The organism is Pseudonocardia sulfidoxydans NBRC 16205 (assembly GCF_007989085.1).
Taxonomy (GTDB): domain Bacteria; phylum Actinomycetota; class Actinomycetes; order Mycobacteriales; family Pseudonocardiaceae; genus Pseudonocardia; species Pseudonocardia sulfidoxydans.
Window position 1 is genome coordinate 1 of the sequence record NZ_BJVJ01000003.1, and the last position, 56,200, is coordinate 56,200.

56 protein-coding genes and 1 riboswitch (1 of these 57 cut by a window edge) are annotated in these 56,200 nt (G+C 72.9%); of the genes, 17 read left to right on the plus strand and 39 right to left on the minus strand.

The window, feature by feature from the left end; genetic code table 11:
• The 12 genes from PSU4_RS02100 to PSU4_RS02155 form a co-directional block, all read right to left on the minus strand.
• A partial coding sequence (locus PSU4_RS02100) for a GNAT family N-acetyltransferase (RefSeq protein WP_147102208.1) occupies positions 1–614 on the minus strand: 614 nt, incomplete at its 3' end.
• Positions 615–648: 34 nt separating this feature from the next.
• Positions 649–1,680, minus strand: coding sequence for a transporter substrate-binding domain-containing protein (locus PSU4_RS02105; protein WP_186816699.1), 1,032 nt, complete (start codon positions 1,678–1,680; stop codon positions 649–651).
• A gap of 18 nt (positions 1,681–1,698) precedes the next feature.
• The gene (locus PSU4_RS02110; RefSeq protein WP_147102210.1) at positions 1,699–2,523 is read right to left on the minus strand and encodes an amino acid ABC transporter ATP-binding protein; all 825 of its coding nucleotides are present in this window, start codon (positions 2,521–2,523) and stop codon (positions 1,699–1,701) included.
• Complete coding sequence (locus PSU4_RS02115) at positions 2,520–3,515, minus strand: amino acid ABC transporter permease (protein ID WP_147102212.1); 996 nt, start codon at positions 3,513–3,515, stop codon at positions 2,520–2,522. The genes PSU4_RS02110 and PSU4_RS02115 overlap by 4 nt, the downstream gene beginning before the upstream one ends.
• A 408-nt stretch (positions 3,516–3,923) precedes the next feature.
• Complete coding sequence (locus PSU4_RS02120; RefSeq protein WP_147102215.1) at positions 3,924–5,285, minus strand: NtaA/DmoA family FMN-dependent monooxygenase; 1,362 nt, start codon at positions 5,283–5,285, stop codon at positions 3,924–3,926.
• The gene (locus PSU4_RS02125) at positions 5,282–6,370 is read right to left on the minus strand and encodes an LLM class flavin-dependent oxidoreductase (RefSeq protein ID WP_147102217.1); all 1,089 of its coding nucleotides are present in this window, start codon (positions 6,368–6,370) and stop codon (positions 5,282–5,284) included. Before PSU4_RS02125 ends, PSU4_RS02120 begins: the two co-directional genes overlap by 4 nt.
• Before the next feature lie 29 nt (positions 6,371–6,399).
• Positions 6,400–7,584: an N-methyl-L-tryptophan oxidase gene (gene solA / locus PSU4_RS02130; protein WP_147102219.1), complete on the minus strand. Its 1,185-nt coding sequence runs from the start codon at positions 7,582–7,584 to the stop codon at positions 6,400–6,402.
• 212 nt (positions 7,585–7,796) lie between these two features.
• Positions 7,797–7,888, minus strand: a riboswitch (SAM riboswitch).
• Positions 7,889–8,154: 266 nt separating this feature from the next.
• Complete coding sequence (locus tag PSU4_RS02135; protein ID WP_147102221.1) at positions 8,155–8,925, minus strand: SDR family NAD(P)-dependent oxidoreductase; 771 nt, start codon at positions 8,923–8,925, stop codon at positions 8,155–8,157.
• Positions 8,918–9,175 carry a hypothetical protein gene (locus PSU4_RS02140; RefSeq protein ID WP_147102222.1) on the minus strand — a complete coding sequence of 86 codons (258 nt, stop codon included), beginning with the start codon at positions 9,173–9,175 and terminating at the stop codon, positions 8,918–8,920. Before PSU4_RS02140 ends, PSU4_RS02135 begins: the two co-directional genes overlap by 8 nt.
• Entirely contained in the window at positions 9,172–11,169 is a 1,998-nt protein-coding gene (locus tag PSU4_RS02145) for a hydantoinase B/oxoprolinase family protein (protein WP_147102224.1), read from the minus strand. The genes PSU4_RS02140 and PSU4_RS02145 overlap by 4 nt, the downstream gene beginning before the upstream one ends.
• Positions 11,166–13,208, minus strand: coding sequence for a hydantoinase/oxoprolinase family protein (locus tag PSU4_RS02150; RefSeq protein WP_186816700.1), 2,043 nt, complete (start codon positions 13,206–13,208; stop codon positions 11,166–11,168). The genes PSU4_RS02145 and PSU4_RS02150 overlap by 4 nt, the downstream gene beginning before the upstream one ends.
• A gap of 136 nt (positions 13,209–13,344) precedes the next feature.
• The gene (locus PSU4_RS02155; RefSeq protein WP_147102228.1) at positions 13,345–15,039 is read right to left on the minus strand and encodes a helix-turn-helix domain-containing protein; all 1,695 of its coding nucleotides are present in this window, start codon (positions 15,037–15,039) and stop codon (positions 13,345–13,347) included.
• 57 nt (positions 15,040–15,096) lie between these two features.
• On the opposite strand from PSU4_RS02155, the gene PSU4_RS02160 reads away from it, so the two are divergent.
• The 5 genes from PSU4_RS02160 (at position 15,097) to PSU4_RS02180 (ending at position 19,856) form a co-directional block, all read left to right on the plus strand.
• On the plus strand, positions 15,097–15,630 hold the full coding sequence (locus tag PSU4_RS02160; RefSeq protein ID WP_147102230.1) for a VOC family protein: 534 nt from the start codon (positions 15,097–15,099) through the stop codon (positions 15,628–15,630).
• 173 nt (positions 15,631–15,803) lie between these two features.
• Positions 15,804–16,826: a DUF7064 domain-containing protein gene (locus PSU4_RS02165; protein ID WP_147102232.1), complete on the plus strand. Its 1,023-nt coding sequence runs from the start codon at positions 15,804–15,806 to the stop codon at positions 16,824–16,826.
• Positions 16,823–18,412, plus strand: coding sequence for a class I adenylate-forming enzyme family protein (locus PSU4_RS02170; RefSeq protein ID WP_147102234.1), 1,590 nt, complete (start codon positions 16,823–16,825; stop codon positions 18,410–18,412). The genes PSU4_RS02165 and PSU4_RS02170 overlap by 4 nt, the downstream gene beginning before the upstream one ends.
• Before the next feature lie 234 nt (positions 18,413–18,646).
• The gene (locus PSU4_RS02175; RefSeq protein ID WP_147102235.1) at positions 18,647–19,006 is read left to right on the plus strand and encodes a protocatechuate 3,4-dioxygenase; all 360 of its coding nucleotides are present in this window, start codon (positions 18,647–18,649) and stop codon (positions 19,004–19,006) included.
• A complete protein-coding gene (locus PSU4_RS02180) occupies positions 18,999–19,856 on the plus strand; it encodes a class III extradiol dioxygenase subunit beta (RefSeq protein WP_147102236.1) in 858 nt (285 codons plus the stop codon). The genes PSU4_RS02175 and PSU4_RS02180 overlap by 8 nt, the downstream gene beginning before the upstream one ends.
• Positions 19,857–19,972: 116 nt before the next feature.
• On the opposite strand, the gene PSU4_RS02185 is transcribed toward PSU4_RS02180, so the two are convergent.
• Complete coding sequence (locus PSU4_RS02185) at positions 19,973–20,350, minus strand: hypothetical protein (protein WP_147102237.1); 378 nt, start codon at positions 20,348–20,350, stop codon at positions 19,973–19,975.
• A 244-nt stretch (positions 20,351–20,594) separates the two neighbouring features.
• On the opposite strand from PSU4_RS02185, the gene PSU4_RS02190 reads away from it, so the two are divergent.
• Positions 20,595–21,410, plus strand: coding sequence for a carbon-nitrogen hydrolase family protein (locus tag PSU4_RS02190; protein WP_147102238.1), 816 nt, complete (start codon positions 20,595–20,597; stop codon positions 21,408–21,410).
• Here the strand turns inward: PSU4_RS02190 and PSU4_RS02195 are convergent.
• Genes PSU4_RS02195 through PSU4_RS02210 form a run of 4 tightly spaced genes read right to left on the minus strand, consistent with a single transcriptional unit; the run spans position 21,383 to position 24,953 of the window.
• The gene (locus tag PSU4_RS02195; RefSeq protein ID WP_147102239.1) at positions 21,383–21,676 is read right to left on the minus strand and encodes a hypothetical protein; all 294 of its coding nucleotides are present in this window, start codon (positions 21,674–21,676) and stop codon (positions 21,383–21,385) included. The genes PSU4_RS02190 and PSU4_RS02195 overlap by 28 nt on opposite strands.
• Complete coding sequence (locus PSU4_RS02200; RefSeq protein ID WP_147102240.1) at positions 21,673–22,371, minus strand: GntR family transcriptional regulator; 699 nt, start codon at positions 22,369–22,371, stop codon at positions 21,673–21,675. The genes PSU4_RS02195 and PSU4_RS02200 overlap by 4 nt, the downstream gene beginning before the upstream one ends.
• Positions 22,372–22,410: 39 nt before the next feature.
• Positions 22,411–23,172, minus strand: coding sequence for an MSCRAMM family protein (locus PSU4_RS02205; protein WP_147102241.1), 762 nt, complete (start codon positions 23,170–23,172; stop codon positions 22,411–22,413).
• Complete coding sequence (locus PSU4_RS02210; RefSeq protein WP_147102242.1) at positions 23,169–24,953, minus strand: MFS transporter; 1,785 nt, start codon at positions 24,951–24,953, stop codon at positions 23,169–23,171. Before PSU4_RS02210 ends, PSU4_RS02205 begins: the two co-directional genes overlap by 4 nt.
• Positions 24,954–25,102: 149 nt before the next feature.
• Here PSU4_RS02210 and PSU4_RS02215 point away from each other — a divergent pair, with 149 nt between their 5' ends.
• Complete coding sequence (locus tag PSU4_RS02215) at positions 25,103–25,768, plus strand: TetR/AcrR family transcriptional regulator (protein WP_147102243.1); 666 nt, start codon at positions 25,103–25,105, stop codon at positions 25,766–25,768.
• A gap of 193 nt (positions 25,769–25,961) precedes the next feature.
• Positions 25,962–26,585: a ribonuclease H family protein gene (locus PSU4_RS02220; protein WP_147102394.1), complete on the plus strand. Its 624-nt coding sequence runs from the start codon at positions 25,962–25,964 to the stop codon at positions 26,583–26,585.
• Between the two features lie 267 nt (positions 26,586–26,852).
• On the opposite strand, the gene PSU4_RS02225 is transcribed toward PSU4_RS02220, so the two are convergent.
• From PSU4_RS02225 to PSU4_RS02270, 10 genes are all read right to left on the minus strand, one after another.
• On the minus strand, positions 26,853–27,044 hold the full coding sequence (locus PSU4_RS02225; RefSeq protein ID WP_147102244.1) for a hypothetical protein: 192 nt from the start codon (positions 27,042–27,044) through the stop codon (positions 26,853–26,855).
• A 176-nt stretch (positions 27,045–27,220) separates the two neighbouring features.
• A complete protein-coding gene (locus tag PSU4_RS02230; RefSeq protein WP_147102245.1) occupies positions 27,221–28,660 on the minus strand; it encodes a gamma-glutamyltransferase in 1,440 nt (479 codons plus the stop codon).
• 72 nt (positions 28,661–28,732) lie between these two features.
• Positions 28,733–29,650: a beta-keto acid cleavage family enzyme gene (locus PSU4_RS02235; RefSeq protein WP_147102246.1), complete on the minus strand. Its 918-nt coding sequence runs from the start codon at positions 29,648–29,650 to the stop codon at positions 28,733–28,735.
• A gap of 177 nt (positions 29,651–29,827) precedes the next feature.
• Positions 29,828–30,727 (minus strand): cyclase family protein, encoded by a 900-nt coding sequence (locus tag PSU4_RS02240; protein ID WP_147102247.1) that lies wholly within the window; start codon positions 30,725–30,727, stop codon positions 29,828–29,830.
• A complete protein-coding gene (locus PSU4_RS02245; RefSeq protein WP_147102248.1) occupies positions 30,724–33,180 on the minus strand; it encodes a xanthine dehydrogenase family protein molybdopterin-binding subunit in 2,457 nt (818 codons plus the stop codon). The genes PSU4_RS02240 and PSU4_RS02245 overlap by 4 nt, the downstream gene beginning before the upstream one ends.
• Positions 33,177–33,692, minus strand: coding sequence for a (2Fe-2S)-binding protein (locus tag PSU4_RS02250; RefSeq protein ID WP_147102249.1), 516 nt, complete (start codon positions 33,690–33,692; stop codon positions 33,177–33,179). Before PSU4_RS02250 ends, PSU4_RS02245 begins: the two co-directional genes overlap by 4 nt.
• Entirely contained in the window at positions 33,685–34,581 is an 897-nt protein-coding gene (locus PSU4_RS02255; protein WP_147102250.1) for an FAD binding domain-containing protein, read from the minus strand. The genes PSU4_RS02250 and PSU4_RS02255 overlap by 8 nt, the downstream gene beginning before the upstream one ends.
• A 47-nt stretch (positions 34,582–34,628) precedes the next feature.
• On the minus strand, positions 34,629–35,297 hold the full coding sequence (locus PSU4_RS02260; protein ID WP_147102251.1) for a GntR family transcriptional regulator: 669 nt from the start codon (positions 35,295–35,297) through the stop codon (positions 34,629–34,631).
• Positions 35,298–35,456: 159 nt separating this feature from the next.
• Positions 35,457–36,131 (minus strand): hypothetical protein, encoded by a 675-nt coding sequence (locus tag PSU4_RS02265; RefSeq protein WP_147102252.1) that lies wholly within the window; start codon positions 36,129–36,131, stop codon positions 35,457–35,459.
• A 110-nt stretch (positions 36,132–36,241) separates the two neighbouring features.
• Positions 36,242–37,069, minus strand: a complete 828-nt coding sequence (locus tag PSU4_RS02270) for an enoyl-CoA hydratase/isomerase family protein (RefSeq protein WP_222596143.1) — start codon at positions 37,067–37,069, stop codon at positions 36,242–36,244.
• A gap of 264 nt (positions 37,070–37,333) precedes the next feature.
• On the opposite strand from PSU4_RS02270, the gene PSU4_RS02275 reads away from it, so the two are divergent.
• Together PSU4_RS02275 and PSU4_RS02280 are read left to right on the plus strand one after the other, a co-directional pair.
• Positions 37,334–38,062 carry a sigma-70 family RNA polymerase sigma factor gene (locus PSU4_RS02275; RefSeq protein WP_147102253.1) on the plus strand — a complete coding sequence of 243 codons (729 nt, stop codon included), beginning with the start codon at positions 37,334–37,336 and terminating at the stop codon, positions 38,060–38,062.
• 119 nt (positions 38,063–38,181) lie between these two features.
• On the plus strand, positions 38,182–39,717 hold the full coding sequence (locus PSU4_RS02280) for a restriction endonuclease (RefSeq protein WP_147102254.1): 1,536 nt from the start codon (positions 38,182–38,184) through the stop codon (positions 39,715–39,717).
• Between the two features lies 1 nt (position 39,718).
• On the opposite strand, the gene PSU4_RS02285 is transcribed toward PSU4_RS02280, so the two are convergent.
• Positions 39,719–41,074 (minus strand): mycothione reductase, encoded by a 1,356-nt coding sequence (locus PSU4_RS02285; RefSeq protein ID WP_147102255.1) that lies wholly within the window; start codon positions 41,072–41,074, stop codon positions 39,719–39,721.
• A gap of 129 nt (positions 41,075–41,203) precedes the next feature.
• On the opposite strand from PSU4_RS02285, the gene PSU4_RS02290 reads away from it, so the two are divergent.
• Both PSU4_RS02290 and PSU4_RS02295 read left to right on the plus strand, forming a co-directional pair.
• A complete protein-coding gene (locus PSU4_RS02290) occupies positions 41,204–42,634 on the plus strand; it encodes an aldehyde dehydrogenase (protein WP_147102256.1) in 1,431 nt (476 codons plus the stop codon).
• Between the two features lies 1 nt (position 42,635).
• Entirely contained in the window at positions 42,636–43,043 is a 408-nt protein-coding gene (locus tag PSU4_RS02295) for a tautomerase family protein (RefSeq protein WP_147102257.1), read from the plus strand.
• Positions 43,044–43,103: 60 nt separating this feature from the next.
• On the opposite strand, the gene PSU4_RS02300 is transcribed toward PSU4_RS02295, so the two are convergent.
• Together PSU4_RS02300 and PSU4_RS02305 are read right to left on the minus strand one after the other, a co-directional pair.
• Complete coding sequence (locus PSU4_RS02300) at positions 43,104–43,844, minus strand: SDR family oxidoreductase (RefSeq protein ID WP_147102258.1); 741 nt, start codon at positions 43,842–43,844, stop codon at positions 43,104–43,106.
• Positions 43,841–44,488 carry an HAD-IA family hydrolase gene (locus PSU4_RS02305; RefSeq protein WP_147102259.1) on the minus strand — a complete coding sequence of 216 codons (648 nt, stop codon included), beginning with the start codon at positions 44,486–44,488 and terminating at the stop codon, positions 43,841–43,843. The genes PSU4_RS02300 and PSU4_RS02305 overlap by 4 nt, the downstream gene beginning before the upstream one ends.
• A gap of 177 nt (positions 44,489–44,665) precedes the next feature.
• Here PSU4_RS02305 and PSU4_RS02310 point away from each other — a divergent pair, with 177 nt between their 5' ends.
• Positions 44,666–46,429 (plus strand): PEP-utilizing enzyme, encoded by a 1,764-nt coding sequence (locus PSU4_RS02310; RefSeq protein WP_147102260.1) that lies wholly within the window; start codon positions 44,666–44,668, stop codon positions 46,427–46,429.
• Positions 46,426–47,511, plus strand: coding sequence for a PEP/pyruvate-binding domain-containing protein (locus tag PSU4_RS02315; protein ID WP_147102261.1), 1,086 nt, complete (start codon positions 46,426–46,428; stop codon positions 47,509–47,511). The genes PSU4_RS02310 and PSU4_RS02315 overlap by 4 nt, the downstream gene beginning before the upstream one ends.
• Positions 47,512–47,619: 108 nt before the next feature.
• Here PSU4_RS02315 and PSU4_RS02320 read toward each other — a convergent pair whose 3' ends face one another.
• From PSU4_RS02320 to PSU4_RS02330, 3 genes are all read right to left on the minus strand, one after another.
• Positions 47,620–48,138, minus strand: a complete 519-nt coding sequence (locus PSU4_RS02320) for an OsmC family protein (protein WP_147102262.1) — start codon at positions 48,136–48,138, stop codon at positions 47,620–47,622.
• 351 nt (positions 48,139–48,489) lie between these two features.
• Positions 48,490–49,413 carry a TIGR03564 family F420-dependent LLM class oxidoreductase gene (locus tag PSU4_RS02325; RefSeq protein ID WP_147102263.1) on the minus strand — a complete coding sequence of 308 codons (924 nt, stop codon included), beginning with the start codon at positions 49,411–49,413 and terminating at the stop codon, positions 48,490–48,492.
• Positions 49,414–49,422: 9 nt separating this feature from the next.
• Positions 49,423–50,205 (minus strand): IclR family transcriptional regulator, encoded by a 783-nt coding sequence (locus tag PSU4_RS02330; protein WP_147102264.1) that lies wholly within the window; start codon positions 50,203–50,205, stop codon positions 49,423–49,425.
• 73 nt (positions 50,206–50,278) lie between these two features.
• On the opposite strand from PSU4_RS02330, the gene PSU4_RS02335 reads away from it, so the two are divergent.
• A complete protein-coding gene (locus PSU4_RS02335) occupies positions 50,279–51,547 on the plus strand; it encodes a Rieske 2Fe-2S domain-containing protein (RefSeq protein WP_147102265.1) in 1,269 nt (422 codons plus the stop codon).
• Positions 51,547–51,765 (plus strand): hypothetical protein, encoded by a 219-nt coding sequence (locus PSU4_RS02340; RefSeq protein WP_147102266.1) that lies wholly within the window; start codon positions 51,547–51,549, stop codon positions 51,763–51,765. Before PSU4_RS02335 ends, PSU4_RS02340 begins: the two co-directional genes overlap by 1 nt.
• A 200-nt stretch (positions 51,766–51,965) precedes the next feature.
• Here the strand turns inward: PSU4_RS02340 and PSU4_RS02345 are convergent, their stop codons facing one another.
• From PSU4_RS02345 to PSU4_RS02370, 6 genes are all read right to left on the minus strand, one after another.
• A complete protein-coding gene (locus PSU4_RS02345; RefSeq protein WP_147102267.1) occupies positions 51,966–52,334 on the minus strand; it encodes a Rieske (2Fe-2S) protein in 369 nt (122 codons plus the stop codon).
• Positions 52,331–52,534 carry a 2-hydroxymuconate tautomerase gene (thmT, locus tag PSU4_RS02350; protein ID WP_147102268.1) on the minus strand — a complete coding sequence of 68 codons (204 nt, stop codon included), beginning with the start codon at positions 52,532–52,534 and terminating at the stop codon, positions 52,331–52,333. Before thmT ends, PSU4_RS02345 begins: the two co-directional genes overlap by 4 nt.
• A 29-nt stretch (positions 52,535–52,563) precedes the next feature.
• On the minus strand, positions 52,564–53,322 hold the full coding sequence (locus tag PSU4_RS02355; protein ID WP_147102269.1) for a 2-keto-4-pentenoate hydratase: 759 nt from the start codon (positions 53,320–53,322) through the stop codon (positions 52,564–52,566).
• Entirely contained in the window at positions 53,319–54,128 is an 810-nt protein-coding gene (locus tag PSU4_RS02360) for a 2-keto-4-pentenoate hydratase (protein WP_147102270.1), read from the minus strand. Before PSU4_RS02360 ends, PSU4_RS02355 begins: the two co-directional genes overlap by 4 nt.
• Before the next feature lie 76 nt (positions 54,129–54,204).
• Complete coding sequence (locus PSU4_RS02365; protein WP_147102271.1) at positions 54,205–54,999, minus strand: IclR family transcriptional regulator; 795 nt, start codon at positions 54,997–54,999, stop codon at positions 54,205–54,207.
• Entirely contained in the window at positions 54,996–55,682 is a 687-nt protein-coding gene (locus tag PSU4_RS02370) for a hypothetical protein (protein ID WP_147102272.1), read from the minus strand. The genes PSU4_RS02365 and PSU4_RS02370 overlap by 4 nt, the downstream gene beginning before the upstream one ends.
• Before the next feature lie 128 nt (positions 55,683–55,810).
• On the opposite strand from PSU4_RS02370, the gene PSU4_RS02375 reads away from it, so the two are divergent.
• Positions 55,811–56,200: the 5' portion of a catechol 2,3-dioxygenase gene (locus tag PSU4_RS02375; RefSeq protein ID WP_147102273.1), read on the plus strand. It continues 525 nt past the right edge of the window; only the first 390 of its 915 coding nucleotides appear in the window; its start codon is at positions 55,811–55,813; the stop codon falls past the right edge of the window.

The window sequence follows — 56,200 nt, forward strand, 5'->3', positions numbered from 1 at the left end:
TCCCCGCGCTCCCGGATGCCGTGACCGACGGCCCGCACCAGCCGGGTCGCGAGCCCCTGACCGCGGTGGTCGGGGTGGGTGCACACGGCGCTGATCTCGGTCCAGCCGGGCGGGTGCAGCCGCTCGCCCGCCATGGCGACGAGCGCGCCGCCCCGGCGGATGCCCAGGTAGGTGCCCAGTTCGACCGTCCGGACCGCGAACGGCCCCGGTTTGGTCAGCGCCACCAGGGCGAGCATCTCGTCGACGTCGGCCGCCCCGAGCCGGACGGCCTCCTCGTCGGGTGCGGTGACGAGCCCGTCGTCGACGAGCTGGACGCCCTGCCCGGTCTCGAGCACTCCCCACGTGTCCGGCACGGAGGAGACGTCCTGGCCGGACACGGCGATCGTCGCGCCGGGCCCGACGAGGGCGGCCATGTCGGCCCAGTCGGCCGGGCCCGCCGCGCTCGGCAGCGCGGCGAACACCGACACGTCGGGGTGGTAGCGCAACGCCGTCCCGTGCCGCTCGGCGAAGCGGTGGTGCGGGCCACTCAGCGAGGCGTATGGGGCGTTGTCGAGCACCCGTTCGGCGGCCGCATCGGCCGTCGCGCCGGGTCGTACGTCGGACGGGATCGTCATCCCGCTCCTTCCGTGGTTCGGAGCCGTGCAGCGGTCACGTGTTGGTCAACGGCAGGCCCGGCGGGTTGATTTCCGACGTGGGGATGGCCTCGTTGGCCAGGTTCCAGGTGTCGAGCCACTGCTTGTACTGGCCGTTCTGGATCAGGTGGTTGACGGCGTCGGCCAGCGGCTTCGCGAGCCCGTTGTCCTTCTTCGTGGTGGCGCAGATCAGTCCCTGCAGCGACGCGCCCGCACCGGAGTAGACGCCAGCGCTCTTCGTCGGCTGGGGCGTGGTCGCCGTCTGCGTCACGTGGTAGGCGATGCTGGGGTTCGGGGTGAAGTAGGCGTCGATCTTGCCCGAGGTCAGTGCCAGGTAGGTGCTGTTGACGTCGGGGTAGTACTTGATGTCGAGGGTCTGACCGGCGGCCTGTAACTCGGTCTGCCACTGCAGCAGGATCTTCTCCTGGTTGGTGCCCTTGCCGACCGAGAACGTCTTGCCCGCCAGGCTCTTCGCGGTGCCGTCGAAGCTCCACGGGTTGCTCGCGAGGGCCTCGAAGCCGAGGTTGTCCTGGCGGTAGCAGGCGAAGTCGTACTTGAGCTTGCGCTGCTCGGTGTCGGTGATGTTGGAGAAGCCGACGTCGGTGCGCCCGCTGTCGATGCCGACGAACAGGTTCTCCCACGTGGCGTTGTTGTGCACCGGCTCGAGGCCCAGCACCGCCGCGACGAGCCGGCCGAGGTCGGGCTCGGAGCCGGTCAGCGTCTTCTGGTCGGTGCCGACGAAGCCCAGCGGCGCGGCGCCGGTCGGCAGGAAGCCCGCCCCGATGACGAGCTGCCCCTTGTCGAGGATCTCCTTGGGCACCTCGTTGCGGATCGACTCGACGACGTCGACCTTGACCACGGTCTCCTTGGCAGCGCCGTTGGACACCGCACCGATGGTGACGTCGGTGGTGCCACTGGCCTTGCCGCCGCTCGCGGCGTCGGCGTCCCCGCCGCAGGCGGCCGCCGTGGCCCCGAGCACGACGGTGACGACGCCCGCGGCGGCGACGCGCGCCCACCGGGTCGTGAGACGGGTTCTGACTCCTGACACGTTCTCTCCTGGGATGGTTCAGAGCACCTTGGCGAGGAAGTCGCGGGTGCGGGGGTGTCGGGGGTGGTCGAGGACCTCGGCCGGGGTGCCCTGCTCGACGACGACGCCGTGGTCGAGGAAGACGACGAGGTCGGCGACCCGGCGGGCGAACCCGATCTCGTGGGTGACGACGACCAGGGTGGTGCCGGTGCTGGCGAGGTCGTCGATGACGCCGAGGACCTCGCCGACCAGTTCGGGATCGAGCGCGGAGGTCGGCTCGTCGAACAGGATGACGCCGGGGCGCAGGGCGAGCGCCCGCGCGATCGCGACGCGCTGCTGCTGCCCGCCGGAGAGCTGGCGCGGGTAGGCGCCGTTCTTGTCGGCGAGGCCGACCCGGGCGAGCAGCTCGGCGGCCAGCTCGCGGGCCGCGGCCTTGTCCACCCGTCCGGTCGCGACGGGTGCGGCGGCGACGTTCTCCAGCGCGGTCAGGTGCGGGAACAGGTTGAAGTTCTGGAAGACGAACCCGATCCCGGCGCGCTGGCGCAGGATCGCGCGTTCGCCGAGCTCCTTGAGCCGCCCGCCGTGGCGGCGCACCCCGATCAGCTCGCCGTTGACGCTGACGTGCCCGCGGTCGAGCTTCTCCAGGTGGTTGACCGTGCGCAGCAGCGTCGACTTGCCGGAGCCCGACGGGCCGAGGATCACCGCGACCTGCCCCGGCTGCACGGTCAGGTCGATCCCGGCCAGTACGTGGTTGGCGCCGAACCACTTGTGCGCGCCGTGGACCTCGACCGCGGCAGGACGCACATCGGCGAGGGGATCGAGCGTGGTCGCCGTCGCGGTGTCGGTGGTGGCGTCGGTCGTCATCGCAGGGCTCCTGCCGCGATCCGGCCACGCAGCGCGGCGACGCCGGTGCGCAGCTTCTGCCAGGGGGTGAGCGGCATCGTCCGGACCGCACCGCGCGCGAAGTAGCGCTCGATGTAGTACTGCGCGACCGAGACGAGGCTGGTGAGGATGACGTACCAGACCGTCGCGACGATCAGCAGCGGGACGATGTCGCCGGGGTAGGTGCTGCCGAGGCTCTGGACCTGCCCGAACAGGTCGAGCAACGACACGTAGAACACCAGCGACGTGGCCTTGATCAGGTTGATCAGCTGGTTGACGTAGTTCGGCACGATCGATCTGAGCGCCTGCGGCGCGACGATGCGCCGGAACTGGTATCGCCGGGGCAGGCCGAGGGCCGCCGCGGCCTCGTGCTGGCCGTGGTCGACCGCGAGGATGCCGCCGCGGACCACCTCGGCGGCGTAGGCGGCCTCGTTGAGGCTGAGCCCGACGACGGCGATGACGATCTCGGTGGCCAGCGCCGCCTCGTCGAACTCCACGAACGTCGGGCCGAACGGGATGCCGATGCCCAGCGTCGGGTAGAGCGCGCTGAAGTTGTAGAGGAACAACAGCAGCACGATGAGCGGGACCGAGCGGAACAGCCAGATGTAGCCCCAGCTCGTGATCTGCAGGACGGGGCTGCGGGAGAGCCGGCACAGCGCGAGGACGACCCCGCCGAGCAGGCCGAAGACGGCGCTGAGCGCGGTGACCTTCAGCGTGATCAGCAGGGCGTCGAGGATGACCGGGCGCGCGAACCAGTAGGCGAACCGGTCCCACTGGAAGAACGGGTTGGTGACCAGCCCGTGCACGATCTGGGCGGACACGATCAGGACGACGACCGTCGCGATCCAGCGCCAGGGGTGACGCAGCGGCACGACGCGTTCGGAGGCGTCGAGCGGCGGCCCGCCGGGTCGGTCGGTCGGGTCGTCGGGGCGCACGAGGGTGGTCCCCGTGCGCGGGGGTTCGGTGCCGCCCATGGGCGTGGACTCCAGGAAATGGGCGCGCGGAAAACCAGAGAACGGCGTGCGAGAACCGCTCCGGTGGACGTCGCGCGGCGGGACACGATGAATTCGGGCGAAATGCCCGGACGGTCAGCGGGACGGCTGCAGAACGCGACAGATAGCGCTGTCGACACGGTGCAGGTCGACATGGCGGCGGGAGCACCGGACGACGGGACCATGACGCCGCCACTGCACGTCGGTGCAGCTCGGAGCGCTCGTCGCGGTCATCGTCGTCCTTGTCCCGCCCCGGCACGGGGCATCGTGGTCGAGTGCGGCCACAATGGTCACTCGTCCGTGTGAACGTTAATTCCGTTGCGTTCCTGTGTCAATGTGGCGTATGGCTCCGAGCCTTCCCGGGAAATGCGTGGGAATTGTTCGGACCATTCACGCCGACCGCCGGCTCAGCGGTGCGCGCAGGCCGAGGTGCTCGCGCAACGTCGTGCCCTCGTAGGCGTCGCGGTAGACGCCCCGCTCCTGCATCGCCGGCACCAGCAGATCGACGATGTCGTCGAGCCCGTCCGGGGTGAAATAGGGGGAGACGTTGAAACCGTCGACCGCGCCGTGGCGCACCCAGTGCGCGAACTTCTCGGCCAGCCCCGCCGGGGTGCCGACGTGGCCGCGGCGCGGCTCCAGCTCGATGACCGTCTCGCGCAACGACAGCTTCTGCGCGGCGGCCACATCGCGCCAGCGCGCCACGATCGCGTGCTTGTCGTTCCAGCGTCGCGACCCCATCTCGCCGGTCGCCTCGGCGACGACCGGGTCCTCCGCGGGCAGCGGCCCGTCCGGATCGCGGTCGGACAGGTCGAAGCCCCACACCTGGCTCGCGATCGCGAGCGCCGTCGCCGGGGTCACCTGGCGCAGCTCGAGCCAGCGCGCCTTCTCCTCGGCCTCGGACTCCGTGTCCCCGATGACGATCGTCGTGCCGGGCAGGATGCGGACGTCGTCCTCGGGCCGGCCGACGGCGCGCAGCCGGGCGCGGATGTCGGTGGCGAACGCGAGCGCGTCGTCGACGTCGCCGCCGTGCGCGGAGAAGATCACGTCGGCGTTGCGGGCGGCGAAGTCCCGGCCCTCCGCCGAGTCCCCGGCCTGGAAGATCACCGGATGGCCCTGGGGGCTGCGCGGCAGCAGCGGGACGGCGTCGATCGAGAACTGCGACGTCCGCGCCAGGACCGGGGTGATCGCGTCGCCGTGCGACCACGCGGGCGCGTCGGTCGACGTCGCGACGGCCGCGTCGTCCCAGCCGTCCCACAGCCCGCGCGCGACGTGCAGGAACTGCTCGGCGCGCACGTAGCGGTCGGCATGGTCGAGGAATCCGCCACGACGGAAGTTCTCCCCGGTCCACGCGTTGTCGGTGGTCACGACGTTCCAGCCCGCACGCCCGTCCGAGAGCAGGTCGAGGCCCGACAGCCGTCGCGCCAGGTCGGCGGGCTCGTTGTAGGTCGTGTTCTGGGTGGCGACGAGCCCGATCCGGCTCGTCAGCCCGGCGAGGGCCGCGAGCTGGGTGATCGCGTCGGGGCGCCCGGCGATGTCGAGGTCGTGGATGCGCCCGCCCGACTCGCGCAGCCGCAGCCCCTCGCCGAGGAAGAACGCGTCGAACAGTCCGCGTTCGGCGGTGGCGATCATCCGGCGGAACGAGGCGAAGTCGATCTGCGATCCGCTCTCGGGTTCCGACCAGATCGTCCAGTGGTTCACGCCCTGGAAGAACACCCCGAGATGGACCTGCGCGTCGGGGAAGGGGACGTTCATGCCGGGACCTCCTGCGAGGTGAAGCGGTTGGCCGGGCGAGGCAGCCCCAGCGTCGTACGCAGCGACGAGCCGGCAACCGGGCGGGTCGCGACACCGCCGCGGAACAGGGCCGGCAGCACGTGGGCCGAAAGCACCGGCAGCTCCTCGTCGAGCACCAGTGGGAACAGCCGCACCCCGTCGACGACCCGTGCGAGGTCGGTGAGCAGAGCGACGAGCGCGGCGGGCGACCCGACGTGGCGCAACCGCTCGCCGCGCGGCCACTGCGTCGCAGCGTCCAGACCCGCGAGCCGGTCGACCGCGTCGCCGTCCGGGGTGTCGATGACGACCTCGACCTCGGCGAACACCCGCGGCGTCGCCGCCCGGCGCGCGGCCGCGCCGATGCCGTCGACCGTGGGGTCGGCGACGAGGGTGACGTCGACCAGGTCGGGCGGGACGAGCCCCTCCGGCGCGAGCACGACGAGCTGGCCCTGCGGCGGGCGCGGCACGATCGCCGGGCCCTTCACCGAGTACGTCTCGCCGACGAAGTCGACGTGGTGGAGCTTGTCGACGTCGAGGTAACGGCCGGTGGCGACATCGCGGATCGCCGCGTCGTCCTCCCAGGAGTCCCACAGCGCCCGGTTCACGGTGACGGCGTCGCGGGCCTCGCGGCTCAGGCCGTCGCCGGTGACGAACGGCCGGCCCAGGGCGGCGGCGACGGCGGCGTCGTCGGTCGCCGACACCACCCAGCCCGCACGGCCCGCGGCGGCGAAGTCGAGCGAGGCCAGCTGGGAGGCGACGTGGAAGGGCTCGGAGTAGGTCGTCGACACGACCGGGGCGAGCGCGATGACACTGGTCAGGGGCGCGGCGAACGCGGCGCGCTCGACGGCGCCGATGCGCCCGGCCGGGTCGGGCCTGCGCCGCGGCGGCGCGGGGGAGTCCTCGAACGTGGCAAGGGTGAACCCGGCGTTCTCGGCGACGCGCACGACCCGCGCGACGCGCTCCGACGTGAGCAGCCGGTCGGGGGCGTGGCGCGCGCGGCGCCAGGACGCGGGGTGCGCACCGTCGCCGTCGAGGTCGACGGCGAGGTGCAGGAGACGGGAGGGCATCGGGAGAGTCCTTCGCAGGTCGTGGTCGGTCAGCCGGCGGCGGCAAGTGGCGAGCGGGTGGCGTCGCCGACGGCGAGGTCGGCGAGCACCCGGCCGAGCGCGGGCGCGAACTTGAACCCGTGCCCGGACAGCCCCGCGGCGACGACGAGCGGCCCCGCGGCGTGCAGGAAGAAGCCGGAGTCCGGGGTCGTGGTGTAGGTGCAGCTCACGGGGTCGGGCCGCGACGCGTCGAGGCCGGGCAGGAACCGCGCGACGTAGTCCTGCAGACGGGCGAGCTGATCCGGTTCGGCGGTGAACGTGCGACGGTCGGGGTCGCACTCGGGTCCCACACCGTGGAACCCGACCTTCACCCCGAGCCCCGGCGCGGGCAGCCCGTACACCGCCGACGGCCAGCCCTGTGCCGGGCCGGTGTGGTGGATGAACGTCGGCCAGGCCGGGTCGACGGGACGGCACGGGTCGGCGCCGCGGACCGCGAAGTGCGCGGGCTGCTCCTGCGTGACCCGCAGCGGCGGCAGGTCGACCAGGCCCGCGAGCAGACCTGCCGACCACGCCCCGGCCGCGACGACGACCCGGCGGGCCCGGATGCGTCCGTCGGGGGTCGCGACGTCGACGCGGTCGTCGCCGCGCACCGCGAGCCGCTCGACGCGGGTGTGACGGCGCAGCACGGCGCCGTGCCCGGCGGCGGCCGCGGTCAGCGCGGCCACGGCCTGGTCCGCGTGCAGCCGTCCGGACCGGTCGGGCTGCAGCAGCACCCGGCCGGAGAACCGCATCCCCGGCCAGCGCTGCTCCGCCTCGCGCGGGTCGAGCCACGTGTGCGCGATGCCGTGCGCGGCCAGCGACGCGGCCAGTGCGCGGACGGACGCGACGTCGTCGCCGTGGTCGACGCCGCCGGTGATCTGCAGCAGCGGTGCACCGGTGACGTCCTCGAGACATCGCCACAGGTCGTGGGCCTCGACCGCGAGCCGGACGTAGGGATCGGAGGCGTAGGTCTGGCGGTAGATGCGGCTCGTGCCGTGCGAGGCGCCGTGGCTGTGGCCCGGGCCGAACCGGTCGAGCAGCAGCACCTCGTTCCCCCGGGCCGCGAGCTGCCAGGCGGCGGCGGCACCGACGACCCCGGCGCCGACGACGACCACGTCGACATCCGACGACGGCGCGCCGGGTCGTGGCGCCCCGGCGGGACGGCGGGGGACGGGAATGGGACCGGCGTGGGACATGGGTGCCTCCGGGACGGGACCGACGGACGGGTACGCGGCAGTGACGGTCCGCGCGGGAGCGCGCGGACCGTTCGGGGGTGCGGGCAGGGCCGAGCGGGAAGGCGTCAGCGACAGAGGGTGGCGTGCAGGCGGCCCAGATCCAGGTGACGGCGCTTCGTCCACAGGCCGCGCAGCGGCGCGGCGGACGGCAGGCACGCTCGGTGCACCACGGTCTCCCATCGATCCGGGCGGTAGCACCCCGCGTGGTCACGCGTGGTTGCTGCGGCGTCGACGAGCCCGGTCTCTCGGCCGCTCTGGATGGACGCTTCAACTGAACGCGTCGGGAGCGCCCCTGTCAAGACGGTGGTGTGCGATGTGGCGGGTACCGCAGTCGTTCGGAACCGGTTGAATGACCGGTCATTCGTACTGGCCGAACCGGGTGTCCGGACCACCGCCGGACGCGGAATGCCGGTGCCGCGCGGTGGCGGCCGCGGGGCCGTGCCAGGTGGTCGAGTCGACCGGCGGGAACGGGCTGGTCAGGGGTTGTGAGCGGCAATAGTCGCTATAGCGACTATTGCCGCTCACAGGGGCTCAGTGCATGACCGCGCCGGCGCTCACGTTGAGGTCCTCGCCAGTGATACCGGCGGCCGCGTCGGAGGCGAGGAACGCGCAGGTCGCGGCCACCTCGTCGGCGGTGACGGCGCGGCCCATCGGCGAGATCGCGGTGAACGCCGCGCGGGCCTTCGCCTCGCTGATGCCGTCGCGCTCGGCGTTGCGCCGTGCCAGGGTGTCGAGCCGTTCGCTGTCGACCGGGCCCGGGCACACGCAGTTCGCGCGGACCCCCGACGGGCCCAGCTCGGTCGCCAGCGTCCGGACCAGCCCGATCAGTCCCAGTTTCGACGCCGCGTACGGGCCGCGGTTCGCCATGGGGCGCTTGCCCGTCATCGACCCGACCGCGATCAGCGACCCCGCCCGGCGCTGCATCAGGCCGGGCAGGAACGCCCGGAACGTCAGGAAGACGCCGTCGAGGTTCGTCGCGAGGCAGTCGCGCCACTGCGCCGCCGTGACCTCGTGCAGCGGCGCGACCGGCCCGGGGACCCCGGCGTTGGCGACGACGGTGTGCACCACCCCGAGCCCGTGCGCGGCCGCCGCCACGGCCGCGATCGAGCCCTCGTCGGTCACCTCGCACGCCACGGCTTCGACCGCGGCGCCGAACGTACGCAGCTCGTCGACGGTGGCGTCGAGCCGGCCCACCTCCCGGGCCGTGACGACGACCGCGAACCCATTGCGCGCCAACGCTCTCGCCGTCGCCCGGCCGATCCCGCCCGAGGCGCCGGTGACGACGGCGACGCGGTCAGCCACGGGTGCCCCCGTCGTCGCCGATCAGGTGCGCGCTGAACGGGACGTAGGTGAACCCGAACGGTGTCGGGCTCGGTTCGCGGCGCAGCACGTGCAGGCAGTCGAGACAGCGCGCCACCAGGCACCAGCCCCGCAGGTCGAGCATCGGGTAGCCATCGACGCCGGTACCGCCGCACTCCGGGCAGGTCTCGTGCAGCGGCGTCCGGGTCACCGACAGCGTCGGTTCCTCGGGCCGGCCGAACAGCATCGTCATCGCGTGCCCTCCCGCTCCTCGCGCGTCGCCGCCTCGTCGACCGCGAGGGCCTGCGGCGCCGTGTCCGGGTCCCCGGTGACGACGACACCGTAGTCACGGCGGGCCCCGTCGACGGTGACGTAGCCGTCGCGCACGTCGCGCAGCACCGCGGCCGGGTCGCGGCGCAACGGATCACCCCAGCCACCCGCGCCCGGGGTGCGGACGCGGACCAGGGTGCCGGGGGCCGCGTCGATGTCGGACAGGCCGTTCACCCAGGTCCCCGACCCGCGGTCGGTGGGGGACTGCTCGTCGTCGAAGTAGCCGCCGAGCGGGAGCAGGGCCGGGGTGTCACCGTTGCCCGCGAGCCACACCCGGGCCACGTCCGTGCCGGGTGGCGCGTCGTCGGGGCGCCCGACCCACGCCGCACCCGGCCGCCCGGGACCGGCACCGTCGGACCCCCACGGCAGCACCCGCAGGTGCAGCAGCAGCGGGTAGACGTCGGCACGGGAGACGACCATCCGGTCGTAGACCACCGCCGCGCCGCCCCGGTGCTCGCCCGGGCCGCCCGAGTCGGCCGCGAACTCCTTGCGCAGCACCATGACCGGGTGGTCCTCCTCGATGGCCTCCGCCGACATCTCCATCAGGTTCTGCTGGCTCATCGACACGAAGTTCTCGCCGTCGCCCTCGGCGGAGGCGCCGAACCCGCCGAGCGCGAACAGCGGCGCCACGAACAGCCGCCGGCCCGCCGCGTCCGGGTCGTCGAGCGTCGCGGGGATCGACTGCGTCGCCGCCGCCAGCTGCTCGGCCACCGCGGGCGGCAGCCCACGTCGCGGCCCGGCGGGCCCGATGCCGACCGACCCGGTGATCAGCAGGCCCATGTTCGTGCCGTAGTGCCCGCCGAACCCCGCCTCCGGCGGCGCGCCCGACAGGAACGCCTTCGTCACCGCGTTGAACACGGCCTCGGCCGCGTCGAAGTACATCGTCGTCGCCGCGGGCGGGCGGGCGCTCACGAACGTCCCCTCCGGGATCACGACGCTCACACACCGGAACGCCCCCGAGTTGTTCGGGTTGTGCGGGTCGCACAGGAACTTGACCGCCGTGAACACGCCGTTGATCGCGTCGAACACCGAGCAGTTCACCGACGACGCCGCCTCCCGGCTGGTGCCGCTGAAGTCGACCTCCACCTCGTCGCCCCGCTTGCGGACCGTCGTGCGGATGACGTACGGCTCGTCGTTGTAGGCGTCGGCGTCGATGCCGTCCTCGCCGACGAAGTCGCCGTCGGGCAGGGCGCGCAGCCCGTCGCGGGTGGAACGGTCGGCATAGTCGAGGGTGTAGGCCATCGCATCGTGCACCGTCTCGACGCCGTGCTGCTCGGCCAGCGCCAGCAGCCGCTGCTCGGCGAACGACGCCGCGCTGTGCAGCGCCTGCAGGTCGGCCAGCATGTTCTGCGGCAACCGCGAGTTGTCGAAGTACAGGTTGAAGCCCGGCACGAACGGCTTGTCGTCGCGGTACACCTGCACCCCGGAGATCACGACGCCCTCCTCGAACACGCTGCGCTTGCGCACCGAGTAGCCGCCCGCGGTCAGCCCGCCCATGTCGACCAGGTGGGCCTTCACCGCGACCCCGCCGATCATCTCGTCGCCGACGAACACCGGCCGGAAGAACCCGTTGTCGTAGACGTGGTTGCCGCCCTTGAACGGGTTGTTGTAGGCGATGAGATCGCCCGGGCGGAGGTTCTCGGCGCCGTACTCCCACACCAGGTTGCGCACCATGTAGGGCATGACCCCGGAGAAGTGCGCGAGGCTCTCGTTCATCGCGACGATGTCGAGGTCCAGCCGCGGCGGCGCGATCGGCCCGACGAGGGTCACGCAGAAGTCGAACGCGTCACGGATGATGGGGGAGAAGCTCGACCGCAGGATGATCCGCCCGGCCTGGCGGACCGTTGCGTAGAAGGCGTTGCGGACGATCTCCAGCTCGACGTTGCCGCTGTCGGTGTTGCTGTTGTCCGTGCTCATCGCTGCCCCCAGGTGATCACGAGATGCCCCGTCGGCCGGACCTCCGCGGTCTCACCGTCGTCGAGGACCGTCGTCGCCGTGGGCTGCACGACGAGCGCCGGGCCGGTGACCCGCGCGCCCGCGCCCAACGTGGACCGGTCGACGATCGGGGTGTCGCGCCACGCCCCGTCGCGGAAGATCCGGGCCGACCCCGACCCCGCGGCGTCACCGCCCGCGCCGAGGTCCGGCGGGTCGGGCGTACCCAGCGCGACCGTCGCCGTCACCCGCGCCATCGTCGCCTTCACGTCGGCGTGCGCCACCGCGTAACCCCAGGTCCGGCGGTGGGTGTCGTCGAAGTTGGTGCGCAGCCGCGCCATCGCCGGGACGTCGAGGTCACCGTCGGGCACCGGGACACCCGGGGTCTCCCATGTCTGGCCCTGGTAGCGGCCGTCGAGCCAGCGCGTCACCTCGACGTCCTCGCGCGCGCCGAGGGTGCGGCGGGCGTCGTCGGAGAGCCGGGCGTAGGCGTCGTCGAGCGCGCCCGCCGGCAGCGCCCCCAGCTCCTTCACCACCGGCTCGCCGACGTCGCAGCGCAGGTCGGCCAGCGCGAGCCCGTACGCGGACTCCTCGCCGGGCTGCGGCGGGACGATCACCGACTCACAGCCCAGCGCGCGCCCGATCCGCGCCGCGAACACCGGCCCGGCCGAGCCGTACGCGTAGAGCGCGAACCGCCGCGGGTCGACCCCGTTGTACACCGACACCTCCCGGGCCGCCTCGACCATCGCCGCGGTCGCGACGTCGACGATCCCTTGCGCCGCAGCCGGTGCGTCCAGCCCCAGCCTCTCGCCGAGCGGGGCGACGGCGGCCTGCGCCGCGGCGATGTCGAACGTCGCCGCGCCGCCCATGAACTGCGCCGGACCCAGCACACCCAGCACCGCCAGCGCGTCGGTCACCGTGGCGTCGGTGCCGCCACGGCCGTAGCAGGCCGGGCCCGGGTCCGCGCCCGCACTGTGCGGGCCCACCCGCAGCGCACCCCGCGCGTCCACCCACGCCACCGACCCGCCCCCGGTGCCGATGCTGTGCACGTCCAGCGCCGGCAGCGCGATCACGACGTCGTGCTCCAGCTCCAGCTCCGTCGTCAGCACCGGCGTCCCGTCGGCCACGATCGCGCAGTCCGCGCTGGTCCCGCCGATGTCGAGGGTGATCAGGTTGCCCGCGCCGACCCGCCCACCGCCGCGCTGCGACGAGATCACCCCGCCCGACGGACCCGACTGCAACGTGTACGCCGGGCGGTCGCGCGCCGTCGTCGCCGGCAGCACACCGCCGTTGGACTGCATCACCATCAACGGCCCGTCGTAGCCCATCGCGGCCAGCCGCTGCTGCGCCCGGTCGAGGTAGCGCTGCACCAGCGGGCCGACGTAGGTGTTCACCGCCGCCGTCGAGAAGCGGGGGTACTCCTTGAAGCACGGGTGCACCGCCGTCGACGTCCAGCACGGCAGCCCCGGCGCCACGTCGGCGACGATCCGCGCCGCCTGCCGCTCGTGCTTGTCGTCGGCGTAGGCGTTGACGAAGCACACCACGATCGCCTCGACGCCCTGCTCGACGAGGAACCGCACCTCCCGCTCCAGCCCCGCCTCGTCGAGCGGGACGACCTCGCGGCCGTCGCGGTCGATCCGGCCCGCCACCGTGCGCCGCAGGTGCCGCGGCGCGAACGGGCGGCGGGCGTCGCCGAACTCCCGTTGCCAGCGCGGGTTGAACTGGTCGCTGCCCGGCCGCTGCCCGCGGCCCATCGCGAGCACGTCGCGGAACCCGTCGGTGGTGACGACGCCGATCCGGCAGCCCGTGCGCGTCAGCACCGCGTTGAGCCCGACCGTGCAGCCGTGCAGCACCAGCGAGATCTCGTCCATCGGGATGCCGAGGGCCTCGACACCGGCGACGAACCCGTCCGACTGGTCCGCGGGCGTCGTCGGGACCTTGCAGGTCCGCACCTCGCCGGTGTCCTCGTCCACCGCGACGCAGTCGGTGAACGTGCCGCCGACGTCGATCCCGATCCGGTACATGGGCCCTCCGCTCCGCTGCCGCCCCCATCGTCGCGGCGTCGGTGTGACGGGGGCCATGGATCGGCGGCCAAAAGGTGCCCCGCATTCTGTGCCCCCGACGCGAACGGTCTGTGAGTGGCAATAGTCGCTATAGCGACTATTGCCACTCACGAGGTGCTTCGGCCCCCTGGACCGCGCGGACCATGACCGCGGCGCGCAGCTCGAAGACGTCGTCGGCGCGCTGCGGATCCAGGCCGGTCAGCTCCGCGACCCGGCGCAGCCGGTAGCCCACCGTGTGCGGGTGCACGTGCAACGCCCGCGCCGCCGCGCCCGTCGAGCCCCCCGCGTCGAGCCACGCCCGCACCGTCGCGACCAGCTCCGTCGACCGCTGCGCGTCGTGCCGCTCCAACGGGCCCAGCAGACGGTCGGCGAGGCGGCGCAGCCCGTCGGGGGTACCGGTCTCCAGCAGCAGCGTCGCGACCCCGAGCTCCTCGAGGTCGACCACCCTCGCATCGGTGAGCGCGGCCGCCGTCCGCACGATCCGCCAGGCCACCGGGAACTCGCCGGTATCGGTGACCGTGCGGCCGACCACCGCTCGTTCCCCCGCTCCGGTGAGCGCCGTGACCAGCGCCGACCGCTCCGAGTCCGGGACCAGCGCCACCACCGAACCGCTGTCCTCACCGACCAGCACCCCGCCCCCCAAGGCACGCCGCGTCGCCGCAGTGACCTTGTCGAGCAGGACGACGGTGTGCGGGCGGGTCAGGTCGTGGCCCAACGCGCGGGCCCGATCCCGCAGGTCGACGTCGCGACCCGCCCCCGTCACCAGGTCGACCGCGAGGTCGCGGGTCAGCCGCAACGCAGTGTCCGCCGCGTGCCCCCGCTTGTGCAGCTCCAACGCCACCAGCGGCGCGAACCGCTCGATCACCGGGCGGACGTCGGTGTCGGTCCCGCCCTCCCGCGCCACCCACAGCCGGGCCACCGGTTCGCGGGCGACCGACAGCGTCAGCACCCACGCCTGGACACCCGGCAGATCGACCCGGACCGCGGACCCCTCGTCCGCGACCGCCACCAGCTCCACCGGCGGACCCTCGCCCGCCTCCGCGAGCACCGACCCGTCATCCACCGACTCCAGCACCACCCGCGCCGCCAACGCCTCACCCAACGCACCGAGGACACCGTCGAGCCCCGCGTCCGCCAGCAGCAACCCCACCAGCCGCCGGTCCTGCGCCTCCGCCCACTCCCGTTGCGCGCGTTCGTGATGCAGACTCGCCACAGCCCTGATCAGCTCGGCGTTCGTCTTCTCCAGCTCCACGATCGTCGCCCGCTGCACGTCCTTGACCCGCGACGCGCGCAGCACCGTCGCCACGTACTCGGCCATCAGCTCCGCCAGCGCGATCTCCGCCGCCGCGAACCGGTGCGCCTCCCGCGAGTAACCGACCAACACCCCCGGGCACTCCTCGCCCGTCTCCAACGGCACCGCCAGGATCGTCCGGATACCCTCGCGGCCGGCCGCCTCACGCCACGGCCCGCCCAGCCCGGCCGCGTCGGCGAGCACCACCGTCCGCCGCTCCCGCACCGCCTGCGCCGCCGGCACGTCGAACGCCGCGCCCGTCGGGTGCACCAGCAAGGGGCGCAACGTGTCCAGGTCGTGCCGGTACGACTCGGTCAACCCGTGCGACGCCCGGACCGCGAGCCGCGAGCCGGCCGCGTCGAGCAGCATCACCGCGCACGAGTCCGCACCCGTCAACGCGCACGTGTGGCGCGCGACCCGGCGCAACAACGCCGCCGGGGACTCGTCGGCGTTCAACGCGCGCAGCACGTCCGCTGCCGCGTGCAGCCACTCGGTCCGCATCGCCACCTCCGCGTCGTCGCGTCCCGGGCGGCACCCGGTTCGGTTAGCCTCCGCGTCGTGACCGCCCGGTTCAAGGACCTGTGTGCCGACGCCGCCGAACCGGCCCGGGTCGCCGTGTTCTGGGCCGACGTCCTCGGGCTCACGCCCGAGCGACGCGACGGGGGACTGCACGTGCTGCTGCGCGACGGGACACCCTGGCTGTGGGTGAACCCCGTGCCGGAGCCCAAGACCGTCAAGAACCGGGTGCACCTCGACCTCGTCGTCCCCGGCCGCGAGCTGCCCGGCGCGACCCGGCTCGCCGAGTACGACGTCTTCAGCGTCTACGCCGACCCCGACGGCAACGAGTTCTGCGCCTTCGACCCCTCGCCCGGCGACCCCTCGACCGAGCCGCGGGCGTTCGCCCTCTGCACCGACAGCGCACAGCCGGTGGCCGCCGCGGCCTGGTGGGCGGCACGGACCGGGGCACGGGCCGTCCCCGGGCCCGACGGCACCCCGCGCTACCTCGAGGACGTGCCGGGCCTGGGCATGACCTGGAAGTTCGTACCCGTCGACGACCCGCGCACCGGCAACGAGTTCTGCCGATTCCCGTGAACCGGTGATCGCCGATTCCGGCGGATGAGCGCATCAGGCGTCGCTCACCCGCCTCGAACGGCGATCAGCCGGGTTCAGTCCGCGGTGTCGTCGATCAGGAGGGCGGTCTGCGCGGGCTCGCGGGTTAGGGTTCAGGCAGCTGCATCGACGCAGCCGGACGGACGGGGGGCCGCGTGACCACGACCGCGGGCGGGCTGCGCCTGGAGCATCGCGACGAGTACCCGCACCCACCCGACGACCTCGTGAACTTCAACGAGAGCGTCTACGCCAGCGGCTGGGACGCGCGGTCGCGGATGGGCGGCTGGATGCGGCTGGGCAACCGCGTCAACGAGGGGTACGCCGAGCTGTCGGTGTGTCTGTACCTGCCCGGTGGCCGGGTGGCGTGCGCGTTCGGCAAGCCGTCGATCTCGACGAACGACGCCTTCGACGCCGGCGGCCTGCGCTACGAGGTCGGCGAACCGTTCGCGGGCGTGACCATGGCCTACGACGGCGAGGTGTTCGTCCTCGACGACCCGTCGGTCCTGCGCGACCCCCGCCGGATGTTCGCCGAGGCGCCGCGGGCGCAGGCGTCGGTGCGGTTCGACGCGCGGGGGGTGTCACCGATGCACGGCGGCGAGCCGACGGCGCCGGAGCACGAGGCTCTCATGTACTACGGAGACCAGTTCTCCCGCGGCCACTTCAACCAGCACACGGCCGTGACGGGGCACATCGTCGTCGGCGACGAGAGCTTCCCGATCGACGGCCACGGCTGGCGCGACCACTCCTGGGGCCCGCGGTACTGGCAGGCGATCTGGGCGTACCGGCTGTTCATCGCCAACTTCGGCGAGGACCGCGCGTTGATGATCCTCAAGAACATCCGTGCCGACGGGACGTCGCGCCGGCGCGGGGTGCTGCTCGTCGACGGGGAGTACCACGAGGTCACCGACCTCGACGTGTGGACGGAGTGGGACGAGAACCAGGAGCCTGCGGCTGCCCGGCTGGGCGTGCGCACCGCGCAGGGCACCGCGGTCGTCGACGCCCGCACCCTGACGTCGGCGCCGCTGCGCAACCGGCGCCGCACCGAGGACGGGACGGAGCTGCGGTCGCGGGTCGCGGAGGCGTTCAGCGAGTACACCTGGGACGGCCGCACCGGCTACGGGATCATGGAGTACATCGAGCGGGTGGAGGATGACACCGCGGTCGGGTACCCGCTGTGAGCTTCTGGTGGCCGGACGCCCCCGGCCCCGAGCAGACCGTTCCGGAGCTTCTCGCCTCTCGCGTGCAGCGGGTCGGTGACGCGACGGCGTTGATCGCGCCGAGCCTCGTGACCGGCGGTGAGGTCGCGTGGAGCTACCGCGAGCTGGCCGACCGGGCCGCCGTCGCCGCCGCGGTGCTCGCTGCCGCCGGGGTGGGGCCGGGGGACCGGGTGGGCGTGCTCGTCGACAACGACGGCGCCGCCGAGGCCCACGTCGCGTATCACGCCGTGCACCGTCTCGGCGCGATCTGCGTGCCGCTCAACACCCGCTACGTCGCGCGGGAACTGGCGTACGTGCTCGGGTTCGTGATGCCGGCGGCGATCGTGCACGGGCCGCGGTTCCTTCCGTTGTTGCAGCAGGCCTCTGTCGACGCGGTCCTGCTCGACGTCTCCACCGGGTTGTTGGAGGCGGCGCACCCGACCGTCGACGCGGTGCGGGTCACCGGCGACGACGACGCCGACTGGTTGTTCACCTCCGGCACCACCGGCCGCCCGAAGGCGGTGGCGCTGAGCCATCGCGGGTCGGTGGCGTGTGGCTACCAGGGCGTCGGCGCGTGGGGGGTGCGGCCGGGAAGTGTCTACCAGTCGTTCGCGCCGTTCTTCACCAGCACCGGTAGCCACACCAACCTGCTCGGCTGCCTCGCCGCGGGGTGCACCTACGTCGTCGAACCGGAGTTCGACGTGCACGCCACCCTGGACCGGATGCAGCGGCATCGCGCGACGTCGGTCTTCCTGATCTCGACGGTCCTCGCGCTGATCCTCGACCGGCGCACTCCCGCCGAGCTCGACGCCTACGACTTCTCCGCGCTGGAGCGGGTCTGTTACGGCGGCCAGCCGAGCAGCCAGGCGTTCTACCGGCGGATCCGGTCGGAGATCGGGGAGCGGTGGGGCGTCGAGCTCGTCAACATCTACGGGCTCACCGAGGGCGGGACGTCGGGAATCATGCTGGTCGACGACGACCACCCCGAGGCTCTGGAGCGCATGGGCGACAACGGGTTGTCGATCGGGCGGACCGGGTTCCGCGAGTGGGTGGGCGTGGAGGTGCGCCGTCCCGACGCGTCGCCGGTGAAACCGGGGGAGGTCGGGGAGCTGTGCCTGCGCAGTCCGTCGACGATGTCGCGCTATGTCTCCGATCTCGCCGCCACGCGACGTGCGCTGCCCGGGGACGGCTGGCTGCGCACCGGTGACATGGCCACCACCGACGACGCCGGGTTCGTCTACTTCGTCGACCGCAACGCCGCGCTGATCCGCCGCGGCGGGCTGAACGTGTCGTCGGTCGAGGTGGAGGGTGTGCTGTTGGAGCACCCGGGCGTCGCGGAGGTGGCGGTGGTGCCGCTGCCCAACGAGGTGCTGGGCAGCGACGTCCGGGCCGTCGTGGTCGCGTCGGACCCCGCGCCCACCGCCGACGAGCTGGTCGACTGGTGCGTGCAGCGTCTCGCCGACTACAAGGTCCCGGCCCGGGTCGACTTCGTCGAGTCGTTGCCGCGCAACGGGATGAACCGCGTCATCAAGGGCGTCCTGACCGGGGACCCCGACGCGCTTGCCTGATGACTGTCGTGACGAGCTGATCCGTTGTGAGTGGCGATGGTCGCTATAGCGACCATCGCCACTCACAGGGTCTGTTTGACGTACCCGACCAGCGCGGGGGTCCGTCGTTTGTCGCACAGCACAACGGTCGGGTGCGTGATGGCCCCGGGCGCCGGCGGGGAATTACGGTCGGGGGACGACGGTCGCCGGTGTCCGTCCGCATCGGAGCGCCGGCCCGAGCTTGGGAGCGGCCAGATGACGAGCCGGATCAGTCCGGACCTGCCGGGCACCTACGTGTTCGACGGCCCCACCAGCCGCCGCGGCTTCCGCATGAACAAGCTGTTCATGTCGCTGCGCTCCGAGGCGGCCCGCACGGACTTCCTCGCCGACGAACCCGGCTACTGCGCGCGGTTCGGGCTCACCGACGACCAGACCGAGGCGGTGCTCGAGCGCGACTGGCAGGCGATGCTCGACCTGGGCGGCAGCATCTTCTACATCTACAAGCTCGCGATGATGGACGGGCACTCCATGCAGTACCTCGGCGGCGTCTTCACCGGCATGTCCGAGGCCGACTTCAAGGCCGCGATGCTCGCGGGAGGGCGCACCGATGTCTGAGGTGATCTGGGGGCTGGCGACGTCGCACGTCCCGTCGATCGGGGCCGCGATGGACCGTGGTGTGACGGCTGACCCGGTGTGGGCGCCGCTGTTCGAGGGCTACGCCCCGGCCCGGGAGTGGCTGGCCGACAACACGCCCGACGTCGCGATCCTGGTCTACAACGACCACGCCAACGGCATCGATCTCGACATCGTGCCGACCTTCGCCATCGGCACCGCGGAGCGCTACGAGGTAGCCGACGAGGGCTTCGGCCGCCGCCCTGTTCCGGACGTCGTGGGCTCCCCGGAGCTGTCGTTCCACCTGCTGCAGAACCTGATGGACGACGGTTTCGACCTCACCGTCTTCCAGGAGCTCGACGTCGACCACGGGTTCACGGTGCCGCTGTCGGTGTGGACGCCCCAACCCGGCGACGCCTGGCCCTGCCCGGTGGTGCCGTTGCTGGTCAACGTCATCCAGTACCCGCAGCCCACGGCGGCCCGCTGCTACGCGCTGGGCAAGGCGCTGGGGCGGGCGATCGCGTCGTTCGAGGGGGCGCGGACCGTCGGCATCCTCGGCACCGGCGGCATGTCGCACCAGCTCGCGGGCGCCCGTGCCGGATTCATCAACCCGCGGTTCGACGCCATGTTCCTCGATGCCATCGAGAACGACCCCGAGAAGCTCGCCGCTCTCACCCGCGAGGACTTCATCCGCGAGGCGGGCTCGGAGGGCATCGAGCTGATCATGTGGCTGGTGATGCGGGGGGCGATGAACGCGCAGGTCCGCAAGGTGCACAGCGCCTACCATGTCCCCGCGTCCAACACCGCTGCCGGTCTGGCGCTGTTCGACAACCGCACGGCCCAGCCCGCCTGACCCTGTGAGTGGCGATAGTCGCCATGGCGACTATCGCCACTCACGACCGTCTACGTCAGGTCGACACCTGGGCACGGGCCCGCGCGGGGCGGTGGCACTGCGCCAACCGACCCCGCTCAGGCCTCCCACTCGGCGACCAGCCACTCGCAGATCTCGGCCTCCGTCTTGTCCGGGAACGAGTGTGCGAACGCGGCGAGGGTCCGCGTCGCCTCGGCCCGGTCGAAACCGCGCGCGCGGGCGAGCTCGAAGTACCTGCGCTGCAACGCCGTCGGCCTTCCGCCGCCCGCACCCCGGCCCGGCAGGCCGTCCCGCCAGCGCTCGATCTCGTCCACCCTGTCCTCCGCCCAGCCGGGAGCCCCGTCGACCTCGACGTCCGGTTCCGGGAAGGGATGGGCCGATCCCCCGGGGTGGCGGCCTCGCCACTTGTGGACCGCGTGCCGGCTCACCCCGAGCGCCTCGGCCACGCCGATCACTCCGAGGTAGCGCCGCGTCATGCGCGCACGATCTCACGTCCGAACATCGTCTCTGTAGTGGACGACGTTAGACGGTCCGACGGAACGTCGTCAACGGGAGAGACGAGGATCCGACGACGTGCCGCGAATGCTGCTGTGCGGGGGCGATTCCGGCCGTCGCTCGCGGCCTGAGAGATTCGCGCGCAACCTCACGGTCGCCACGTCGCCGCGATACAGCAGTGAGGTTGCGGCCGGGTCGTGCGTCGCCGGGTTAGGGTCGTCCGTGATGCGCATCGCCCTCGCCCAGATCGCCGCCACGACCGACCCCGCGGCCAACCTCGACCTCGTCCGCGACGGGGTCCGCCGCGCCGCCGACGCGGGCGCCCGGATCGTCGCGTTCCCCGAGGCGACGATGTGCCGCTTCGGGATCCCGCTCGGCCCGATCGCCGAGAAGCTCGACGGGCCCTGGGCCACCGCCGTCCGCGACGCGGCCGCGTCCGCCGGGATCACCGTCGTCACCGGGATGTTCACCCCCGCCGACGGCCGCGTCCGCAACACCCTGCTCGTCACCGGCGGCGGGGTCGAGGCGTCCTACGACAAGATCCACCTCTACGACGCGTTCGGGTTCGCCGAGTCCGCCACCGTCGCCGCCGGCGACACCCCGGTCACCGTGACCGTCGACGGTCGCACGGTCGGCCTCGCCACCTGCTACGACGTGCGGTTCCCCGCCCTGTTCCAGCGGCTCGCCGCCGAGGGTGCCGACGCGATCGTGCTCCCCGCGTCGTGGGGTGCGGGGGAGGGCAAGGTCGCGCAGTGGGAGCTGCTCGTGCGCGCGCGGGCGCTGGACTCCGGCACGTTCGTCGCCGCGTGCGGGCAGGCCGACCCGACGACCGTCGGCGGACAGCACGGGAAGGCGCCGACCGGGGTGGGGCACAGCCTCGTCGCCGGCCCGAACGGCGCGGTCCTCGACGCACTGGGCCCGGAGCCCGGGCTGCTCGTCGTCGACGTCGACCTCGACGCCGCCGTCCCCACCCGCACCGCGACCGGCGTCATCGCCAACGCCCGCGACACCCGTCAGGGGGCGTCGGCGATCTTTCGCTGAGCTGCGTCGACCGCTGCGATCCCGGCGGCAACCTGCTCTGCCGGCGTGAACGACGCGGTGAAACTGTTGCGCGCCGACGCGGCCGGCGGTGCCGTCGACAGACCGAGCGCGGCGTGGTTGTCGGCGACGTACCCGCCGAAGCAGGGCGGGTCGTCGGAGTTGACCGACGTGACGACGCCCGCTTCGTGCAACGCCCGGACCGGGTAGTCGTCGAGGTGGACGTGCAGCTCCGCCTTGGGCAGCGCCTCGGCGACGCCGGCGCTCATCCGGCCCCGACGGTGCTGCCCGACGCTGCGGCGTTGTCGATGTGGCGCTCGCACACCGCGGTCGCGGCGGCGGCGTCGCCCGCGGCCAACGCCGCGACGAGCTCGCCCAGCTCGGCCACCGACTCCTCCGGCCGACCGGGCCGCGACAGCGACCGCGCCCGCAGCAGCCGGACCCTCGCCTGCAGCTGTCCGAGCAGCGTCCGGATCGTCGAACTGCCGGCGCCGTCGAGCAGCGCGGCGTAGAAGACGTCCTTGGCGCGCAACAGGTCCAGGATGTCGTCGGGCCGGTCGCGCGCCGCGTCGGCGAACGCCTGGTGGGCTGTGGCCAGGGCCGCGTGGTCGGCGGGGGAGGCGTAGGCGATGAACCGGCGCGCCGCCAGACCTTCCAACGTCGCCCGCACCTCGTAGAGCTCGGCGGCCTCCGCGGGCCCCGGCACGTCGACGACCGCGCCCCGCTGTGGCACGATCCGCACCAGCCCCTCACCCTCCAGGCTGCGCAGCACCTCCCGGATGGTCGCCCGCGACACCCCGGTGACCTCCATCAGTTCCCGCTCCACGAGCCGCTGCTCCGGGGCGAACCTGAACTCCAGGATCGCGCGCCGCAGCGCGTCGGTGATCTGCTCGCGCAGAGGCGCCGCGATGCGACGTCCGCCGACCGGGCCCAGCACGTCGGCGGGCAGGCCGGCAGGGCTCATCCCGTCACCGTACTTCACGGGGCACGGTCCGCAGCAGGGTCAGGACAGGACGAGATCCTGCGGTTCCTCGTGCGGGCCGACCGCCACCGACGCGACCGCCGCGTGGGCGTCCGACCGCAACGTGTAGGTCCCCGCCGGGACGGCGTCGAAGCGGTAGCCACCGTCGGCGCCCGTGCTCGTGGCGGCCACCGGGCGGCCGGTCCCGTCGAGCAGGACCAGGCCCAGCCCGGCCACCGGGCCGTCGCCGGACACGGTGCCCGCCAACGCCCCCCGCGTCCGGACGGGCAGGTCGACGACCTGGTCGCTGCCGTCGAGGCCGGCGTCACGGTCGATGCCGCGCGCCACTGGGTCGGCACCCGGTGCGGCCACGACGATCGTGATCGCGGCGTCCACACCTCCGAGCCGGTAGGTGCCGTCGGGATCGGAGATCGTCGTCGCGACGACGTCGCCGCCCGCGTCGAGCGCCACGACGGTCGCGGCGGCGACAGGGGAGCCCGTGTCGGGGTCGCGGACCACACCCCGCACCCCGGCGATCGGCTCCAGCACGACCGACAGCGACGGCGTCGCGTGCCCGGCCGCCACCCGCACCGTCAGCGCCCGGGGCCGGTGCCCCGAGTGGTGCACGATCAGCACGTAGCGGCCGGGGGCGACGTCGTCGAAGCCGAAATGGCCTTCGGGGGTCCGGGCGACGCGGCCGACCTGCGTGCCGGCACCGTCGGTCAGGGTGAGGACGGCGTCGTCGAGGGGGGTGGTGCCGGACCGGACGACGCCCGTCACCCGGCCGTCCTCCTGGGCGCTCACGACGGGTCCGTCGCGGTGACGGCCGGCGCTGCGACGCTCGGTTCGGCGCCGGCCGTCACCGCGTGCGCCGGTGTGGAGGGGGGTGGGCCGGGCAGGACGACGTCGTGCCGGGTCTCGGCGGCCCGGACCGCGACGACCTCGTGCACCGCGGGCAGCCGCGTCGCCACCAGGGTGAGCGGCTCGGCCGGCACGTCGGTGAGGCGGTAGCGGCCGTCGGCGGCCGCGCGGGTCGAGCCGACGACGCTGCCGTCCGCGGCGTGCGCCGTGACGGTGACGACGCCGGGTCCGTCCGCGCCGACCACACGTCCCTGCAGGGTCCGCGCGGGCCGGGCAGGTGCGTCGCGATGTGCGAGTGCGTCCACGACAACTGGTTCGACCGGGGCGGTGCGCTTTGCCGCCGCCCGCCGCGGCAGGAACGTCGCGACCGCGAACGCCACGACCGCGGCCCCCGCGCCGATGGCCAGCACCACACGGAACGCGTTCTGGGTCGGCAGCGCGACCGGGCCGAGCGCCATCGTCATGTGCGCCAGGATGACGCCCGCGACGGCGCTCGCCACCGACGTGCCGATCGAGCGCATGAGGGTGTTGACGCTGTTGGCCGACGCCGTCTCCGACACGTCGACCGCGCCCATGATCAGCGCGGGCATCGCGCCGTAGCCGATGCCGATGCCGGCGCCGATCACGATCGACACGACGATGAAGTGCCACACGTGCGCCATCAGCAGGATCGTCAGCACGTACCCGACCGCGACGATCAGCGCCGCGACCATCAGCGTCGTCCGCGGCCCGTAGGTGCGCGACAGCTTGGCCGACAGCGGAGCCGTCGCGATCATGACCAGACCGCTCGGCGCCATGATGAGGCCGACGTCGAGCATGCTGAGGCCGAGGCCGAACCCGGTCTGGGGCGGCAGCTGCATCAGCTGGGGCAACACCAGCGACATGGCGAACATCGCGAACCCGAACACCGCCGACGCGACGTTGGTCAGCAGCACCTGCTTGCGGGCGAACGTGCGCAGGTCGACCAGCGGCGACGGGCGGCGCAGCTCCCAGAACGCCCACGCCACGAAGACCACGACCGCGCCGGCGAACAGGCCCAGGGTCGCCCCACTCGCCCAGCCCCAGTCGCCACCCTTGGAGATCGCGAGCAGCAACGCCATCAACGCGACCGACAACCCGAGCGCACCGACGAGGTCGAACCGGCCACCCGCGCGCAGCGGCGACTCCGGGACCAGCATCAGCACCAGCCCCAGCGCGATCACGCCGAGCCCCGCCGACACCCAGAACAACACGTGCCAGCTGGCTTCCTCGGCGATCAACGCCGCCAGCGGGAGGCCGAGCGCACCACCGATGCCCAGGGAGGCGCTCATCATCGCGACGGCCGAACCGAGCCGTTCCGACGGCAGCTCGTCACGCATGATGCTGATGCCCAGCGGGATCACGGCCGCCGACAGGCCCTGCAGGGTGCGGCCGATGATCGCCGGTGTGAGGCTGTCGGCCAGCGCGGTGACGACCGAGCCGGCGACGAGGACGACCAGGCTGATCAGCAGCATCCGGCGCTTGCCGAACATGTCGCCGAGCCGGCCCACCGTGGGGGTGGCGACGGCGGCGGCGAGCAGGGTCGCGGTGATCACCCAGGCCGTGTCGGCGCTCGACGCGTTCACCAGCGTGGGCAGCTGGGGGACCAGCGGGATGATCACCGTCTGCATCAGCGCCACGACGATGCCGGCGAACGCCAGTACGGCGACGACGGCGTTCGGACGGACGGTGCGGTGTGCGGTCACGAAAACTCCGGGGACGAGGCCAGTTCAATCAACTGATTGAGAGAAGGCTGTCACCGGAGCGGGGCGGTGTCAGCGTCCGATGAGTTAAATCACTCGGTTGACTCAATCCCGGGGGCGCGGGTTCACTGGACCGAGACGTGGAGGTGATCATGACGACGAAGACCCAGGGGCGGACTCCCGCCCGGTCCGGCCGCGCCGACGCGACCCGCGAGGCCATCCTCGCCACCGCCGAACGGCTCTTCGCCGAACACGGCGTCGTCGCCGTCTCCAACCGGCAGATCAGCGAAGCCGCAGGCCAGGGCAACACCGCCGCCGTCGGCTACCACTTCGGCACCAAGGAAGACCTGGTGCGTGCCATCGTCCGCAGACACACCGCCGACGTCGACCGCCGCCGCGAGGAACGCGTCGCCGCCGTCACCGGCTCCACGAACGTCCGCGACTGGGTGGACTGCCTCGTCTGCCCCATGACCGACCACCTCGACGCCCTCGGCAGCCCCACCTGGTTCGCCCGCTTCGCCGCCCAGGTCATGACCGACCCCGTGCTGCGCGAGACCGTGGCCGAGGAGTCGCTCGCCTCCACCTCGCTGCGCCACGCCCTCGACGGGCTCGAAGCCTGCCTGCCCTCGCTGCCCGCCGCCGTCCGCGCCGAACGTGGGGCCATGGTCCGGCAGCTGATGATGGTCATGCCCGCCGAACGCGAACGCGCCCTCGCCGACGGTGTCCCGACCCCCCGCTCCTCCTGGCGCGACGCCACCACGGGACTTGTCGACGCCGTCACCGGTATCTGGCTGGCCCCGGTCACCCCGACCCCCTGACCGTGGCGGGGTTGCTCGCCGAAGCCGGGCGCAACCTCACGGTCGTCGTGGCACGCCGGGACAGCGGTGGGGTTGCGCGCCGCCTCGTGGTTCGGGCCCGACCTCACCGCGAGCCCGAGCCGGGCGCCCCGCAGGCCGGCGCACCCCACGCCCGGGAGCGCGCGCTCGGACCTCCTAGGCTGGCCCGGTGCCGATGACCGCGAAGTACGCCACCACCTGCGGCGTGTGCTCCTCCGCCATCTCGCCCGGCGAGCAGATCGCCCGGTCCGGCGAGCGGTGGGCGCACGTGGCGTGCGCGGCCACGGGCGACCAGCCCGCGAGCGCCCCGGCGAAGCCCGCCGCGGCGAAGCGGCCCCGCCCTGCCCGGCCCGACATGCCGGCGGCCGACGGCGCGCTCGAGGTCTGGACCGACGGCGCCTGCTCCGGGAACCCCGGCCCCGGCGGGTGGGCGTGGGCGACCCGCGACGGCCGCCGCGCCAGCGGCGGCGAGAACCCGACGACCAACCAGCGGATGGAGATCCGTGCCGCCCTCGAGGCCGTGCGCGCCCTCGACGGGCCGCTCGTCGTCGTCAGCGACTCGACGTACGTCGTGAACTGCTTCCGTGACCAGTGGTGGAAGGGCTGGATCGCGCGGGGCTGGGTGACGAGCGCGCGCAAGCCCGTCGTCAGCCGGGACCTGTGGGAGCCGCTGGTGGAGCTGGTGAACGACCGTGGTGACGTCTCGTTCCGCTGGGTGAAGGGTCATTCGGGCGACGAGATGAACGATCTGGTCGACCAGCTGGCGGTCGAGCAGTCCCGGGCGGTCGCGGCCGGCTGACCGGCGGTGTCACCGAACGTGGTTTCAGGCGCTCGACCTGCGGCCCGTCGGCAGTTCCGGTTCCGGATGTTTGCGACGTGCGCCCCCTGAGGTAACCCGATCGTGTCGGCCAGGCCGCGCCCCGTCAGGGTCGCTGCGGCCGGTCGTCGTGCCCGGGTCCCTTCCTCGGGCGCGACCGCTCGTCCGTCACTGGGGAGTTGGCCGAGCGAGCGGCAACAGCGGCGGGCGTCGGGACTCGGGGGTTCCGGCGCCCGTCCGCTTCCGTCGTCAGCCGCGTGGCCTGGCCGGGCGCGCATGTCCGCGACGGCGCCGCGCGACGCGGCGGTCGACCAGCGCCAGGGAGGCGTGCCCGGGGCGGGCGCGGCCGGGTGCGTGCCGGGCGCGGCGGCGGAACGTGGTGAGCAGGAATGCGAGGAGAACGACGGCGCCCGCGACGAGCACGACGATCTGGACACCCATGGCTGGTCCCGTGTTCTCCGAGGCGTGCGGTGGTGGGTCCCTGCGCGATGGTCTTCGCCTGTGGCCACGTCCGGCGTTACAGGCGGGGTTTCTCCACGGTGAAGGGCCGCTTCGGCCCGCCGTACGTAGGTCGTGAGCGGCGATAGTCGCTCCAGCGACTATCGCCACTCACGGGCTCACCAGCTCAGGGACGTCGACTGCCGGCGCAGGTCCGAGGCGGAGAACGGCGGGCGGTCGGGGGAGAGCCCCGCCGCGACGACCGAGCCGAACACCCCCGAGCCGTGGGGGCGCTCGACGACCCGATGCCCGCGCGACGCCAGTGCGTCCGCGACGGGATGCCCGGTTTCGACGAGCAGGTTCCCGTCCTCGGCGCGCCAGCGGTGGGCGGCCAGCGCGACCTCCAGGTCGGCCCCGGCGCGCAGGCGGGAGGCGACCTGCAGCAGGGTCTGGACCTGGCCGTCGGCACCCGGGGTCGACATGGCGAGCGAGGACCCGCCGGGACCGGTGGCGAGCATCGGCGCGAGCGTGTGGACCGGTCGGGCGCCCGGGCGCGCGGCGTTGGCTCCCGCGGTGAAGCCGTCGGCCCGGTTGTTGAGGTGCAGCCCCAGTTCCGGGACGTGGATCGCGGAGCCGAAGCCGTCGAACACCGAGACCAGCGACGACACGACCCAGCCGGCGGAGTCGGCGGTCGCGACGCCCGCGGTGTGCAGGTAGGAGCGGGGCCCGCCCGGATGCTCGGCCGCCCGCTCGGTGTCGACGTCGAGCGGCTCGGCGAGCAGTGTGGCGCCGCGGCCGCTGTCGTCGCGGTGGGCGAATACCTCCCCGATGATCTCGACCATCACGTGGTCGCGGTGGCCGGCGTCGATCTCGTCCCAGTGGCCGTCGAGCCACTGCAGGGCCATCGCGAGCAGCACGCCCTGGCTGTTGGGCGGTTGCACGTGGACGGTCGCGCCGGCCCAGCCGACGGCGATGGGCTCGGTGATCATCGACGTGTGGTCGTGCAGGTCGGCCGCCGCGAGCGACCCGCCGGCGGCGGCGACGGCGCGGGCGACGGCGTCGGCGGCCTCGCCGCGGTACAGCGCGCCGGGCCCGGTTTCCGAGGCGCGGTCGAGCAGCGCGGCCAGGGCGGGCTGGGTCCACCGGTCACCGGGGGAGACGCCCAGCACCGGCGCCCCGGGGGACACCCGGGCGAGGCGCTCGCCGTGTGCCGCGAGGGCCGAGATCAGGGCGTCGCCGACGGTCAGGCCGTCGCGGGCCAGCCGCGTCGCGGGTTCGAGGACCTCGCCGAAGGCCAGCGCGCCGAACCGCTCGTTGAGGTCGGCCCACCCGGCGAGCGCACCCGGGACCGTCACGGAGTTGCCGACGCCGGGGCCGCCGAGGGTCGGCCAGTCCTTCGGGGCGCGGCCGGTCCCGTTGACGGCGGTGACGGTGCCGTCGGGGGCGCGGACCAGCGCTAGCACGTCCCCGCCGACGCCCGCGGCCTCGGGCATGGCGACACAGATGACGGCCTGTGCGGCGACCGCGGCGTCGACGGCGTTGCCACCGCGCAGCGCGACGTCGCGGGCGGCCGCGGCGGCGAGGGGGTGGGCGGCGGCGACGGCACCGGATCGACTCACGCGCCCGACCCTACGACGCGGCCGGCTCGTGAGCGGCGATAGTCGCTATAGCGACTATCGCCGCTCACAGGGTTATGTGCCGCGCAGGCCCAGGTACTCGCGGGCCTCCGCGGGGGAGGCGGGGGTGCGGTCGAACAGCGCGGCGAGGTCGACGACCTTGGTGACGAGGTCGGCGTTCGACTTGGCCTGCTCGCCGCGGCGGACCCGCAGGTTGTCCTCCAGTCCGACGCGCAGGTTCCCGCCCATCACCAGCGCCAGCGCGGCGACCTGGTACTGCCCGGGATAGCCGATACCGGCCGCGGACCACGTGAACCCGCCGACGCCGAACAGCCGCTCCGCGGTGCGCACCATGTGGACGAGCTGGTCGGCCTCGACGGCGTTGGCGCCCAGCACCCCGAGCACGAACTGCAGGTTGAACGGCGCGTCGAGGATCCCGTCGGCCACGAGCCGGCGGACGTTGTAGAGCTGGCCGACGTCGTAGATCTCGATCTCCGGCCTGGTCCGGGCCTGTCGCATCAGCCCGGCCAGGTACTCCATGTCGGAGAACGTGTTGCGGAAGACGTAGTCGCGGGTGCCCTCCAGGTACTCGCGCTCCCAGTCCTGGAAGTCCAGGTCGCGACGGGCCACCGGGTAGAGACCGAAGTTGAAGCTGCCGGCGTTGAACGTCGCCATCTCGGGTTCGAGCGCGGGGACGACGGCGGCGCGTTCGGTGATCGTCATGCCCCGACCGCCACCGGTCGTGGGCTGCAGGACGGCGTCGGTGCGTTCCCGCAGCCCCGCGACGACGCGGCGGAACAGCTCGACGTCCTGCACCGGGCGGCCGGTCGCCTCCTCGCGCACGTGCAGGTGCAGCACCGCCGCGCCCGCCTCGGCGGCGGCGACCCCCTCCTCGACGATCTGCGCCACCGTGATCGGGATGGCCGGGCTCTGCGCGGGCACCGTCATCCCCCCGGTGAGCGCGCACGTCACGATGACCTTGCCGGAGTCCATGAGCGTCCCTTTCTCGGAGCGCGCTGGAGAACTCGGACCTACTGCGCGACGCCCAGGCGGCGCCCTCGCGGCGTTGGGCAGACGCGTCGATACAACAGCGGTATCGCCGCACCTGCCCGCCTTGCGATGACACCACCTGGACGCCGCTCGCTACGGCCGGAGTTCTCCAGCACCCTCCTATACGACGGCCAGCGGGTCGACCATCGACCCGGTGGCCCCTGCGATCTTGAGCGGCAGCGCGACGAACAGGAACTCGTACACCTTCGCCGCGGCGAGCTCCTCCAGGTCGAGGCTCTCCATGATGTAGACGCCGTTGTCCACCAACAGGTGCACGTGCACCGGTTGGGGGTTCGCGGGCGATCCGGGGTCGGGTGCGGGCTGGACCTCGAAGGTCTCGGTGTCGCTGCCCGCGGCGATCACCCCGCGCTCGGTGAGCATCCGCGCCACCGAGACGTCCGGGCCCGGGGTGAGGTGCTCGGCCATGCGTGCCCGGTCGGGCCACAGCCCCATGTATCCGGTGCGGAACAGCACGACGTCCCACTGCCCGATCGTGACCCCCTGCGCCGCGCAGATGTCCTCGACCTCCGCGGCGTCGACGACCGCGCCCGCGGGCAGACAGTCGACGCCGCGGTGCCCGGCCAGGTCGAGCAGCACGCCCCGGGTGAACATCGGGGGCATGCTCGACGCGTCGCCGACGGTCGGGCCGAAGTCGCCGAGGTGCTCGCGTGCGTTCGCCCCGTCGTACCAGCGGCCCTCCTCGCCGACGGTGATGTGGGCCAGCGCGTCGACGTGGGCGCCGGAGTGGACGGTCCCCGACACGACCTCGGTCATGCAGCCGAGGCCGATCTCGTTGGGGTTGGGCGCCCACAGGTTCTCCTCGGCCTGCCGCAGCCCCTGCGGGGTGCGGTAGCTCAGCACCTGGAACTGCGGGTGGCCCGGGAACAGCGGCATCCCCGGGAACCGGGTCGCGGCCAACGAGAACGACCGGCCGGTGCGGACGAGACCCGCCGCCCGGGCCCGCACCGCGTCCGGGACGTCGGCGGCGGGCCCGGCGGCGGCCGGACGGGTGGCGGTCACGGACGGCCCTCGTGCGCGCCCGCGACCAGGTCCACGACCCGCTCGGGCGTCATCGGCAGTTCGTCGACCCACACCCCGAACGGTTTGAGCGCGTCGTCGACGGCGCTGGCGATCGCGGTCGGTGCCACGAGCCGCCCGCCCTCGCCCGCACCCTTCACGCCGTACTCGGTGAACGGCGACGGCGTCTCCAGGTGCTCGACGACGATCTCGGGCACCTCGTGCATGCTCGGCATCAGGTACTCGCGGAACGTCGGGGTGTCCAGCGCCCCGTCCTCGCCGTAGCGGTACTCCTCCATGAGCGCCGCGCCGATGCCCTGCACGATCCCGCCGACGATCTGCCCCTCCACCAGGGTCGGGTTCATGACGGTGCCGCAGTCGTTGACGGCGTAGTAGGCGCGCAGCGTCACCACGCCCGTCTCGGCGTCGACCTCGACGATCGGGATGTGGCAGGCGTGCGACACCATCGGGTAGAAGGCGCCCATGTCCGTGCGGTCGGCCGACGGCGGCGTCGAGTAGGGGTGGTCGTAGGTGTGCACCGCGACCAGGCCGCTCGACTCGTCCTCCGGGGTGGAGTGGAAGAACAGGTGGGCGCGCATCCCGATGTCGGCCATCGACATCGACGCGCCGGGGACCCCCTTGGCGCGGAACGTGCCGTCGACGCACTCGACGTCGTCGGGGTCGATCTCCATCGCGTGGGCGGCGATCCGGATCATCTTGTCCCGGATGGTCCGCGCCGCCCCGCGGGTGGCGCCCGACAGCATGATCGTGAGCCGGCTACCGCCCGGCCCGGCCGACATCGCGCCGGTCGTCGAGTCGGCGTAGGTGACCGAGACGTCGTTCGGGTCGATGCCGAACTCCTCGGCGACGACCTGGCTGACGACCGTCTCGGGGCTGTTGCCCCACAACGGGCAGCCGACCTCGACCCGCACCCCGCCCATGGCGTCGACGTCCATCTTGACGCTCTCGGGCGTGCTCGTCGCCGGCAGCGGCGGGTTGTCGTAGAGGAACCACCACTCCGAGGCGTTGTAGCCGGTGCGCTCCTGGCACGTCGCGAGGCCGATGCCCAGGTATCGGCCCTCGGCGCGCAGCCGCTCCTGCTCGGCCCGCCAGTCGTCGATGCCCGCGAGCTCCAGCGCCCGGTCGAGGACCGCGGCGTAGTCGCCGGAGTCGTAGACGTTGCCCGACGGGGTCTTGAACGGGAACTGCTCGGGCGCGATGAAGTTGCGCCGCCGGATCTCGGCGCGGTCGATGCCCATGACCTCCGACGCCTTGTCGACGAGCCGCTCCAGCACGAAGTTGCCCGGGTCGGCGCCCGCACCGCGGAAGAAGCCCTGCTGCACCTTGTTGGTGAGCACGCACGACACGTCGTAGCGCAGGCTGCCGATCCGGTACGGCCCGGTGGGCTGGGCCATCGCGTTGCCGTGCTGGCCGTGGGCGAACTGGAAGTAGGCGCCGTAGTCGTCCACGATCTTCAACGTCAGGCCGAGCATCTCGCCGTCCTCGGCGAGGGCCAGCTCGGCGTCGTAGATGCGGTCGCAGCCCACGTTGTCGTTGGCGGCGATGTTGTCGACGCGGTCCTCCAGGTACTGCACGGGCTTGCCGGTCGCCTTCGTCAGCGCCCCGGCGATCGCGAGCACCTTGGTGATGAAGTGCTTCGACCCGAAGCTCCCGCCGACGGCGCACGGGATCATCCGCATCCGGTTCGTCGACACCCCGAGCATCCCCGCGAACGCCCACGGCAGGAAGTTGTGGAAGTTCGAGTTGGAGTAGACGGTCATCGACTTGTCGAACGGGTTCCACGACGCCACCGCACCCGCGGTCTCCATCGGCGAGGCGCACATCCGGTGCCAGCGCGCCCGCGTCCGGACGACCGTGTGCGCGCGGGCCAGGTCGCCCTCGACGTCGCCGAAGTCGAGCACGCGGTGGAACGCGACGTTGGAGTCCAGGGTCTCGTGGATGCGTGTCGCGTCCGGCGCCATCGCGGCCTCGGGATCGACGACGGCCGGCAGCACCTCGTACTCGACGCGGATCGCCGCGCACGCATCCTCGGCGATGTAGCGGTCGGTGGCGGCGACGATCGCGACCGCCTCGCCCGGGTAGCGGACGCGTTCGATCGCGATCGCGGTCTGGGGGACCGGTTCGGCGCAGAACGCCGGCATCGGGTTGACCAGCTCCGCAGCCTGCGCCCCCGTCAGCACCGCCTTGACACCGGGGATGGCCTCGGCGGCGCTGGTGTCGATGGACACGATGCGCGCGTGGGCGTGCGGGCTGCCCAGCACCGCGCCGTGCAGCATCCCGGGCAGCGTGACGTCGCCGACGTAGGTGGCGCGTCCGGCCAGCAGCTTCGGGTCCTCCTTGCGGGGGACGCTGCGGCCGATCCAGCGGCGCTCGGTCCCGTTCTTGCGGGGGGAGCCGGTGGTGGCGGTGGTGGGGCGGTCCTCGACGGTGCTCATGCCTGCGCTCCGTTCTTCGCAGCGGTCATCGACTGCCCGGCCGCGCACACCGACCTGACGATGTTCTGGTAGCCGGTGCAGCGGCACAGGTTGCCGCCCAACGCCTCCCGGACCTCGTCGGGATCGGGTTCGGCGGTGCGTTCGAGCAGCTCGCACGCGCCCATCAGCATCCCGGGGGTGCAGAAGCCGCACTGCAGGCCGTGGTTCTCGTGGAACGCTTGCTGGATCGGGTGCAGCGTGCCGTCGGCACCTGCCAGGGACTCGACGGTCCGCACGGCCGTGCCGTCGAGCTGCGCGGCGAACACCAGGCAGGAGCGGGTCGCGGCACCGTCGACGAGCACGGTGCACGCCCCGCAGACGCCCTGCTCGCAGCCCACGTGCGTGCCGGTGAGCTCGAGGTCGCCGCGCAGCAGGTCGGCCAGCAGCGTCCGCGGTTCGACGAGCAGGTCGTGGGCGACGTCGTTGACCGTGATCCGGATCCGGACCTTCTCGGGGCTGGTGGTCTCAGGCATTGTCGGCCTCCCCGGCCGCTCGGTGGATGGCGGTGCGCAGCGCGCGACCGGTCAGGACACGCGCGAGGTGGCGACGGAAGTCCGCCGAGCCGTGGCAGTCGGCGATGGGGGACAGGCCGTCGGCGGCACGGGCCGCGGCTGCGGCGACCGCGTCGGCACCACCGTCGGAACCGGTGAGGGCGTCCTCCGCGGCGCGGGCACGCACCGGCCGCTCACCCGCCCCGCACAGCGCGATCCGCGTCGCGGCGACGGAGCCGTCGTCACCCCGGGTCACGGTCGCGGCGACCCCGCACACCGGCAGGTCACCGTGGCGGCGGGAGACCTCGACGAACGCGGTGCCCGTCCCGGCCGCCGTGACCGGCACCTCGACGGCCACCACCAGCTCCCCGGGCGCCAGCGAGGTGGTGAACGGGCCGGTGAAGAAGTCGTCGGCCTCGATCGTGCGCTCACCGGACCGGCTGCGTGCGACGACCCGGCCGTCGAGGGCGAGCAGCGCCGTCGGCAGCTCGGCCGAGGGATCGGCGAACGCGACGCTGCCGACGACGGTCCCGCGGCTGCGCACCGGCGCGTGCGCGACGTGGGCGCCGGCCTCGGCGAGCAGCGGGGCGTGCGCGGCGACCTCGGGGGAGAGCTCGCTGGTGCGCTGCCGCACCGTCGCGCCCAGGCGCAGTCTCGCGGGGCCCGATCCGTTGACGAGTGACAGGGCGTCGAGCCCGCCGACCCGGTTGATGTCGACGACCACGGCCGGCGACGCCAGCCGTGCGTTCATGAGTCGGACGAGACTCTGGCCGCCGGCGAGCACGCGCGCGTCGGCGCCGTGCTCGGCGAGCTGGTCGAGTGCCTCGTCGAGGTCGTGCGGTGCCAGATAGGCGAACGCCGCAGGCTTCACTCCACACCTCCTTGTGCGGGGAACTGCATGGCGACCGGCAGGGCCGGTCAGTCGGGACGTGCGGTCTTCTCTCGAAATGCCAGCGCGCCGAAGTGCTCGATGTGGTGGCGCATCTCCTTGCCCGCGAGGGCGGCGTCGCGCTGGCGGAGTGCCTGCAGGATCGGCACGTGGGACTCGACGATCTCGGTGAGCCCCACCCGGACACGGGTGTAGGTGACGAGCGCGCGGATCTCGGCGTGCAGCGACCGCCACACGTCGAGCAGCAGCGCGTTGTCGGCGGTCTCGAAGACGATCTCGTGGAACCGGGCGTCGTGCACCAGTACCGCGTGCACGTCGCCGTCGCGGGTCGCGGCCCGCATGGCCTCGATCTCGTCCGCGAGCAGGGCGAGCACGTCGTCGGTGACGACGGGTGCCGCCGCGCGGCCTGCGACCTCCTCCAACGCGGCCCGGACCGGGTACATCTCGGCGAGCTCGCGCTCGGAGATGAGCCGGACCCGGACCCCGCGGTGCGGGAAGCTCTCGACGAAGCGCATGGCTTCCAGGTCGCGCAGGGCCTCGCGGACCGGGGCCTGGCTGACCCCGTACTCCTTCATGACGTGGCTCTCGACGATTCGTTCACCGGGGGCGAACTCGCCGTCGAGGATGCGGGCGAGTAGTCGTTCCCGGAGTTGGTCGCGCAGTACCGCGCGCGCCAGACCACCGGTACCGTCGGCCACCCTGCCTCCGAAATGTGCTCGCCGTCACGTCCGTGCTCGATTATCGATAATCGAGGAGTCGGGTCAAGACGTCGCTCGTCGAGCTCTCGGGACATGTGCGCGGACGCGGAGCAACGGGGAGATTCGATCCGCAGATCGGGAAAACGGTGCGGCGAGCGGTCAGGCCCGGCGGGCTCGACGGGCCTCCGCCTCGCGACCGCGCACCCGCAGCCACGTCAGCCCGCCGCCGACCAGCCCACCGGCCAGCGCGACGATCATCAGCATCTCGGTGCGCGGCTTCTCCTGCGGGACGGCCGTGCCGTCGGGGGAGTTGGTCACCTGCACCGCGTAGGCGCCCGCGGCCTGCCGCACCGCCGGGCCCGCCTTGTCGATGACCGTCGCGGCCACGGCCTCGGCACCCGACGGCGACGGCGCCGTCGACGAGATGTCGATCAGCGCGGTGCTGGACCCCGTGGCGGCCGCGGTGCCCGGCGCGACCGTCACCGAGACCCGGTCGACCGCCACCCCCGCGGCCTCGGCCGCCGGCACCAGCCACTGCCCCTGCCTGAACACCACGATCGCGACCGACGTCGCCCGCCCGCTGTTGATGTCCTTCCACGCCTCCGACGCCTGCACCGGCGTCAGCCCGGGCGCCGGGACCAGCGCGACCGTGGCCGCCGCGTTGTAGGCGGGCCGAGCGGCGCCGAGCGCCACGAACGTCGCCACCGCGGCGACCACCGCCGTCACGACCGCAGCGATGGCCACAAGGATGCGCGAGCGCCGCGACAGCGGCACCCGGCCCCAGCGCGTCCGGGGCCCCGAGGCGTCCGGCCGCGCGCCCGCGGGGGCGCTCACGCGGGCACCGGGACGAGGGCCGGGGTCAGTCGCAGCACCCGTCCGAGGGTATTCGCCCGGTGCGACCGCCCCCTCCGGGGGCCTGTGAGTGGCGATAGTCGCCATGGCGACTATCGCCACTCACGAGGTGTCCTGCTGGTTGAACCGCGCCGGCCGCTTCTCGACGAACGCCGCCACACCTCCTTCACGTCCGGGCCCGCCTGCAGCCCGACGGCCGCCCAGTAGTTCGTAGCCAAGCTCGAGGACAGGTCCTGCTGCCACGCCGAGCGCAGCGACTGCTTCGTCATCTGCACCGCCCGCCACGACCACGCCGCGATCCGCGACGCCGTGCCCACCGCGTCGTCGATCAGCGACTCCGGCTCCACCACCCGGTTGACCAGCCCGATCTGCAACGCCCGCGCCGCGTCGATCACGTCGCCGGTCAACGCCAGCTCGGCCGCGAGCCCCGGCCCGACCAGCCGCGGCAGGAACCAGGTGCCGCCGTTGCCCGGCGGCAGCCCCAACCGGATGTAGGTCTCGCCGAACTTCGCCGCCGTCGACGCCACCCGGATGTCGCACGCCAATGCCAGGTCGAACCCGCCCGCGGCCGCGCCGCCGTTGACCGCCGCGATCACCGGCAGCCGCGACCCCACGATCCGCTCGATCACCGGGAAGATCACCCGCGCGTTGTACGGCTCGCCGGTCCGCGGCATCTCCTCGGCGAGGTAGCGGTTCATCTCCTTCAGGTCCGCGCCCGCGCAGAACTGCCTCCCGGCGCCGGTCAGCACCAGCGCGCGCACCGACAGGTCGGCCTCCAGCGCGGTCAGCGTCGCCACCATGTCCCGGGCCAGCTCGGGGACGACCCCGTTGGCGCTGCCGGGCCGGTTCAGGGTCAGCAGGACGACGCCGTCGGCGACGTGCTCGGTGAACAGGGTCTCGTAGTCGACGCGCGCGGTCATCGCCGCAGGCTACGAGGCGCGGCACCGCACCGGGCGCGACAGCGCCCCCGGCGCGCCTGATCACGTCCGGCCCGTCGACGTGGCGGGCCCGGGCTCCCCCTTGTACCGTCACGGACAGCACGACCCCCCCGACACATCCTCCGAGGTGCAGCCAGTCGCCTCCCACGTCCTGATACGAGTGGGAGCGCCGATGGCCAGTACCGACGAGATCGCGCCCCCGCCGACCAGCCGCCGCCCAGCGAGTACGCGAGCCTGGCCGAACCCATGAACCGGATGGTCGCCCTCGATACGGACGACCCCCGCCGCCGCGAACTGCGCGACCAGATCGTCGTCTCCCTGCTCCCGCTGGTGCGCCACCTCGCGCAACGCCACGCCGCGGGCCACCCGGCGGGCGTCGAAGAGCTCGTGCAGGTCGGCAGCATCGGCCTGCTCGGCGCCGTCGACCGCTGGGACCCCGAACGCGCAGCCGGCGACCTCCTCGGTTACCTCGTCCCCTGCATCCGCGGCGAGATGCTGCGCTATTTCCGCGACCGCACCTGGGCGACACGGGTTCCCCGACGGCTCAAGGACCTCAGCGTCGCGATCAACAAGGCGACGGGCCCGCTGTCACAGCAGCTGGGCCGCTCCCCGCGACCCAGCGAGCTCGCCGCCCACCTCGGTGTCGACGTCGGCGAGGTCGTCGAGGCGCTCACCGCCAAGGCCGGCCACCACGCCGACACCCTCGACCCCGTCGACCCCGACGCCGGAACCGGTGTGGGACAACGCCTCGGCGGGATCGACGCCGAGCTCGACCACGTCGAGAACCGGCACGCCCTGCGCCCGTTGCTCGACGCCCTGCCCGAGCGCGAGCGCACGATCCTGGTCCTGCGATTCTTCAAGGACATGACGCAGACCCAGATCGCCGAGGAGGTCGGCATCTCCCAGATGCACGTCTCCCGGCTGCTCGCCCGCACCCTCGCGACGCTGCGCACGGGCCTGTCGGACAACGGCTGAACGGACCGCTCGTGCACACCGGCCGGGGCCGCGCCTACTCGTTCGCGAGCTCATGATCACCGGAGCGGCGGTTCTCGCCGATGCGGTCGCTGTGATGGGCTGGTAGCCGGGGGTGGGCGGTGCCGACGAATCGACAGACCGATGCGTGGATGCGGCGCGAGGCGGCTGCGGAGGAACGCCGGGCGAGCAAGGCCGCCGCTGCGGAGGACCGGCTCACGATGGCCGAGGAAGCTCGCCGGCAGAAGGAACAGGGGCACGCTGAGGCCGCGGCGATGACGGCCGCTGTGACGGCGAGGGTCGCCACCTTCGAGGCTGTACTCGCCGAGGTCCTCGCTCTTCCGGAGTTGACGCCCGACAGGCTCGCGGAGTCGACTCTGGCGCCCGATGACGGGCCCATGCTCGAGCCTGCGGAGACGCCGCCGAGCTGGCAGGACTTCGCACCCCGGGAACCTGGGCTCTTCGGGAGGCGACGCTACGAGCGTGAGGCCGCCAAGGCCCGCGTCGACTTCGAGGCTGCGTGTCGGGGTCACCGCCAACGCATGGCGGAGCGGCGCCAGGAGGTCGCGGAGGCCTACCGCGCTCGACGGGAAGCCGCTCGGTCCGCAGCGAGGGCGGAGGTCGACACCCTCCTGCGGCGTGTCGAGGCCGAAGCCGGCAATGCGATCGCGCGGTACGGCGAACGTGTGCTGGATGCGGTGACTCCGCTGACCGGGTTCATCACAGGGCGCCGCGCCCTGTACCGGGCGGAGCCGCGCGAGCTCGTCATCGAGGTCGACCTACCCGACACGGATGTCGTGCCGGAACACGTGCGATGGACCTATCGGGTGCAACGCCAGGAGATCGAGCCGACGCCGAGACGTCCCGCGGACTCGGCACGCATCTACGCGGATCTGGTGTCCCGCCTCGTCCTTGCGGCTATGCACGTCTGCCTACGGGCGACGTCGTCGAAGACCGTCGATCTGATTACGCTCAACGGTCACGTCCCGACGGTCGATTCAGCGACGGGCCGGGCCATCAGGCCGTGCGTCGTGACCATCACGTCGAGCCGATCCACGTTCGCCGACCTCGTACTCGACAGCGACAGGCTGAAACCGGCGGAGTGCCTCCAGTACCTGGGTGCTGAATTGTCGCGACACCCCTTCCAGCTCGAGCCGGTGCCGCCGGTCATCGACTTCGACCGGATGGCGCAGTACGCCGTGCTCGCCGCCGACGCCGCGCTGACCGAAGCGGACCACAGGGAAGACCTGATGGACATGGACCCGTTCAAGTTCGAGACCTTGGGCAAGGACCTGTTCACCGCGATGGGCTACAGGACATGGCGCACTCAGCCCTCGCATGATGACGGCATCGACGCCGTGGCCGTACTGCCCCACGCCGTTACCCCGATCGAATGCGTGATCCAGGCGAAGAGAGTTCGCGCCGCCGTCCCACCGAGGGATGTCCAAGCACTGATGGGCGCCATGGCCGAACACGGGAGCGCCACACACGGCGTCCTGGTCACGACGTCCTGGCTGAGTGACCGGTCCCGGCAGCGGGCGCAGGTTCAGCGCATCCGAGTCATCGACCGTGACGAACTCGGCGCCCTCATCCAGGAGCACCTGAACCGGAAGGTCGTCATCTCGACGCGGCCGCCGCGGCGAGCCGGTACTAGCTGAGTCAGCTCAGCGCGCTCTTCAGCGCCTGCTTCACGACCTCGCTCAACGCCGGGTGGATCCAGTACGGCTGCTCGACGAGGGTAAGGGCGTCGAGCTCCAGGGTCATGGCCAGCACCAGCGGTTGGATGAGCGTCGAGGCCTGCGGGCCGAGGATGTGGGCGCCCAGCAGCGTCCCGGTGCCCGGGTCGGCGAGGACCTTGGCGAAGCCCGTCGTGTCCTCCATGGCCCAGCCGTAGGCGACGTCGCAGACCCGGGCCAGTCCCACCCGGAAGGGTGTGCCGGAGTCGGTGAGCTCCTGCTCCGTCGCGCCGACCGCCGCGATCTGTGGGCTGGTGAAGATCGCCGAGGGGACGGGGGCGTCGCCGGTGGTGTGCAGGTCGTCGGGGTGGCGCAGGTTGTGGCGGACCACGTCGGCCTCCCGGTTGGCGACGTGCTTGAGCGGCACCTTCGTCGACACGTCGCCGAGCGCCCACACGCCGTCGGCGGTGGTGCGCTGGTACTCGTCGACGACGATCCGGCCGTCGTCGTGGACGTCGATTCCCGCGGTGTCGAGGTCGAGGCCGTCACCGTTGGGGACGCGGCCGACCGCGACGAGCAGCATGTCGGCCTCGACGGTCGACTCGTCGTCGAGGGTGAGCACGAGCGCGCCCGGCGCGCCCGACACCGCGGTGACCTCGCGGTCCAGCCGCACGTCCCACGCCTTCGACGCCAGCTCGGTGAACTCGCGTGCGACCAGTACGTCCTGCCCGGCGAGGAGGGTGTCGGCCATGTCGATCACGGTGATCGCGCTTCCCGCCGAGGAGAAGACGTGGGCGAGCTCGGCGGCGATGTAGCCGCCGCCCAGGACGGCGAGGCGGCGCGGCGGGTCGTCGACGCGCATGACGGTGTCCGACGTCTCGTAGGGCAGCCCGGAGTCGGTGACCGGCGGTGGCACCATCGGCCGGGACCCGGCGGCGACGACGATCCGGTCGGCGCTCACGGCGGTGCCCCCGATGTCGAGGGTGCGGGGGGCGGTGAAGCGGGCGTGCGTGTCGTAGACGGTGATCCACGGTGTGTCCTCGCGCCCGGTCTTACCGTCGCGGGCGAGGGGGTCGAGCCGGCCGAAGACGCGGTCGCGCAGATCACGCCAGCGGATCCCGCGGAGTTCGGCGTCGACGTCGAGGCGGGCGGAGTCGGCGACGTCGTCGGCGAGGTCGGCGGCGCGGACGAGCATCTTGGTGGGGATGCAGCCGACGTTGAGGCATGTGCCGCCGAACCGGTCCTGCTCGACGATCGCGACGTCGAGGTCGGCGAACGAGTCGTCGACGACGGCGTTGCCCGACCCGGCGCCGATGACGAGGAGATCGTGATGCCTCATCCACGGAGGCTATGACCGCCCGGACGGGCTCACCACCGGAAGCGGCGTCCGGTGTCTGCGCAACCCGGCGTTCCGCTGATCCGAACGCCCGCCTTCCCGGCGGTCGCGTGTGGTGCGACGGTTCGGGGCATGAGCGAACGGTTCGGGCACGTCATCGACGGTGAGGAGCGCGCGTCGCTCGACGGCGCGGAGTTCGACACGGTCGATCCCTACACGCAGCAGCCGTGGGCGACGGTCGCCCTCGGCGGGGCGGCCGAGGCGGACCTCGCGGTCGCGTCGGCACGGCGGGCGTTCGACGAGGGCCCGTGGCCGCGGATGGGCTTCGCGGAGCGCGGGGCGTTGCTGCACCGTTTCGCCGACCTGATCGTGGCCAACATCGACGAGCTTGCTCTCGCCGACACCCGCGACATGGGCAAGCCCGTTGCCGACGCGAAGGGCAAGGACGTTCCGCGGACCGCGCAGAACATCCGGTTCTTCGCCGACCACGCGCGGCTCTCGGCCGCCGAGACCTACCCGACCGACACCGGCCACCACGCGTACTCCCGCTACGAGCCGGCGGGTGTCGTCGCCGCGATCGCGCCGTGGAACTTCCCGATGATGTTGGAGAGCTGGAAGTTCGCGCCGGCGCTCGCATGGGGCAACACCGTCGTGCTCAAGCCGGCGGAGGACTCGCCGGTGTCGGCGACGCTGATGGCGCGGCTCGCGCTGGAGGCGGGCATCCCGCCGGGCGTGTTCAACGTGCTGCACGGTTACGGCCCCGACTCCGCGGGCTCGGCCCTGACCGAGGACCCGCGCGTCGACCGGATCACCTTCACCGGGGAGTCGAACACCGGACGGGCGATCACGGCGGTGGCGGCCCGCAACCTGACCCCGGTCAGTCTGGAGCTCGGCGGCAAGGGCGCCAACCTCGTGTTCTCCGATGCGGACCTCGGCAACGCCGTCGACTGGTCGATCAAGGCGATCTTCACGAACGCGGGGCAGGTCTGCCTGGCCGGGTCGCGGCTCTACGTGCAGCGCCCGGTGCTCGACGAGTTCCTGGCCCGGTTCGTCGCGGCGGCGGAGGCGCTGGTCGTCGGCGACCCGAAGCAGGCCGACACCCAGATCGGCCCGCTGTCGTCGAAGGCCCATCACGCCAAGGTCGCCGGGTACCTCGACGACCCGAGCGGCAAGGTCCTGACCGGCGGGCGGGGCGAGGGGTTGTTCGTGCGCCCGACCGTCGTCGTCGACGCCGCGCCGGATTCGCCGATCCAGTGCGAGGAGATCTTCGGGCCGATCGTCACCGTGACGCCGTTCGACACCGAGGACGAGGCCGTCGCCGCCGCCAACGGGAGCCGCTACGGGCTCAACGCCATGGTGTTCACCGAGAACCTGTCGCGCGCGCACCGGGTCTCGGCGCGGCTTCGGGCGGGCACGGTGTGGACGAACTGCTTCTTCGTGCGCGACCTGCGCGCTCCGTTCGGAGGGTTCGGCGACTCGGGGTGGGGGCGCGAGGGCGGCACCTTCAGCCGCGAGTTCTTCACCGAGCCCAAGGCCGTGGTGATGGCGATCGACGGCGGCTGACGTGCCGATCTTCGAGGTGCACCTCGTGGCGGACCGGCACCCGCCCGAGCGCCTCGACGCGCTGCTCACGGCGTTGTTGGCCCGCTACGCCGAGGTGCTGGAGTCGCCGGTGGAGCGGGTGCGCGGGTTCGTCACCGCGCATCCGCCGACGCACGTCGCGGCGGGCGGGGAGACCGGCGTCGAGGCCCCGTACGTGACGGCGCTGGTGCTGCGGGGGCGTCCGGTCGAGCAGCGGCACCGGCTCATCGCCGCGTTCACCGACGTCCTCGTCGACGTCCTGGGCGTGGCGCGGGAGTCGGTGCGGGTCCGGATCGAGCAGGTCGACCCCGACGACTGGGGCATCGCCGGCGTCCCGGCCTCGGCGGCCCGCGCGACGGAGATCGCCGCTCGGGCAGTTCAGCAGCCCTGATCCGGTGCCTACGGCGAGGAATTCGTCGCTCCACGCACCGGATCGGGCCGGTCCGCAGGGTCAGAACAGGCCGCGGCGGGCGCCGGCGTCGAGGGCCAGCGTCGCGCCGTGCAGGGCGTCGGCCTCCGGTGCGAGCAGGGTCGCGACGGTCCACGCCACCTCGGCGGGCGTCACGAACCGGCCCAGAGGCGACTCGGCAGCACGTTCGGCCAGCACCTCGTCGACGTCGACCCCCCGGCGTTCGGCGGCCGCGGCGGCGAGCCCGCGCATCCGCGGGGTGTCGACGGGGCCCGGTGCGACGAGGTGGGCGGTGACCCCGCGCGGGCCGTAGGCGGTCGCGAGCTGGCGGACCAGGTTGGCAAGCGCGGCGTTGGTGACGCCCGCGGCGCAGGCGTCGGGGGAGGGTTCGCTGCCGAAGTGCCCGCCCAGCGCGACGATCCGCGACCCACCGACGAGCTGCGCCTCAACCGCCCTGACCAGCCGCAACAGCCCGCCCACCTTGAGTGCGACGGTCGTGCCCAGGGCATCGGGGTCGATCGTCGCGAGCGGTCCGGTGGGCGGGAGGCCGGCGGCCTGGACGACCATCCGGACCGGTGCACCCAGCCCCGCGACCGTAGCGGCGATCGTGTCCTGCCCGAGCGTGGTTCCGACGTCGGCGGCGACACCGGTCGTCGTGGTATCCGAGGCGGGTGCGGACCGGGCCACGGCGACGACGTGCAGCCCCGCGGCCCGCAGCGCGTCGGCGATCGCGGAGCCCAGCGCCCCGGACGCCCCCGCGACGACGGCCAGCTCCGCCGTCACGGCGCCAGCCCGAGAGCCGAACGTGCCTCGGCGAACGCGGCGTCCGGATCCCGCAGGTCCAGCTGCACCGCGTGCAGCCCCGCCGCCCGGCCACCCTCGACGTTCCAGGGCATGTCGTCGACGAACACGATCTCGCCCGGCGCCACCCCGAGCCCGTCGATCACGGCGGCGTAGCTGCGCGGATCGGGCTTGAGGATGCCGGTGAGCGAGCCGTCGACCAGCACGTCCAGGTCGCCGAGACCGGAGAGGTCGCCGAGCGGGCTGTCGCCGTGGAACGCCGCGAGATCGTTGGTCAGCACGCCCAGGCGCAGGCCCGCCGCGCGCACGTCGGCGACGAGGCGGCGGGCCGCGGGGCGGATGATCTCCACGCCGGCGTGTTCGTAGAGCTCGGCCATGAACTCGTGCGTCGACCAGCCGTCGCGGCCCAGCGCGGTCCCGACCTCCGCTGCGCGCAACGCCCAGTAGCCGCGCTCGGTGACCTCGCCGCGCAGCATTCGCCCCCAGTCGGGGTCGGGTTCGGGGCCCAACGGTCCGCGCCGGGCGGCGACCGTGCGGGCGGCTGGTTCACGCTCGCCCAGCAGCGCCAGCATCTCCGACCCGGACCGGAACACGACGCCGCCGACGTCGAGGAGCAGAGCCTTCACGCGCTGACCCTACGGACGGGCCGCCACGCGGTGGAAGTTGTGTGTTCTCCGCCGGGAAACGGCTGCTCACCGGGGTGCGGGACGGCGCGCGACGTTCGGCAGGGGAGAACGGCCGGGTTGCCGCCGGGTGTGTGCGCTGTCACGGTCCGAGCCAGCGTCCCGATCAGAGGAGATCCGATGGCGAACGTCGTCCCCGTCGAGGAGTACACCCGCGAGTGGTATCCCGGCTACAAGCCGGAGCACTTCGACTTCCCGTACGTCGTCGACGCGCCGTCGCCGTTCAAGCCGGGCGACGAGAACGCGTTCTGGTTCCTCGACTTCCACTGGTCGCGGGGCCTCACCCCGCTGGCGGCGACGCTGTGGAGCGCCGACGGCTACTGCGCCGGCACGCAGAGCGCGTCGGAGAACCTGCCGCTGCCGCCCGGACGCGGTGTGACGTGCCGGTTCGCAGGCACCCACCTCTACGGCTCCCCGATCCCGGAGGAGGACCCGCGCGAGATCGGCGCGCGGGCCAACCGGCTCGGGACGAACCTGCCGCACTTCTTGCAGAACTACCGCTCGATCTGGGAGGCGGGCCGCGACGAGCTCGAGGCGACCTGGGACTACTTCCAGGGCATCGACCTGGCCTCCGTCCCGACCTCCGACCTGGGCACCCTGATCCGGCAGGGCCGGCGCTACCACAAGCGCGCCATGGAGATCCACTTCGCGGTCATGTACCCGATGCTGGTCAACTTCCTCGGCTTCTACGGCTCCTGCGCCGAGATGGGCATCGACACCAGCCTCGTCGGCAAGTTCCTGCAGGGCGAGGAAACGAAGATCATGGAGCTCGACCGCGAGCTCTACGCGCTGGCCACGAAGGCCCGCCAGGCCGGTCTGTCGCAGGTGTTCGCCGACAACGAGCCCGGCGACATGCGGGCAGCCTTGTCGGCGCACGGCGGCCCGGCGTCGCAGTGGCTCACCGACTTCGACGACTGGCTGCAGGTGTGGGGCCACCGCACCGACGCGACGTGCGATGTCGGCGTCCCCAGCTGGATCGAGGACAACACCAACGCGTTCGGCAACATCAAGACGTTCCTGATGAAGGACACCGACCACGACTTCGCGGCCGCGGCCCGCAATGCGCTCGAGGAGCGCGACGCGGCGATCGACGCCGCCCGGTCCGGCCTCACCCGTGAGGAGCAGGCGGTGTTCGACGGCGGGCTCGCCGCCAACCAGGCCGCGAACTTCCCGTGGTGGCAGGACGACCACAACTACTACATCGACCTCAAGGTCATGCTGCCGCTGCGGCAGGCGTGCCAGGAGCTCGCGACCCGCGTCGGCGCCGACCACCGCGACGACATGCTCTACCTGTTCTGGCCCGAGCTGCTCCAGGTCGCCGACGGCGAGCCCTACGCCGGTGAGCTGAGCGCGCTGGTGCGCGACCGTCGCCAGTACTTCGACCACTGGCACGGAAAGCGCTCCGAGATGCCCAAGGTGCTCGGCACGGTGCCGGACTCGGTCGAGGACCCGGTGCTGATCGAGATCTTCGGCATCAACCCGGGTTCGCTGCGCGCCGTGCAGAACCCCGACGCCGCCAACGAGACGACCCTGACCGGCGTCGCCGCCGCGCGCGGCACGGCCACCGGTATCGCCCGTGTCCTGCAGAGCTCCGACGAGCTGCACCGCGTCGCACCCGGCGAGATCCTGGTCTGCGAGTCGACGTCGCCCAACTGGACGCCCGCGTTCGGCAAGATCGCGGGTGCGGTGTGCGACGGCGGTGGCATGCTCAGCCACGCGGCCATCGTCGGCCGCGAGTACGGGGTCCCGACCGTCACGGCCGTCGGCGTCGCCACGCTCGCGATCGGCGACGGCGACAAGATCGAGGTGGACGGCACGAACGGCAGGGTGACCATCCTCAAGAGGGCCGCCGAGCTCGTCGACACCGAGCCCGGACAGTCGTGACAGGGGTTCTCGTGCAGAACGTGGTGTGGGTCGACGCGGTCGAGCCGGACGAGGCGGTCCCGGCCGCCGGGTCGAAGATCGGCAGGCTCGCCGACCTGCACCGGACCGGGGTCGAGGTGCCGCAGGGTTTCGCGGTCACCGTCGACGCCTACCGCCGCCACTGCGGCGACGCCGGGCTCGACCCGCAGATCGACGCCGTGCTCGCGCGCCTCGGCGCCGAACCGTCGGAGGCCGACGTCGAGGCGGCGTCGGCGGAGATCCGGGAGCTGTTCGTCGCGACGCCGATGACCGACGCGCTGGCCGCCGAGATCACCGACGCCTACGAGGAGCTGTGCGTCCGGTGCGTCGACGTCAACGTGCCGACCGCGGTCCGGTCGAGCGCGACGGGCGAGGACGCCGCCGACGCCTCGTTCGCCGGCATCTTCGACACCTACCTCGGGGTGTCCGGGGCGCCGCGGGTGCTCGACGCGATCCGCGCCTGCTGGGGGTCGCTGTTCACCGGTCGCGCCCTGGCCTACCGGCTGCGCAAGGGCATCAGCCACCACGACATGCCCATCGCCGTCGGCGTGATCGAGCTGATCCACGCCCGCGCGTCCGGGGTGGCGTTCTCGGTGCACCCGGTGACGGGCAAGCCCGACCGCGTCGTCATCGAGACGTCGTGGGGGTGGGGCGAGGCGATCGTGCAGGGCGTGGTCGACCCCGACCACATCGAGGTGGGCAAGGCCGACGGCCGCGTCCTGCGCTACGACGTCGCCCACAAGGCGATCGTGTCGGCGTTCGACTTCGCCGACGGCCGCGTCACCGAGGTGGAGATGCCGGCCCGGCTGGCCGACCGGAAGGTCCTCGACGACGAGCAGATCGGCGCCGTCGTCTCCGCGGTCACCGCGATCGAGGAGCACTACGGCTACCCCGTCGACGTCGAGTGGGTCATCTCGCGGCACCGCCGGGCGGGCGACGACATCTGCATCGTGCAGTCGCGCCCCGTCACGGTCACCGCCGAGGAGTCGACGCCCGCGGCCTACGACCCGGTGGCGCTGGCACAGAAGTACGTCTTCAGCGGCAAGCCGGTCCCCGGCCGCTGAGCCACTCAGGGTGGGCCCGCCCGCTCGCGGCCCATTCCGCCGAGTTCGACGTGAGCCTGGTCCGACCATCCCGTCGGGCAGTCCCACGTCGAGCTCGGCGGGTGCGGGTCAGCTCGTGAGACCGACCTGCACCGGGGTCGGGTTGCGGAACAGGTCGAGCACCGGGCAGTGCTCGTCGACGGCGTCCTTGAGCCGCTGGTAGTCCTCGGCGGAGGCGGGTCCGCGCAGGTCGACGGCGAGGCGGACCTCCCCGAAGCCGGGGCGGACGGCGTCGTCGAGACCGAAGAAGCCGCGCACGTCGAGGTCGCCCTCGGTGCGGACGTGCACGTCGTCGAGCGGGATGCCGAGCTTCGCGGCCCAGAACCGGTAGGTCACGACCTGGCAGGACAGCAGCGCGGCGAGCGCCGACTCGACGGGGTTGATGGCCGCGTCCTGTCCGCCGAGCGCGGGCGGCTCGTCGATGGTGATCTCGTGTCGGCCGATGCGGATCTCGGTGCGGACGCCGTCGCGGCCCTCGCCGTCGGCGCGGAAGAGGGCGGCGGCCTTGCCCGGGTCGTCGGTGACGGCGGAGGTGGTGGCGTCGACGATGGCGCGCAGGTCGTCGTCGCGGCTGGTGGCGGTGGTCATGGAAGGTCTCCGGGGGTGACGGTCCCCGCGCGGCTCCCGCGCGGGCAGCACGGCACGCCGGTGGTCGGCTACCGGCGTGCCCGTCGACACAGGTCGGCCCCGGTGCGGCACAGGTCGACGTGGCGGCGCTCGGTGAGACGCACGTCGGTCGGCCGGGTGCACACGAACTCGATCACAACCGCCACCGGCGCAGGAGTCAACGCCGGTCCCGGATGGCGGGCCCGGAGGGTGAATGTCCGCTCAAGCGTCGCGCGCGCTGCGCTCGGAAACCGCCGCCGAGTTCGACAGGAGACTGGTTCGATCATGAGATCGACCAGTGTCACGTCGAACTCGGCGCAGGGGCCGGGGTGGTCAGGCGGGTGCACCCACGGCGCGCAGCAGCGCGCGGGTGCGGGCCCGGACCTCGGGGTCGGGGGAGAAGGGCAGCGCCACGAACTCGTCGACACCGACGTCGCGCAGCTGTGCGATCCGGTCGGCGACGTCCTTCTCCTCGCCGACGATCGCGGCCTCGTCGGGGCCCGCGTATCCCTCGCGGTCGAGCATCGCCCGGTACGAGGGCAGCTTCCCGTAGACGGCGAACTGCGTCGCGGCCTCGGCGCGGGCGGCGGCGACGTCGTCGGTGACCGCGACCGGCAGTGACGCGACGACCCGCGCCGTGCGGCCGACCTCCGCCGCGGCGTCGCGGATCGTCGGCACCACGTGCTCGGCCAGGGTGCGGGGCCCGGTCATCCAGGTGACGGTCCCGGCGGTGCGCCGGCCCGCGAGCCGCAGCATCTGCGGGCCCAGCGCGGCCAGGTAGACCTGCGGCGTCGGGGCGTCGGGGTAGCGCAGCGAGCCCCGCGCGGTGACGGTCTCGCCCTGCGCGGACACGCGCCGGTCGGCCAGCAGCGGCAGCAGCGCGTCGAGGTACTCCGACATCCGCCGCACCGGCTTGTCGAACGGCAGCCCCCACGCCCCCTCGACGACGGGCTTGTGGCTCAGCCCGAGCCCGAGCGTGAGCCGGCCGCCGCCGATCTCGTTGACCGTCAACGCCCGCTGCGCCAACGAGTACGGGTGCTGCGGCTGGATCGGGACGACCCCGGTGCCGACCTGGATGCCGGGCACCTCCCGCAGCGCGACGGCGAGGACGGTGAGCAGGTCGGGGTCGGTGGGCAGCTGGGCGGTCCAGTACCGCAGGAACCCTTCCTCACGCACCTGCGCGAGCTCGGCGACGTAGGCGTCGGTGACGGCCCGTCCGCCGCCGGCGGCGAGGTACCCGAAGAGGCTGATCCGCATGCCGTCAGGTTAGGCGTGGCCCAGCCGTCGGGACAGGACCGCTGCTGCCTCGACGACGGCCTCCCGGATCCGTTGCAGCGCAACGGGTGCGGCGCGCGCGGTCGGGGCGGCGACCGACAGTGCCGCGAGGACGACGCCGTCGGCGCCCCGCACCGGCGCCGCGCACGACACGACGCCGACGCGGCTCTCCTCCCGGTTCTCCGCCCAGCCGCGCTCACCGATCTCGCGCAGCCGCGTCCGCAGGACCTCGACGTCGACGATCGAGTACGGCGTCGGCCGCTGCGGACGCCAGCCGTCGAGCCGGGCGTCGAGGTCGGCGGGAGAGAGCGCCGCGAGCAGGGCCTTGCCGGTCGCGGTCGTCGTCGCCGGCAGCCGGGTGCCGACCCGGGAGAAGATCCGCACCGTGTGCGGGCTCTCCAGCCGGTCGACGTACACCGACTCCAGCCCGTCGAGCACCGCGAGCTGCACGGTCTCGCCCGTGCTCTGGCGCAGCACCGCCATCACGGGCAGGGCGGCCTCGTGCAGGTCGAGCCGGGGTGCGACGGCGGCGCCGAGGTCGAACATCGCCAGCCCCAGCCGGTAGGACCCCGCCGCGGTGCCGCGTTCCAGCAGCCGCTCCGCCGCGAGCGTGGCCAGCATCCGGTGCACGGTGCTGGTCGCGAGCCCGAGGCGTCGTGACAGCTCGGAGACGCCGAGCTCGCGGTCGGTGCGGGAGAACTCCTTGAGCAGCCGCGCGGCGTTGCGCACCGACGTCAGCTCCCACGACGGCCGTTGCTGCCGGTTTCCCTCCATGCGGGAAGGATTCCTTGTCCCGGCCGGCGGTGCCACCTACGTTTCGGCGACCACCACGAGCAGGGGAGCACCGATGCTGACCGCCGAACAGAACGACGAGCTCACGCAGGTCGACGCCGGCACCCCGATGGGTGAGGTGCTGCGCCGCTACTGGTACCCGGTGGCGTTCACCCGCGAGCTCGCCGAGTTCCCGGTGAAGCGCGTCGAGCTGCTCGGGGAGTTCTTCGCCCTGTGGCGCTCCCCGTCCGGCCGCTACGGCATCGTCCCCGAGGCGTGCCCGCACCGGAAGGCGTCGCTGGCCTACGGCGTCGTCGAGTCCGACGGCCTGCGCTGCCCATACCACGGCTGGGTCTTCGACGAGGCCGGCGCGTGCGTCGAGCAGCCTGCCGAGCGCGACGACACCCGCTTCGGCGCCCGCGTCTCCGCCCAGGCCGGCGTGGCCGAGGAGATGGGCGGACTGGTGTGGGCCTACGTGGGCCCCGGCCCCGCGCCGCGACTGCCGCGGTTCGACACCTACGTCATGGAGGGCTTCCGCGACATCGGCTGGGCCGACCTGCCGTGCAACTACGTCCAGATCATGGAGAACGCCGTCGACCCGCACCACGTCGAGTGGCTGCACGGGCGGTACTTCCAGTTCATCGGGCGCCACGAGGGCTTCACCTCACCGGCGTCGTTCGCGAAGAAGCACCAGAAGGTGGGCTTCACCCCGTTCGAGTGGGGGATCATCAAGCGCCGCGTGCTCGAGGGCGCCAGCGAGGACAACGACGACTGGAAGGTCGGCCACCCGCTCGTCTTCCCGTACAACATGCGGGTCGGTGGCGGTGGGGTGCACCAGATGCAGATCCGCGTCCCGATCAACCGCACCACGACCCGGTTCATGCTCTACACCGTGCACCGCCCCGACGAGGGCTACGAGCACGTCGAGCAGCCGGTGGTGCCCGACTACAACATCCCGGTGGTCGACGAGAAGGGCCGCCACGTCGTCAACTACGTCGAGGGCCAGGACATCATGGCCTGGGTGACCCAGGGTGCGATCACCGACCGGACCACCGAGCACCTCGGGCGTTCCGACATCGGGGTCGCAATGCTGCGCAAGATGTTCCGCGAGCAGATGGACCGCGTCGCCCGCGGGGAGGACCCGCTCGGCACGATCCGCGAGGAGCACGAGCGCATCGACCTGCCGTGCGAGAAGGACAAGTTCCACGCCGGCGCCCAGTTCGCGCTCGACTTCTGCGACATGGGCTCGACCCGCTTCTCCCCGATGCTCGACGCGATCAAGAAGATCCACGTCAGCGCGGCGGAGCGGGTGGCGTCCGGGTCGGCGTCGGGGTCGGGGTCGTAGTGCAGGCGCCTCCGGACCGGCGGTTCGCCGCCGACGCCGAGGCACATCGTCGTGACGCGCCCCGGCACTGCCCGGGCTGCGGCGCGCCGCCTGCGATCGTCACCGAGTTCTGGGAGGGCACCGCGCGCCGGTTCTACTGCTCCTGCTCGGGGTGCGGCTGGACGGGGGAGATCACCCCGACCGGTGACGTCGCCGTCGGCCACGAACCGGAGCACTGACCCGCGCACCCGAATCCGAGCGTGTGATCAGCGCAGCGTGCCCGCGCTGATGACACGCTCGGTTTCATGCCTCGCGACGAGCGTGTCGTGGGAGCGCTCTCCGGGCGCTCGTGACACGTTCGCGCCCGCTCGCGCCGAGATGCGCACCAGGGCTGTCCGCCCCGGTTCGGCGACGCTCAGGTGCATCTCGCGGGGAGGGGTCAGGGGGTCTCGCCGCGGGCGTGGGCGCGCAGGCGCTGCGACATCGACAGCGCGGGAGGCTTCTCGCCGACGTCGGCGACCCAGCCGTCGTCCGCGCGCCGGACCGGGTAGACACCCAGGCGCAGCGCGGGCTGGGTGAGGCACTCGCCGGTGGCGAGGTCGAAGCGGTACCAGTGCCAGGGGCAACGCAGGACGCGGCCGTCGACCTGCCCCTCGACCAACGGCCCCTTGTTGTGCGGGCACAGCGGGTCGGAGACCAGGTACGACCCGTCGACGACGTGCACGGCGAAGGTGCGCCCGTCGTCGGAGCGCAGCAGCCGCGCCCCCTCGCCGGCGACGGGATCGCCGCCGAGGGGGAGCAGGGTCATCGGCGTCCGCTCGCCCGCAGGTCCGCGAGCGACTCGCCGCCGACGAACCACAGCTCGGGCTCGCACTCGTTGACGACGACGCGCACGGCCTCCTTCGGCGCCCCGATCGACTCCTCGACCGCGGCGGTGACCGCGGCGCCGAGGGCGGCGAGCTGTTCGGGGCTGCGACCCCGGGCGAGGGTGATCTGCACGAGCGGCACGGTTCCTCCAGGAACGACGTCGGGACAGGTCAGCGGCAGCCGAGCTCGAGCGATCCGATGCGGTCGATCGAGGCGACGACGACGTCACCCGGCACGACCGGTACGGCGGCGGTGAGCCCGCCGGACAGGACGACGTCGCCCGCGCGCAGACCCTCGCCGTCGGCGGCCATGCGGCGCACCATCCAGGCGACGGCGGCCGCGGGGTGCCCGAGCGAGGCGGCACCCGACGCCGTCGCGACGACCTCGCCGTTGTGTTCGAGGACGACGCCGACGACGCGCAGGTCGATGCCGTCGAGCGGCACCGGGGTGCCGACGACGAACCGGGCCGCGGAGGTGTTGTCGGCGACGACGTCGGCCATCGTGAACTTGTAGTCGCGGTAGCGGGAGTCGAGCACCTCGATGCCGACGGCGACACCGGAGGAGGCGGCGATGACGTCGGCGGCGCCGACGTGGGGCCCGGCCAGGTCGCGGCCGAGGACGAAGACGATCTCGGGTTCGCAGCGCGGCTGGATGAGCTGGCCGGTGTCGAGGGGCTCGCCGATGTCGAGGGCGCCGCTGCCGGGCAGGAAACCGTAGACGGGGCTGGACACCCCGACCTGGGCCTGCTTGGCGCGCGAGGTGACGCCGAGCTTCCAGCCGACGAGCGGGCCGGCCGCGTCGCGCAGGACGCGCTGGACGGCGTAGCCGGCGTCGAGGTCGAGCTCGGGGAACTCGGCGTTGAGGGAGTCGATGGCGGTGCGTTCGGCGACGGCCTTCTGCAGGCGGGTCGCCAGCTCGGACGTGTTCATGCGCTCTCCTCCGCGGCGGCGGGGTGTCCGACGCGCGCGGTGACGGCGCCGAGCCGGTCGAAGTCGGCGCGGAACACGTCGCCGGGCTCCATGGGGACGGCGGCGTGCAGCGCGCCCGTCATGACGATGTGGCCTGGTTCGAGCGCCACCCCGTTGGCGCCCAGCACGTTCGCGAGCCACGCGACGACGGCGACGGGGTCGCCCAGTGCGGCGGCGCCGGCCCCGGTGTCGACGAGCTCGCCGTTGCGGGTGAGCGTCATCCCGAGCAGCCGGGTGTCGACGCCCTCGATCGGCACGATCCGCGACGAGGTGACGACGGCGCCGCAGGAGGCGAGGTCGGCGACGGTGTCGGCGAGCTTGATGCGCCAGTCGGCGATGCGGGAGTCGACGATCTCGAACCCGGCGACGGCACCGGCGATGGCCTGGCGGGCCGCGGTCACGGTGACGCCCGGGCCGGCCAGCCGCGAGCCCATGACGAAGACGATCTCGGCCTCGGCCTTGGGGGCGATGAAGCTGGACGGGTCGATGACGTCGCCGTCGGCGTAGACGGTGGAGCCCAGGACGGGCGAGTGGTCGGGGGAGTCGACGCCGATCATGCGCTGCATGGGCTTCGACGTCAGCCCGACCTTGTGGCCGACGATCGTGTCGCCGTCGGCGAGCAGCAGCGGGACCAGCTCCTGCTGGATGGCGTAGCCGTCGGCCATCCCCAGGTCGGGTTCGGCGTCGGTGAACGGCGCGATGGGCACGCGGGTGCGCCGGGCTTCGTAGAGCGCCCGGGCCTTGGCGGGCGCGTCCGTCACGGGCATTTCTCTCCTCGTGCTGCTGTTCGGGTTCCGACGATCGTCGCGGGGCGGCCGAGGTGTGTCAGCCCGCCCGTTCCGCTCAATGGACCGGTGTCGCCGCCCGTCGTTCGTCCTGGGGCACCCAGCCGAGGCGGCGGGACACAGCCTCGCCGGCCTCGACGAGCAGCCGCGCGTAGCGGCGGCGCGCGACGGCCCCGAGCCGGGCGGAGGGGGCGCCGATGCTGACGGCGGCGACGACGTCGCCGTGGACGTCGCGGATCGGGGCGGCCACCGAGGTCACGCCGATCTCGCGTTCGTCGACCGACCGCGCCCACCCCTGCGCGCGCACCCCGGACAGCTCGGCGCGCAGCAGGTCGGGATCGGTGACCGTGTGCGGGGTGAATCCGGCCAGTCCGGCGTCGAGCACCCTGTCCAGCAACGGCGGAGGCAGGTGAGCGAGCAGCACCTTGCCCGAGCTCGTCGCGTGCGCTGGGACGCGGCGGCCGGTCTCGGTGAACAGCCGCAGCGAGTAGGCCGACTCGAGCCGGTCGACGTAGACGACCTCGGCGCCGTCGAGCACCCCGACCTGGGACGACTCGCCCGTCTCCTCCCGCAGCCGCACCAGGACCGGCCCGGCCGCGGCGTGCAGGTCCAGGTGGATCTTCACGGCCTCGCCGAGCTCGTAGACGACGATCCCCAGCCGGTAGCCACCGGTGCGGGTGTCCTGCTCGACCAGGCCCTCGTTCGCGAGCGTCGTCAGCAGGCGGTGGACGTTGGACTTCCCGATCCCGAGGCGCCGCGACAGTTCGGAGACGCCGATCGACTCCTCGCGGGTGAGGAACGCCTTGAGCAGCCGGGCGGCGTTGGTGACGGTGGAGAGCGGGGCGTCGGTCACGACGTGGGTCTCCATTCGCTGCGCCCACCCACCGACGCGAGCAGTGCCTTGCGGATGGCGTCGGGGTCGAGACAGTCGGCCGCCTCGGCGACGCCCGCGTTGTGCGGCGAGATCGCCCTGGCCAGCAACGCCTGTGCATGCGGCAGGCCCGCGGTCGCGGCGCCGGCCAGCTCGTCGACGAGGTGCTCGCGGCCCCGGACGCGGCTGCGGATCGTCTCGAAGTCCCGCGCGGCGGCCGAGTGCCCGCTGGCGAGGCCCGACCCGACGTGTCCGGCGTGGTGCGGTGTGAGCCCCGACCCGGGCTGGGCGACCACGTGGTAGACGACGGTACCGACCCCGAGGGCGGCCTTCACGCCGTCGTAGGCGGGGCCGTCGTTCTCCTCCAGCGTGCCCAGCGACGGGACGACGACCGGGTCGTAGAACCGCAACGTCCACGTCAGGCCGTCGAGCGATCCGGGGACCTCGACCTCCTGGCCGCGCAACGGGCCCAGGCTCTCGCGGGTGGCGAGCAGGTGCAGGTTCCGCACGCCGACGGCGGCGACCGTGACGGGCCGGCCGCCCGCGAGCAGCGGCATCGCCCCGCGGACCGCCGGCGCGAACGTGTCGGCCTGGGCCAGGTAGGCGCGGTGCAGCGCCGTCACGTAGTCGGCGACGGCGGCACGCATGTTCTCCGGACTGCTCATGACCTCACTCCGGGCTGTGTCCGAGCCGCAGGTGTTCCGATTTGCGGAACAGCAAGTCTGTTCTCCGGAACGCTAGGGCGGCTACCGTCGACACGTCAAGACGCCCGCCACTCCAGGGAGCTTGCGCCGTGGGGATTCTCAGACTCGCTCACATCGACGTCCGCACGCCGGACCTCGACCTGTCCGCCGCCTACTACACCGAGGTCATGGGCCTGCAGCAGGTGATGCGGACCGACGACACCGTCTACTTCAAGTGCTGGGACGAGGAGGACCACCACTCGCTGCGGATGCGCTACAACCCCCGCACCGGGCTCGACTCGTTCACCTTCCGCGTCGAGTCCGAGGACGACCTGCACGACTTCGAGAAGCGCGTCGAGGCCTACGGCTGCCCGACGACGCGCGTCAGCCGCGGCGACGCCGTCGGCCAGGGAGAGTCGCTGCGGTTCGAGGTCCCCAGCGGACAGATCATGGAACTGGTCTGGGACCTCGAGAAGACCGGCAACATCCTCGGCAAGCAC

Excerpts from the sequence above, each read along its gene's own strand:
- PSU4_RS02360 (WP_147102270.1), bottom strand. The coding sequence starts at position 54,128 with ATGCCCGTGACGGACGCGCCCGCCAAGGCCCGGGCGCTCTACGAAGCC.
- PSU4_RS02155 (WP_147102228.1), bottom strand. The coding sequence starts at position 15,039 with ATGCGGACCGAGTGGCTGCACGCGGCAGCGGACGTGCTGCGCGCGTTG.
- PSU4_RS02220 (WP_147102394.1), top strand. The coding sequence starts at position 25,962 with ATGACCGCGAAGTACGCCACCACCTGCGGCGTGTGCTCCTCCGCCATC.
- PSU4_RS02190 (WP_147102238.1), top strand. The coding sequence starts at position 20,595 with ATGCGCATCGCCCTCGCCCAGATCGCCGCCACGACCGACCCCGCGGCC.
- PSU4_RS02310 (WP_147102260.1), top strand. The coding sequence starts at position 44,666 with ATGGCGAACGTCGTCCCCGTCGAGGAGTACACCCGCGAGTGGTATCCC.
- PSU4_RS02250 (WP_147102249.1), bottom strand. The coding sequence starts at position 33,692 with ATGCCTGAGACCACCAGCCCCGAGAAGGTCCGGATCCGGATCACGGTC.
- PSU4_RS02200 (WP_147102240.1), bottom strand. The coding sequence starts at position 22,371 with ATGAGCCCTGCCGGCCTGCCCGCCGACGTGCTGGGCCCGGTCGGCGGA.
- PSU4_RS02140 (WP_147102222.1), bottom strand. The coding sequence starts at position 9,175 with ATGACGATGCTGTTCGGCCGGCCCGAGGAACCGACGCTGTCGGTGACC.
- PSU4_RS02275 (WP_147102253.1), top strand. The coding sequence starts at position 37,334 with ATGAACCGGATGGTCGCCCTCGATACGGACGACCCCCGCCGCCGCGAA.
- PSU4_RS02125 (WP_147102217.1), bottom strand. The coding sequence starts at position 6,370 with ATGCCCTCCCGTCTCCTGCACCTCGCCGTCGACCTCGACGGCGACGGT.
- PSU4_RS02325 (WP_147102263.1), bottom strand. The coding sequence starts at position 49,413 with ATGCGGATCAGCCTCTTCGGGTACCTCGCCGCCGGCGGCGGACGGGCC.
- PSU4_RS02180 (WP_147102236.1), top strand. The coding sequence starts at position 18,999 with ATGTCTGAGGTGATCTGGGGGCTGGCGACGTCGCACGTCCCGTCGATC.
- PSU4_RS02195 (WP_147102239.1), bottom strand. The coding sequence starts at position 21,676 with ATGAGCGCCGGCGTCGCCGAGGCGCTGCCCAAGGCGGAGCTGCACGTC.
- PSU4_RS02120 (WP_147102215.1), bottom strand. The coding sequence starts at position 5,285 with ATGAACGTCCCCTTCCCCGACGCGCAGGTCCATCTCGGGGTGTTCTTC.
- PSU4_RS02355 (WP_147102269.1), bottom strand. The coding sequence starts at position 53,322 with ATGAACACGTCCGAGCTGGCGACCCGCCTGCAGAAGGCCGTCGCCGAA.
- PSU4_RS02320 (WP_147102262.1), bottom strand. The coding sequence starts at position 48,138 with ATGACCACCGCCACCAGCCGCGACGACGACCTGCGCGCCATCGTCGAC.
- PSU4_RS02115 (WP_147102212.1), bottom strand. The coding sequence starts at position 3,515 with ATGGGCGGCACCGAACCCCCGCGCACGGGGACCACCCTCGTGCGCCCC.
- PSU4_RS02290 (WP_147102256.1), top strand. The coding sequence starts at position 41,204 with ATGAGCGAACGGTTCGGGCACGTCATCGACGGTGAGGAGCGCGCGTCG.
- PSU4_RS02245 (WP_147102248.1), bottom strand. The coding sequence starts at position 33,180 with ATGAGCACCGTCGAGGACCGCCCCACCACCGCCACCACCGGCTCCCCC.
- PSU4_RS02175 (WP_147102235.1), top strand. The coding sequence starts at position 18,647 with ATGACGAGCCGGATCAGTCCGGACCTGCCGGGCACCTACGTGTTCGAC.
- PSU4_RS02270 (WP_222596143.1), bottom strand. The coding sequence starts at position 37,069 with ATGACCGCGCGCGTCGACTACGAGACCCTGTTCACCGAGCACGTCGCC.
- PSU4_RS02110 (WP_147102210.1), bottom strand. The coding sequence starts at position 2,523 with ATGACGACCGACGCCACCACCGACACCGCGACGGCGACCACGCTCGAT.
- PSU4_RS02235 (WP_147102246.1), bottom strand. The coding sequence starts at position 29,650 with ATGGACTCCGGCAAGGTCATCGTGACGTGCGCGCTCACCGGGGGGATG.
- PSU4_RS02370 (WP_147102272.1), bottom strand. The coding sequence starts at position 55,682 with ATGAGCAGTCCGGAGAACATGCGTGCCGCCGTCGCCGACTACGTGACG.
- solA (WP_147102219.1), bottom strand. The coding sequence starts at position 7,584 with ATGTCCCACGCCGGTCCCATTCCCGTCCCCCGCCGTCCCGCCGGGGCG.
- PSU4_RS02330 (WP_147102264.1), bottom strand. The coding sequence starts at position 50,205 with ATGGAGGGAAACCGGCAGCAACGGCCGTCGTGGGAGCTGACGTCGGTG.
- PSU4_RS02150 (WP_186816700.1), bottom strand. The coding sequence starts at position 13,208 with ATGTACCGGATCGGGATCGACGTCGGCGGCACGTTCACCGACTGCGTC.
- PSU4_RS02335 (WP_147102265.1), top strand. The coding sequence starts at position 50,279 with ATGCTGACCGCCGAACAGAACGACGAGCTCACGCAGGTCGACGCCGGC.
- PSU4_RS02225 (WP_147102244.1), bottom strand. The coding sequence starts at position 27,044 with ATGGGTGTCCAGATCGTCGTGCTCGTCGCGGGCGCCGTCGTTCTCCTC.
- PSU4_RS02215 (WP_147102243.1), top strand. The coding sequence starts at position 25,103 with ATGACGACGAAGACCCAGGGGCGGACTCCCGCCCGGTCCGGCCGCGCC.
- PSU4_RS02345 (WP_147102267.1), bottom strand. The coding sequence starts at position 52,334 with ATGACCCTGCTCCCCCTCGGCGGCGATCCCGTCGCCGGCGAGGGGGCG.
- PSU4_RS02285 (WP_147102255.1), bottom strand. The coding sequence starts at position 41,074 with ATGAGGCATCACGATCTCCTCGTCATCGGCGCCGGGTCGGGCAACGCC.
- PSU4_RS02145 (WP_147102224.1), bottom strand. The coding sequence starts at position 11,169 with ATGAGCACGGACAACAGCAACACCGACAGCGGCAACGTCGAGCTGGAG.
- PSU4_RS02185 (WP_147102237.1), bottom strand. The coding sequence starts at position 20,350 with ATGACGCGGCGCTACCTCGGAGTGATCGGCGTGGCCGAGGCGCTCGGG.